The sequence below is a fragment of the Methanobacterium subterraneum genome, assembly GCF_002813695.1.
In the GTDB taxonomy this organism is placed as follows: domain Archaea; phylum Methanobacteriota; class Methanobacteria; order Methanobacteriales; family Methanobacteriaceae; genus Methanobacterium; species Methanobacterium subterraneum.
The window spans coordinates 1,907,843-1,965,513 of the sequence record NZ_CP017768.1; the positions used below are offsets into that span (position 1 = coordinate 1,907,843).

54 protein-coding genes and 1 tRNA gene (2 of these 55 running past the window's edge) are annotated in these 57,671 nt (G+C 38.6%); 23 read left to right on the top strand and 32 right to left on the bottom strand.

All coding sequences use genetic code 11. The features are described from left to right. Positions 1 to 34 carry the end of a carboxymuconolactone decarboxylase family protein gene (locus BK009_RS09310; protein ID WP_100909450.1) on the top strand. The gene continues 407 nt to the left of window position 1, outside the view, so 34 of the gene's 441 nt are visible here — the last part of the coding sequence; its start codon lies beyond the left edge, outside the window; its stop codon occupies positions 32 to 34. Positions 35 to 52: 18 nt separating this feature from the next. Here the strand turns inward: BK009_RS09310 and BK009_RS09315 are convergent. From BK009_RS09315 to BK009_RS09335, 7 genes are all read right to left on the bottom strand, one after another. Next, positions 53 to 128 (bottom strand) — tRNA-Arg (locus BK009_RS09315). A gap of 183 nt (positions 129 to 311) precedes the next feature. Next, positions 312 to 938, bottom strand: coding sequence for a flavin reductase family protein (locus BK009_RS09320; protein WP_100909451.1), 627 nt, complete (start codon positions 936 to 938; stop codon positions 312 to 314). 123 nt (positions 939 to 1,061) lie between these two features. After that, positions 1,062 to 1,841, bottom strand: a complete 780-nt coding sequence (locus BK009_RS09325; RefSeq protein WP_100909452.1) for a DUF4013 domain-containing protein — start codon at positions 1,839 to 1,841, stop codon at positions 1,062 to 1,064. A 172-nt stretch (positions 1,842 to 2,013) separates the two neighbouring features. Then, on the bottom strand, positions 2,014 to 3,006 hold the full coding sequence (locus BK009_RS09330) for an ABC1 kinase family protein (protein WP_335645303.1): 993 nt from the start codon (positions 3,004 to 3,006) through the stop codon (positions 2,014 to 2,016). A gap of 4 nt (positions 3,007 to 3,010) precedes the next feature. Then, the gene (locus tag BK009_RS12760) at positions 3,011 to 3,454 is read right to left on the bottom strand and encodes an AarF/UbiB family protein (protein ID WP_250645151.1); all 444 of its coding nucleotides are present in this window, start codon (positions 3,452 to 3,454) and stop codon (positions 3,011 to 3,013) included. Next, positions 3,451 to 3,624 carry a hypothetical protein gene (locus tag BK009_RS12700; RefSeq protein WP_236950975.1) on the bottom strand — a complete coding sequence of 58 codons (174 nt, stop codon included), beginning with the start codon at positions 3,622 to 3,624 and terminating at the stop codon, positions 3,451 to 3,453. The genes BK009_RS12760 and BK009_RS12700 overlap by 4 nt, the downstream gene beginning before the upstream one ends. 92 nt (positions 3,625 to 3,716) lie before the next feature. Then, a complete protein-coding gene (locus tag BK009_RS09335; RefSeq protein ID WP_100905292.1) occupies positions 3,717 to 4,991 on the bottom strand; it encodes a threonine/serine exporter family protein in 1,275 nt (424 codons plus the stop codon). A gap of 279 nt (positions 4,992 to 5,270) precedes the next feature. On the opposite strand from BK009_RS09335, the gene hisF reads away from it, so the two are divergent. After that, the gene (gene hisF / locus BK009_RS09340) at positions 5,271 to 6,095 is read left to right on the top strand and encodes an imidazole glycerol phosphate synthase subunit HisF (protein ID WP_100909453.1); all 825 of its coding nucleotides are present in this window, start codon (positions 5,271 to 5,273) and stop codon (positions 6,093 to 6,095) included. 68 nt (positions 6,096 to 6,163) lie between these two features. Further along, positions 6,164 to 6,655, top strand: coding sequence for a hypothetical protein (locus tag BK009_RS09345; protein WP_100909454.1), 492 nt, complete (start codon positions 6,164 to 6,166; stop codon positions 6,653 to 6,655). A 177-nt stretch (positions 6,656 to 6,832) separates the two neighbouring features. On the opposite strand, the gene BK009_RS09350 is transcribed toward BK009_RS09345, so the two are convergent. Beyond that, entirely contained in the window at positions 6,833 to 7,165 is a 333-nt protein-coding gene (locus tag BK009_RS09350) for a rhodanese-like domain-containing protein (RefSeq protein ID WP_100909455.1), read from the bottom strand. Positions 7,166 to 7,411: 246 nt separating this feature from the next. On the opposite strand from BK009_RS09350, the gene BK009_RS09355 reads away from it, so the two are divergent. Both BK009_RS09355 and BK009_RS09360 read left to right on the top strand, forming a co-directional pair. After that, entirely contained in the window at positions 7,412 to 9,208 is a 1,797-nt protein-coding gene (locus tag BK009_RS09355; protein WP_236950976.1) for an NAD-dependent malic enzyme, read from the top strand. 204 nt (positions 9,209 to 9,412) lie between these two features. Beyond that, positions 9,413 to 10,378, top strand: a complete 966-nt coding sequence (locus BK009_RS09360) for a hypothetical protein (RefSeq protein ID WP_100907189.1) — start codon at positions 9,413 to 9,415, stop codon at positions 10,376 to 10,378. 69 nt (positions 10,379 to 10,447) lie between these two features. On the opposite strand, the gene BK009_RS09365 is transcribed toward BK009_RS09360, so the two are convergent. From BK009_RS09365 to BK009_RS09385, 5 genes are all read right to left on the bottom strand, one after another. Next, positions 10,448 to 11,749: an acetyl-CoA hydrolase/transferase family protein gene (locus BK009_RS09365; RefSeq protein WP_100905266.1), complete on the bottom strand. Its 1,302-nt coding sequence runs from the start codon at positions 11,747 to 11,749 to the stop codon at positions 10,448 to 10,450. A 45-nt stretch (positions 11,750 to 11,794) separates the two neighbouring features. Further along, the gene (locus BK009_RS09370; RefSeq protein ID WP_100909456.1) at positions 11,795 to 12,421 is read right to left on the bottom strand and encodes a DUF998 domain-containing protein; all 627 of its coding nucleotides are present in this window, start codon (positions 12,419 to 12,421) and stop codon (positions 11,795 to 11,797) included. 112 nt (positions 12,422 to 12,533) lie between these two features. Next, entirely contained in the window at positions 12,534 to 12,875 is a 342-nt protein-coding gene (locus BK009_RS09375; RefSeq protein WP_100909457.1) for a P-II family nitrogen regulator, read from the bottom strand. Continuing rightward, entirely contained in the window at positions 12,872 to 13,582 is a 711-nt protein-coding gene (locus BK009_RS09380) for a DUF1538 domain-containing protein (protein WP_100905263.1), read from the bottom strand. Before BK009_RS09380 ends, BK009_RS09375 begins: the two co-directional genes overlap by 4 nt. A 3-nt stretch (positions 13,583 to 13,585) precedes the next feature. Continuing rightward, positions 13,586 to 14,287 carry a DUF1538 domain-containing protein gene (locus BK009_RS09385; RefSeq protein WP_100905262.1) on the bottom strand — a complete coding sequence of 234 codons (702 nt, stop codon included), beginning with the start codon at positions 14,285 to 14,287 and terminating at the stop codon, positions 13,586 to 13,588. A 153-nt stretch (positions 14,288 to 14,440) separates the two neighbouring features. On the opposite strand from BK009_RS09385, the gene BK009_RS09390 reads away from it, so the two are divergent. Further along, positions 14,441 to 15,424, top strand: a complete 984-nt coding sequence (locus BK009_RS09390; protein WP_100909746.1) for a DNA glycosylase — start codon at positions 14,441 to 14,443, stop codon at positions 15,422 to 15,424. 35 nt (positions 15,425 to 15,459) lie between these two features. Here the strand turns inward: BK009_RS09390 and BK009_RS09395 are convergent, their stop codons facing one another. Together BK009_RS09395 and BK009_RS09400 are read right to left on the bottom strand one after the other, a co-directional pair. After that, entirely contained in the window at positions 15,460 to 15,639 is a 180-nt protein-coding gene (locus BK009_RS09395; protein ID WP_100905260.1) for a hypothetical protein, read from the bottom strand. Positions 15,640 to 15,730: 91 nt separating this feature from the next. Further along, complete coding sequence (locus BK009_RS09400) at positions 15,731 to 17,404, bottom strand: lipocalin-like domain-containing protein (RefSeq protein ID WP_100909458.1); 1,674 nt, start codon at positions 17,402 to 17,404, stop codon at positions 15,731 to 15,733. 134 nt (positions 17,405 to 17,538) lie between these two features. Here BK009_RS09400 and BK009_RS09405 point away from each other — a divergent pair, with 134 nt between their 5' ends. Both BK009_RS09405 and BK009_RS09410 read left to right on the top strand, forming a co-directional pair. Next, positions 17,539 to 18,183 (top strand): hypothetical protein, encoded by a 645-nt coding sequence (locus BK009_RS09405; protein ID WP_100909459.1) that lies wholly within the window; start codon positions 17,539 to 17,541, stop codon positions 18,181 to 18,183. Positions 18,184 to 18,285: 102 nt separating this feature from the next. Next, the gene (locus BK009_RS09410) at positions 18,286 to 18,807 is read left to right on the top strand and encodes a GAF domain-containing protein (RefSeq protein ID WP_100906694.1); all 522 of its coding nucleotides are present in this window, start codon (positions 18,286 to 18,288) and stop codon (positions 18,805 to 18,807) included. A gap of 83 nt (positions 18,808 to 18,890) precedes the next feature. On the opposite strand, the gene BK009_RS09415 is transcribed toward BK009_RS09410, so the two are convergent. Continuing rightward, a complete protein-coding gene (locus BK009_RS09415; RefSeq protein WP_100909460.1) occupies positions 18,891 to 19,316 on the bottom strand; it encodes a peptidylprolyl isomerase in 426 nt (141 codons plus the stop codon). Positions 19,317 to 19,465: 149 nt separating this feature from the next. Then, positions 19,466 to 19,804 (bottom strand): hypothetical protein, encoded by a 339-nt coding sequence (locus BK009_RS09420; protein WP_100907194.1) that lies wholly within the window; start codon positions 19,802 to 19,804, stop codon positions 19,466 to 19,468. Between the two features lie 267 nt (positions 19,805 to 20,071). Here BK009_RS09420 and BK009_RS09425 point away from each other — a divergent pair, with 267 nt between their 5' ends. From BK009_RS09425 to dapF, 3 genes are all read left to right on the top strand, one after another. Next, positions 20,072 to 21,250: an acetylornithine transaminase gene (locus tag BK009_RS09425; RefSeq protein ID WP_100909461.1), complete on the top strand. Its 1,179-nt coding sequence runs from the start codon at positions 20,072 to 20,074 to the stop codon at positions 21,248 to 21,250. A gap of 139 nt (positions 21,251 to 21,389) precedes the next feature. Next, complete coding sequence (lysA, locus tag BK009_RS09430) at positions 21,390 to 22,676, top strand: diaminopimelate decarboxylase (RefSeq protein WP_100907195.1); 1,287 nt, start codon at positions 21,390 to 21,392, stop codon at positions 22,674 to 22,676. Continuing rightward, positions 22,673 to 23,545, top strand: a complete 873-nt coding sequence (gene dapF, locus BK009_RS09435) for a diaminopimelate epimerase (RefSeq protein WP_100907196.1) — start codon at positions 22,673 to 22,675, stop codon at positions 23,543 to 23,545. Before lysA ends, dapF begins: the two co-directional genes overlap by 4 nt. Positions 23,546 to 23,757: 212 nt before the next feature. Here the strand turns inward: dapF and BK009_RS09440 are convergent, their stop codons facing one another. The 3 genes from BK009_RS09440 to BK009_RS09450 form a co-directional block, all read right to left on the bottom strand. Further along, positions 23,758 to 24,111, bottom strand: coding sequence for a DUF488 domain-containing protein (locus BK009_RS09440; protein ID WP_100905251.1), 354 nt, complete (start codon positions 24,109 to 24,111; stop codon positions 23,758 to 23,760). Positions 24,112 to 24,476: 365 nt separating this feature from the next. Next, entirely contained in the window at positions 24,477 to 25,538 is a 1,062-nt protein-coding gene (gene cobJ / locus BK009_RS09445) for a precorrin-3B C(17)-methyltransferase (protein WP_100905250.1), read from the bottom strand. A gap of 32 nt (positions 25,539 to 25,570) precedes the next feature. Then, positions 25,571 to 26,080 carry a hypothetical protein gene (locus tag BK009_RS09450; RefSeq protein WP_100905249.1) on the bottom strand — a complete coding sequence of 170 codons (510 nt, stop codon included), beginning with the start codon at positions 26,078 to 26,080 and terminating at the stop codon, positions 25,571 to 25,573. Between the two features lie 471 nt (positions 26,081 to 26,551). On the opposite strand from BK009_RS09450, the gene BK009_RS09455 reads away from it, so the two are divergent. The 3 genes from BK009_RS09455 (at position 26,552) to BK009_RS09465 (ending at position 29,206) form a co-directional block, all read left to right on the top strand. Continuing rightward, on the top strand, positions 26,552 to 26,965 hold the full coding sequence (locus BK009_RS09455; protein WP_100905248.1) for a hypothetical protein: 414 nt from the start codon (positions 26,552 to 26,554) through the stop codon (positions 26,963 to 26,965). Between the two features lie 145 nt (positions 26,966 to 27,110). Beyond that, positions 27,111 to 28,574, top strand: a complete 1,464-nt coding sequence (locus BK009_RS09460) for a DNA-directed DNA polymerase II small subunit (RefSeq protein ID WP_100909462.1) — start codon at positions 27,111 to 27,113, stop codon at positions 28,572 to 28,574. 56 nt (positions 28,575 to 28,630) lie between these two features. Beyond that, the gene (locus BK009_RS09465; RefSeq protein WP_100905246.1) at positions 28,631 to 29,206 is read left to right on the top strand and encodes a class II aldolase/adducin family protein; all 576 of its coding nucleotides are present in this window, start codon (positions 28,631 to 28,633) and stop codon (positions 29,204 to 29,206) included. A 234-nt stretch (positions 29,207 to 29,440) separates the two neighbouring features. Here BK009_RS09465 and BK009_RS09470 read toward each other — a convergent pair whose 3' ends face one another. The 3 genes from BK009_RS09470 to BK009_RS09480 form a co-directional block, all read right to left on the bottom strand. After that, complete coding sequence (locus BK009_RS09470; RefSeq protein WP_100905245.1) at positions 29,441 to 29,695, bottom strand: UPF0147 family protein; 255 nt, start codon at positions 29,693 to 29,695, stop codon at positions 29,441 to 29,443. 198 nt (positions 29,696 to 29,893) lie between these two features. Next, complete coding sequence (locus BK009_RS09475; protein ID WP_100909463.1) at positions 29,894 to 30,916, bottom strand: cobalt-precorrin 5A hydrolase; 1,023 nt, start codon at positions 30,914 to 30,916, stop codon at positions 29,894 to 29,896. 311 nt (positions 30,917 to 31,227) lie between these two features. Continuing rightward, on the bottom strand, positions 31,228 to 32,274 hold the full coding sequence (locus tag BK009_RS09480; protein ID WP_100909464.1) for a cobalamin biosynthesis protein: 1,047 nt from the start codon (positions 32,272 to 32,274) through the stop codon (positions 31,228 to 31,230). A 1,645-nt stretch (positions 32,275 to 33,919) separates the two neighbouring features. Between BK009_RS09480 and BK009_RS09485 the strand changes: the two genes are divergently transcribed. Continuing rightward, positions 33,920 to 35,068, top strand: coding sequence for an orc1/cdc6 family replication initiation protein (locus BK009_RS09485; protein WP_100905242.1), 1,149 nt, complete (start codon positions 33,920 to 33,922; stop codon positions 35,066 to 35,068). A gap of 317 nt (positions 35,069 to 35,385) precedes the next feature. Next, the gene (locus BK009_RS09490) at positions 35,386 to 36,438 is read left to right on the top strand and encodes a transposase (protein ID WP_100907055.1); all 1,053 of its coding nucleotides are present in this window, start codon (positions 35,386 to 35,388) and stop codon (positions 36,436 to 36,438) included. Between the two features lie 112 nt (positions 36,439 to 36,550). Here BK009_RS09490 and pyrB read toward each other — a convergent pair whose 3' ends face one another. From pyrB to BK009_RS12515, 4 genes are all read right to left on the bottom strand, one after another. After that, positions 36,551 to 37,465, bottom strand: coding sequence for an aspartate carbamoyltransferase (gene pyrB / locus BK009_RS09495; RefSeq protein ID WP_100905241.1), 915 nt, complete (start codon positions 37,463 to 37,465; stop codon positions 36,551 to 36,553). 222 nt (positions 37,466 to 37,687) lie between these two features. Next, the gene (locus BK009_RS09500; protein ID WP_100905240.1) at positions 37,688 to 38,416 is read right to left on the bottom strand and encodes a tRNA (adenine-N1)-methyltransferase; all 729 of its coding nucleotides are present in this window, start codon (positions 38,414 to 38,416) and stop codon (positions 37,688 to 37,690) included. A gap of 81 nt (positions 38,417 to 38,497) precedes the next feature. Next, positions 38,498 to 40,888, bottom strand: coding sequence for a DEAD/DEAH box helicase (locus BK009_RS09505; protein ID WP_100907201.1), 2,391 nt, complete (start codon positions 40,886 to 40,888; stop codon positions 38,498 to 38,500). A gap of 309 nt (positions 40,889 to 41,197) precedes the next feature. Next, positions 41,198 to 41,374, bottom strand: a complete 177-nt coding sequence (locus BK009_RS12515) for a hypothetical protein (RefSeq protein WP_169923165.1) — start codon at positions 41,372 to 41,374, stop codon at positions 41,198 to 41,200. A gap of 563 nt (positions 41,375 to 41,937) precedes the next feature. Here BK009_RS12515 and BK009_RS09510 point away from each other — a divergent pair. Then, entirely contained in the window at positions 41,938 to 42,855 is a 918-nt protein-coding gene (locus BK009_RS09510) for a hypothetical protein (protein ID WP_100909465.1), read from the top strand. A gap of 87 nt (positions 42,856 to 42,942) precedes the next feature. Here the strand turns inward: BK009_RS09510 and BK009_RS09515 are convergent, their stop codons facing one another. From BK009_RS09515 to BK009_RS09530, 4 genes are all read right to left on the bottom strand, one after another. Then, the gene (locus BK009_RS09515; protein ID WP_100909466.1) at positions 42,943 to 44,142 is read right to left on the bottom strand and encodes an aconitase X; all 1,200 of its coding nucleotides are present in this window, start codon (positions 44,140 to 44,142) and stop codon (positions 42,943 to 42,945) included. Positions 44,143 to 44,339: 197 nt separating this feature from the next. Then, entirely contained in the window at positions 44,340 to 45,695 is a 1,356-nt protein-coding gene (locus BK009_RS09520; protein WP_100907203.1) for a single-stranded-DNA-specific exonuclease RecJ, read from the bottom strand. Beyond that, entirely contained in the window at positions 45,661 to 46,062 is a 402-nt protein-coding gene (locus tag BK009_RS09525; protein WP_100905235.1) for a 30S ribosomal protein S15, read from the bottom strand. The genes BK009_RS09520 and BK009_RS09525 overlap by 35 nt, the downstream gene beginning before the upstream one ends. Positions 46,063 to 46,170: 108 nt before the next feature. Further along, positions 46,171 to 46,755: an XTP/dITP diphosphatase gene (locus BK009_RS09530; RefSeq protein WP_211290133.1), complete on the bottom strand. Its 585-nt coding sequence runs from the start codon at positions 46,753 to 46,755 to the stop codon at positions 46,171 to 46,173. Positions 46,756 to 46,893: 138 nt separating this feature from the next. Here BK009_RS09530 and BK009_RS09535 point away from each other — a divergent pair, with 138 nt between their 5' ends. The 6 genes from BK009_RS09535 (at position 46,894) to BK009_RS09560 (ending at position 56,044) form a co-directional block, all read left to right on the top strand. Continuing rightward, entirely contained in the window at positions 46,894 to 48,114 is a 1,221-nt protein-coding gene (locus BK009_RS09535) for a tyrosine-type recombinase/integrase (RefSeq protein ID WP_157809722.1), read from the top strand. Between the two features lie 429 nt (positions 48,115 to 48,543). Further along, on the top strand, positions 48,544 to 51,294 hold the full coding sequence (locus tag BK009_RS09540) for a hypothetical protein (RefSeq protein WP_100909468.1): 2,751 nt from the start codon (positions 48,544 to 48,546) through the stop codon (positions 51,292 to 51,294). Next, positions 51,295 to 51,696, top strand: a complete 402-nt coding sequence (locus BK009_RS09545) for a hypothetical protein (protein ID WP_100909469.1) — start codon at positions 51,295 to 51,297, stop codon at positions 51,694 to 51,696. A 191-nt stretch (positions 51,697 to 51,887) separates the two neighbouring features. Continuing rightward, positions 51,888 to 52,070, top strand: a complete 183-nt coding sequence (locus tag BK009_RS09550; RefSeq protein WP_100909470.1) for a hypothetical protein — start codon at positions 51,888 to 51,890, stop codon at positions 52,068 to 52,070. Positions 52,071 to 52,324: 254 nt separating this feature from the next. After that, positions 52,325 to 52,786, top strand: coding sequence for a hypothetical protein (locus BK009_RS09555; RefSeq protein WP_100909471.1), 462 nt, complete (start codon positions 52,325 to 52,327; stop codon positions 52,784 to 52,786). Positions 52,787 to 52,831: 45 nt separating this feature from the next. Further along, the gene (locus tag BK009_RS09560; RefSeq protein WP_100909472.1) at positions 52,832 to 56,044 is read left to right on the top strand and encodes an Eco57I restriction-modification methylase domain-containing protein; all 3,213 of its coding nucleotides are present in this window, start codon (positions 52,832 to 52,834) and stop codon (positions 56,042 to 56,044) included. Between the two features lie 9 nt (positions 56,045 to 56,053). Here BK009_RS09560 and BK009_RS09565 read toward each other — a convergent pair whose 3' ends face one another. Then, on the bottom strand, positions 56,054 to 57,671 hold the 3' portion of the coding sequence (locus BK009_RS09565; RefSeq protein WP_100909473.1) for a DUF3732 domain-containing protein. 320 nt of this gene lie beyond the right edge of the window; the window shows 1,618 of its 1,938 coding nt (coding positions 321–1,938); the start codon falls outside the window, past its right edge; its stop codon occupies positions 56,054 to 56,056.

Below are 57,671 nucleotides of genomic sequence, written 5' to 3' on the forward strand. Positions count from 1 at the left end.
GAAAAGTATATATGGAAAAAATGATCAGGAATAGAATTTAAGAATAAATAAGCGGACCTGGGGGGATTTGAACCCCCGACCTTGGGATCCGAAGTCCCACGTCATATTCCAGGCTAGACTACAGGCCCATAAAAACCCACTAAATCGTAGGCAAGTTAGTTGTTAGGTGCTTTTCACTTATAAAAGTATTCGTACCCCATGAATAAACACCCCTATTTTTTATTTTACTTCAAATGAATCTGCTACATGGATCCAGTCAGACGATCCAGGAAAGTTAATCATTGGTGTCACTAAAAAAATTACCATATTTTTCAATCTTCGTACATTCCAGCCAGTGGATCCTTACCATTGGGGAACATGGCACCGTAGGGTTCAAACCAGTCCATATCCTTCACCGTGCAGAAGTGCATTCCCTGGTTGGACTCAGTCATCATCAATGGTTGGGCCTTTTCCACATCCCAGGAACCATCTTCCACGTTGTATATGTCATCTCTTACTTCCAGATGCACCACTTTCCCCATCACCAAGGCATAGGGAAAGTTATCGTATTCATCAGCAATGATTTTATGGAGTTTGCATTCCATCCAGGCGTAACATCCATCCACCCCCGGTGTTTCAATCTTCTGGCTGGATTTTTCATCTAAACCAGCCAGTTCATATTCATTAACCTCGGGAGGGACGAATTTAGCGGTGGGCATCACACTACCAGCCAAGTCCATTCCCGGGAGACTGATAACGAATTCTTCCTTAGCCTTCATGTTATCGAAGGTGTCCCTCATCACCCCGGCAGTGGCCACACATATCAGGTCAAATGGGCGTAAAATAGGCATCAGACATGAGTAGGGAGCCACATTTCTCACCCCATCTGGGCTGAGGGTGGAAATGAAGGTCACTGGCAGAGGTATTATGGATTCTCTTTTGAAGTTTTTAATCTGCATATTGGTTCACCGCTTTAGGTAATGGGAAGAACCACCATATAAATTTATCATATTGATTATGCAGATAGTATTACAATTGGGGTTTGTTAATGCTGAATGTTCATACCCCTACAATTCCCTAATTTAATTGTTGTTGTAGGTTTCTTCTGTTTCCAGGAAATTATCTGATTCATTCGGAAACTCTTCTTTTTCCAGTGTTTCTCTAAAGATTAAACCATATGCCCGGTACATGAAGAGATACATAAAGGGGTAAGCTATAAGGCAGGTTAAAACCAGCCCCACGAATGGTATTAAGGATATTAACGCCGCCCCCACTGCGATTAGAATATAAATAACCATCAGGATAATTAACAGCATTATGTAATTTAACCAACCGATACTCTCTATTCTTCTCTTTATTTCTCCAAATCTCAGTGCTGCTCCGATTTCTCCATAGTATGCCATGTTGGATATGGCCATTACCATTATTATCCCCACGATGAGGAGAATGAACAAACCCAGGAGCATGATAAGCAATCCAAAAATTTTCGTGGCGGATGATCCTGCAAGTAGCATGACGAAGCCGGCAATTAAAACTATTACAGGGATTGTTTGGTAGATTAACGCCACTAAGAACATCTTAAGCCCATCTATGAGCATTTTACTCCACTTTTTAAATTCAGGAGGTTCAATTTCCCCCAATATGGTTGTTTTTATTGTTCTAAGTTGATATCCCATCATCAGGAGGGAGGCTACAAGAGCAGGAATCAAAAGAAAATATAATAAGCCAGAAACACTTGTGTATAACATTATTATTTCCATTGAAAGCTGGGAAATTAAAACGATTATACCCAGGATTAACAGACGTTTCCAGTTAGAAACTGGATACTTAAACGAATCACCAATAATTTCACCTATATCCATATCAAATCAACTCCCATGAAATACGAAACACACCATTAACATATTAACGTTTCCTAATTGGTTTTTACACATATAAATGTTATTGATTGAATTAAAAGTAATACAGTGTGGCTCTAAAACTTGATTAAAAAAAAATATTATTATCTATTTGTGGTGAAGCTCTGCTTAAAATTTATATTTCTTCTAAATTTTCCGGTAACGTAGAATATAAATTATAAGACCCACACCCAGCACCCCACTGGCTACAAAAACCCAGAAATCCTAAAATTGACATCCCCCAGATCATGGGACCGTTGTTGATCTGGATAATCCATGAAGAACCTAGGAGCAGGGCTGCGATTATTATGGCCACCACCAGTTTGTTACTGGTTCTTTCAATGTCTTCAGAGAGTTCCTCTGAATAGCGGACCTTTATCTCCCCGTTTTCAACCCTGGCCACCAGGCGGTTGATGTTTTGAGGTAAGTTCTTCACCAGATGCTCCAATTCAAACATGTTATCCACTAATACATCCGCCATGTTCTTGGGACTGAATTTTTGCAGGATGAGTTTCTTCACCATTGGCTTGAACTGAGCAGCGGCATCAAATTCCCCATCAAGGGAGTAAGCCACCTCCTCAATGAGGGACACTGCCCTGGCAATGAGGGTGAATTCAGGTGGTACCCTGGCCCGGTACTTGGTAATCAAAGGTAGGGCCAGTTCACTTAAGATGTGACCCAGGTGTATGTCACTCAAACTAGCACCATAGTAACGGTCCAGAATATCCATTATATCCCTTTTAAGAATATTTCTATCCACCGAATCATTGATGATGCCCATGTAGATGAGCTGGTTAATAATGGCATCCACCTTGTAGTCAATGACCTGAACAAAGAGTTCACCCAGGTTCTGCATGAAATCATGGTCAATGTGTCCCATCATCCCGAAGTCAATATAACATACCACGTCATCCTCTAAAACGTAGAGGTTTCCAGGGTGAGGGTCAGCATGGAAAAATCCATCCACCAGTAGCTGCTGGAAGTAAGACTTAGCCACCCTTTCCGCCAATAGCTTGTTATCAAAGCCTTCCGGGTTCTCCATCACCTGGCTCATCTTGGTTCCCTGGATGAACTCCATGGTTAAAACCAGGGATGTGGAATACTCAGGGAAGATGGTTGGCGAACGGATACCTTCATCCTCTCGAAGCTGGCCTGGAAATTCTGGGTGTTCCGGGCTTCCAGACCGTAGTCCATCTCTTTATGGATGGATTTTCAAATTCATCCACAATCTCCGGAACATTGAACACCTGGAGACTGGAAATTTTCTTATGGAGCAGATCAGCCAGGTGATGCATGATAACCAGGTCTTTTTCCACCAGATCCTGAATACCCGGCCTCTGTACCTTAACCGCCACCAGGGTGCCATCGGGTAAAACTGCACGGTGAACCTGGCCAATGGAAGCCGCAGCCAGGTGTTCCTCTTCAAAACTCTGGAATAACTGGTCTAATGGTTTTCCCAGTTCACCCTCCACAATTATCTTCACTGTGTCAAAATCAAAGGGTAATGTGTCATCCTGGAGTTTGGTGAACTCATCAGCCATTTCCAGCCCCACCAGATCCGCCCGGGTGCTCATCATCTGCCCAGTTTAACAAAAGTAGGCCCTAATTCCTCGAAAACCATCCTTAACCGTTCCGGAGCGGTTGAATCCAGATCCAGATCAGAATCGTATTTATATAACAGGTCGCCCCAGCGGGAACCCTTCAGCTCAAGTTCACCAACCAGGTTATCGAACTGGTACTTGGCCAATAAGTGTACAATCTCTTTTAAACGCTGGTAGTCTATTTTTTTCCGGGAAAGGACATCATTTTTATCCCCCCATCATTTAATTATGGCAAATGTTAATTTTCAATTTTTAATGGATCTGCCAGGACCGCACCAATAAGTAAACCCATGGAGATAGCCACGAAGGTCAGGACCACCATTATCAGGTTTGTAATGGATGCGGAATAGTTTTGGCCAGCCAATGTAGCGAGACTCATGAATCCCAAGGATCCTGGCACTAAAATCCAGAATGCAGGTATTATAGATACGTAATAAGGTGTTTTAAGCTTTGATCTTTCCAGAAATGTTCCCATTATAGTCATGGTGACGGATCCTATAAAAGCACCGAAAAGTCCTCCCAGGAGGTAGTTTCCAGCCTGAAGTCCCAGGAAAGTGGCTGATAACACAATCAAAACTCCCAACATGTCACGGTTTCTTATTGACATTAAAAGGTACATCCCCAGGGTGAAAACCAGGACTCCAATATAGGGCGCCCACCAGCCCAGTGGAGTGGCTAGATAAGCTACCATGTACTCCCCTGGAGACAAGCCAACAACTTGAAGACCCAATATAACTCCAAAAAGTAGGAGTAACAGTATAACCACTCCCTGAACCAGGCGACTGGCACCAGATATCACATTGTTAGCGGCCAGTTCGTACATTCCAGTGGCCAGAACCGCCCCCGGGATGAAGTAAGAAAGTGCCGGGACCAGGATGGTGAGGGATCCCTTTACAATTCCCTGCTTCACACCGAAAAAGAAGATCATGGACACCAGGAACGCGGTTAAAACCGGTAAAATAAGGGTTAATCTGGGTTTATCCTCAGAGTATCCTATTATTAAACCCACAATTGCCCCTAATGCTACACAGAATAATAATTCACTGGTTGTGGGTAAAAGTAGCATTCCAAGGCCAGTAGAGTATAGTGCGTATCCCAATATGTGTCTTATATAGTTGTGCTGGCGTTTAACATTTATTATCTCTTTTATACGATTAATACCCTGTTCTGGAGTTATTTCTGCATTTTCTGCCAAGTATATTAACTCATATAATCGTGACACCTGGTCCAAGGGCAGGAGTCCGGGTTTTTGCCTGGTTACTGCCAGGGCCTTTGAATTCCCATCACTGATCTTGATGAGAACGAATGTTGGAAAATCAATCACTTCCTGGGCTTTAACACCATAAGCCCGGCATATATTCTTTAGTATAGCTTCTATGGTCATCACTGCGATTCCTGCTGCAGTCATGGCCCGGGCTAGTTCGGTTAAAAATTCCAGTAAGTACGGTGGTAAATCACCTTCAGCAGATATGTTGGAAGGGTTTATGTGAGATGAATTAGTTTCAGGAACCATTATGACCAGGAACTCCCCATTTACTCCAATAGATATTTGTTTTTAAAGGTGATTAAATCTTTTGGGAGTCGAGGGGAACTTACATCCCGCTGAGCAATGGAATTTATGGAGTTATGTGAATGATGAATCCCGGGTTTACTATTCCGGTGTAAGTGTTTTTAATGACTAGGGATCAAAAGGTTAGTGGTAAAGGATCGGTTGTATGAAACCTAAAATCTACCCCAAAAAATAACCATTACATTCAATTAATTTATGAAAAAAATATTTATCGGGATTATCATGCTGGCTAAACGTATCATACCCTGCCTGGACTGCGACCTTAACGTGCCCCATGGGCGCGTGGTTAAGGGAGTTGAATTCAAACAGATCCGCTATGCTGGAGAACCAGTGGAACTGGCCACCAAATACTATGAGGATGGAGCCGATGAAATAGTGTTCCTGGACATAACCGCCTCCCACGAGCGCAGGGAAACCATGGCCGAGGTTATAAAGGCAACCACCGAGAATGTCTTCGTGCCCATCTGTGTGGGCGGAGGTATCAGGAAGCCCCAAGACTATGTGAACATGCTCAAAGCAGGGGCAGATAAGTGCAGTACCAACACTGCAGCAATACACAATCCTGATCTCATCAACGAAGCATCCAAGGTAGTGGGTAGCCAGGCCTGTGTCATTGGTATTGATGCCAAACGTCGTTACGTGGAAGACCCTAAAGAAAACGATGATCATGTTATTATCGAAACACCCCAGGGATACTGCTGGTATGACTGCAGTATCTACGGCGGCCGGGAATTCACTGGAATAGATGCTGTGAAGTGGGCTATGGAATGCCAGGAACGTGGAGCTGGGGAGATTCTTCTAACCAGTATGGATCGGGATGGTACCAAGGATGGTTACGATATTCCCCTGAACAAGACCATGAGCCAGATGCTGGATATTCCCATAATTGCCTCAGGTGGTGGAGGTAATCCGGAACATATCTATGAAGTATTTGATAAGGGTGAAGCAGATGCTGCTCTTGCTGCCAGTATCTTCCACTTTGATGAGTACCCGGTGCCTGTGGTGAAGGAGTTCTTGAAGGAAAAGGGTGTTGCTGTCAGACTCTAAACATCTTTTATTTAGGTTGACTAAATCCTACCTTCCAAATCTATAAATTATAATATAAGGCGAGGAATTTGAAAAAACGAAAACACATCTTCCTGGACGACAATGCCAAAGTCGACAAATTGGAAAGGAAGATTAAAAAATACAACAGATACAAGTCCCACAGCGAGAAAACCCCTGAGGAGGATTTCCGTCTGCAGGAGAAACTGGCCATGCTCAGCGTGGTGGCCAGTAACTTCATGATGACCGGTCACAGTCCCACCATGGTCCTGACCAAAAGGGAGGAAGGGGACGAGGTTATGATGCCCGTAGGTGGTGGTCAGAAGGACCGGGCCCGTGAGATCATCTGCCAGGCAGATTTCAGGAAGCTATATCGTGGAGGTAAGGGCCGTAAAACCGATCCTCTCATGATCGTAACCGCCATCTGCATGTACGTCATGAGACAGGACAACCCACGAAGAGGAGATATTCGTTATTCCAACGATTTTATTAGGAACGTTGGAGTTACCAAGGAAATATATCAGCACATAAGCCAAAAGCTGGATTTTGAAGAAAATTCGTAATTTTTGATGTGTCGCTCTATATAGTGATAGCAAAATTTTGCTACACTTCTTGTTTTCAATTAACTATAACATTTCAACACCATCTCTTATCAAGGAAAGATCAATCCCGACCTGCCCGAAAAATTGTTTTAATCTAATAAAAATACCAGTGTTTGTTTTTATAGAATGATCTAGTGATTATTCCCCACTCACCATTGGCAATTTACTGATCTTCCAAGCTACAAAACCACCTAAAATATTATAAGCACCCTGGAAACCGGATTCTCTCATTTTATCCAGGAAATATCCTCCCCGGACACCAGTCTTACAGTAGATCAGATAAACCTGATCTTTATCCAGTTTCTCAGCTTTACTCTGGAACTGGTGACCATCATAATCCAGGTTCACTGCCCCGGGAATGTGTTCCTTTTTAAACTCATCATAGGGGCGGATGTCCAGTATTATAATCTCTAGTTCTTTTTCCATTAAATCAAGTGCAGTCTGAGGAGTTACGGTGATGAATTTACCCATTTTTACCACTATTTTTTTATTGTTTTAATCACCTTTCCTATTTTCTATGGCCCTCTATGATTTACCAATATTTAAAATGAATAGAAACAACTAGCTGAAAACACCTACCCCTTCCTAACCCAGGAGATTAGATCAGATTATATCCTCCCCATATTTTTAATTGTCATGATTATGTCATCATTCATGTCCAAAAATGTGAATGTGACAAAAATTCACCCTTTTGCATCCGTAAAGTATATATGAAGGTTGAAATTATATTTATATCCCATACCAGGGGGACAATCAAATATCCCGGAGTTCCCAAAATATGGGGGGTTACAGTTTAAATCCATAGCGATTACTGTCGAAAAAGAAGGAACCAAATACATTGAAACTCATCTGAGAGGGAGTCAACTCCTTCAATCCTCACACCTAAATAAGGGCACTGCTTTTAGTACTAAAGAAAGAGAATTATTCCATCTTATCGGACTTTTACCCCATTCTGTGGAGACTCTGGATGAACAACTCCAACGGGCCTACTGTCAGTTCTCCCTGCAGGCCGATGATCTGCAGAAAAATATTTTTCTTAACAATCTTTACAACACCAATGAAACTCTTTTTTTCCGTCTAATCCGTGAACACATCCCGGAAATGATGCCCATTGTCTACACACCCACTGCGGGTCTGGCCATCCAACGTTACAGTGATGAATTCCGGAAACCCCGTGGAATCTACCTTTCCTACCCTGAAAGGGAGCATGTTGATGAAATCCTGAGTCAATGGGATGATGACAAAATCGATCTGATTGTTTTAACTGATTCTGAGCAGATACTGGGTATCGGTGATCAGGGTGCCAATGGAATAGGTATTTCAGTTGCAAAACTGGTGGTTTACACCCTATGTGCCGGTATCAATCCCCGGAGAATGCTACCCATTATGATTGATGTTGGTACCAATAATCCGGACTTACTGGAAGATCCATTCTATTTAGGCTGGCGTCATCCACGTATCAGCCCTAAAGAATACCATAAATTTGTGGAAAATGTGGTTAATGCCATAAATGAGAAGTTTCCCCATGTTTTCCTCCAGTGGGAGGATTTCGGTAAGAAAAATGCTAGGTATCACTTGGATCGTTACCAGGATGTGATGTGCACCTTCAATGATGATATACAGGGTACCGGGGCTGTTGCCATGGCCGCTCTCCTGAATGCTTTGAAAATAACCGGTACCCAACTATCTAATCATCGGGTGCTTATCTATGGTGCTGGAACTGCTGGTTGTGGTATAGCTGATGAACTATGGAGACAGATGGTAAAGGAAGGCCTTAATCACCAGGAAGCCTATGATCATTTCTATCTGATGGATCGTGAGGGCCTGGTAACCGGGGCCCGGGACAAAATTGACTACTTCAAAGCACCGTACGCCTGCAGTTCAACAGAACCCAGTGAATGGGATCCGGGAGATGATCCCCGGGAACTTCTGGATGTGGTGCGTAATGTGCAGCCCACCATCCTCATTGGCACCAGCACAGTGCAGGGGGCTTTCACCCGCGAGGTGGTAACCACCATGGCATCCCAGATTGAAAGGCCGATAATATTCCCTTTATCCAATCCATTAACCCTAACTGAAGCCAAACCAGAAGATATTATCAGATGGACTGGGGGTCGTGCACTGGTGGCCACTGGCAGTCCTTTTAGTGATGTAGAATTCAGGCAGAAATCTTATCCAGTGGCCCAGTGCAATAATGCTCTGATATTCCCGGGGCTGGGCTTGGGTGTTGTCAGCAGCCAGGCAGCGAGGGTGACTGCGAGTATGATGGATGCTGCCATCGTCGAACTGGCCAGTTCCGCCCAATTGAATGAGGATAACACCCGATTGCTTCCCGAAGTTTCCAGGTTAATGGATGTGAGTAAAGATATTGGGGTGGCCGTGGCCAGGCAGGCCATACTGGAAGGAGTTGCCCGGAAAAGAGTGAATGGTAACATTGAAGCACTAGTGGAAAACAATATGTGGGAACCGGTTTACATACCTTACAAGCCACTGGTAGTTATAAACTCTAAATAATGATTTGTTCTGGTAAATTAAAATGAAATTAATCCAAGAAATACTTATTTTTCAAGATGAGGATTTTTATAGATGGAAAAAATGATTAATAGCCCCCATTAACGTTACCTGACAATTAGGAATATTAAGTGAGATAATCATAAATCATAATTAATTCTGTGATTTAATAATTTAGAATTTGATCAATAAAAGAAGGTTAAAAACATGTCACTGGTCATCAACACCACCACCCCTGAGGGAATAGTCTTAGCAGCCGATAGCAGACAAAGTTACCGTAATATGAAGGGCATGGCCCGTATCGGCAGTGAAAACGCCATAAAACTCTTCCAGATCAACCGGAGGATTGGAGTGGGCATTACTGGCCTGGCCTTCCTACCAGATGGAGGGGTGCAGCGAAATGTCAGTCAGTACATTGAAGAGTTCCGCCGGTCGTCCAAGGTTAAAAACATGGAGGTGAGGGATGTGGCCCGGAAACTGCACCACCTCTTCAACGACAAATATCACTGGAAGGATCAGATGGACCAGATCAAGGCCAACATCCAGAATGACTTGAGTTCCAAGGGGTGTGCCATTATTCAAATGGAAATGGATGAACAGTCATTGAAGTTCAGTTTCAGAACACCCCAGGGAACCATTGAAAATGGTATGGCCCGGGCGGACCCCATTGAAATACTGGTAGCTGGTTACAATCCCGACGGGACCCATCAGGTTTACAGTGCCACCATACCCGGATCTGTGCAGAAACTCCGGGACAGTAAAAAACAGGGAATGGAATACGGGAGTTCATGGTTAGGTCAGGGAGATGTGGCCGCCAGGATAGTACTGGGATTCGATGGTAGAATACAGAATGTGGATTTTGTTAAAGAGGCTATCCAGAACCAGGGCGAACAGCTAATACTGACCCAACTCAGGGGATTGGAATATGCCATCCAGTGGGGGACCATGACCCTCCAGGATGCCATTGACTTTGCCACCCTGATGATCCAGACCACCAGTGCCATACAGCGCTTCAGTGATGGTATCAATGCCGACCCAGGGGACATGCCTGGTGTGGGTGGCCCTATAGATGTGGCAGTCATCACCCCGGACCATGGTTTTGTCTGGGTTAAGAAGAAGAAACTACAATTTTCAGATTGCGAGGTTGATCTGGATAATGAGCCTTTCTTATAAAGATTAAAGAAATTCTTACGTTTTATTTTTAATTTGTTAAATTTTTATAAATCCACCAAAATCATTCTTTTACACCAGATACATCTCTTCAGCACGCCGGTAGAGTTCATCACGGAATTGGGGATGGGCAATACTGATTATCTCCTGTGCCCTTTCCCTGGTAGATTTTCCCTTTAGATTGGCCACACCATACTCGGTTACCAGGTAATGGGTGTCCATACGTGGTGTGGTGACCATGGCCCCAGGGTCTAAATGGTCCACCACCCTTGAAATAGTACCATTTCGGGCAGTGGAGTAAAATGCGAGGATTGACTTCCCTTCATGGGAGTCAAAGGCTCCTCTAACGAAATCCAGTTGTCCGCCAGTTCCACTGTACTGATGACCAGCCAAGTACTCGGCATTGCATTGTCCCAGAAGATCCACTTGTATCAGGGAATTTATGGAGATCATACAGTCGTTTTTGGCTATCACTGCCGGGCTGTTCACATAGGAGCAGGGATAGCTTTCCATGGCCGGGTTCTGGTTCATGAATTCCAGCATTTCCTGGTCACCCTGGGCCACGGTGAAAACGTGTTTACGGGGATGTAAGGTTTTCTTCTCACCATTTACCACACCCTCCTTTATGAGGTGGACCATTCCCGGGCCAAAAACCTCGGTGTGGATCCCCAGATCATTATGGTTTTCCAGTTGTTCGGCCACGGCATTGGGCAGGACCCCGATACCCATCTGGATGGTGGCACCATCTGGTACCAGTGCAGATATTTTTTTGCCAATTATATCTGCCTCGGGCTTTTTATCTCCGCAGGGAAAGTCAGGGATAGCCATATGATTTTCAACCACGGCATCCACTTCTGAAATGTGGATCAGGGAATCCCCAAAAACCCGGGGCATGTTACGGTTCACCTCCACAATCAAAACCCTTGATGCCCGGGCAGCAGTGGATGTGAAGTCGTTGGCAGTTCCGAAGGAGAAATATCCAGCATCATCCATGGGTGAAACCGTGGTTATGCACACATCCACACCAATAAACTGCTCCAGAAGTCGGGGTATCTGGTGGAGGTGATTGGGAACGTAATAGTTAAGTCCTGTGCTTACCAGTCCCCGGGTTCCGGAGTCCACGAATCCACTGTAGGCTTCCACACAGTCAACCAGGTCAGGTGACAGGATGGTGGAACAGACACTATCCAGGGGGAGTACACTGAACATTTTAATTTTTTCAAGGTCTCCCTCACGGAGACGTTCCGCCACGGCACGAAGAAGAGCTGGGGGCTCGGCCATGGTAAGACCGTGCACCAACATATCCCCCTTCCTAATTAGTTTAACTGCTTCTTCTGGATTGGTTAATTTCCTCCGGTACTCTTTTCTATACACTTATGAACCCCCTCAGTTCCCTTTCCCCATTATATTTTTCCTGTTTTATTGTGTGTTTTCTTTCGATCCCAGACCAATAATGTAACCCCCGAATCCCAGTAACCACAGGACAACGGGATAGGCTACCCATCTTTCCACCCCACCCCCACCCAGCACAGGAATGAACATGGTGGATGTGAAGAGGAAAAACAGACAGATAATTCCAAAAATAATTGCAATATATTTAAATGTTGATTTGATTAATCGGTAGGAGTAAATAGCAGCTAATCCCCCACTTATGAATGCCATTAATGAAAATATTGGGTGCATTGGTGTCATATTTCCGGGGAAGATTCCCACCCCCAGAACTCCCAGTCCCAGTAATCCTATTAATATTCCTGCTATTTTTTCATGGTAAAATTTGAAAAGGAAATAATTACCCACTAATATTAGTATTCCGGCAATCATCATAGAAATGTTGAATATAGTTGCCGATGGCTGGGTTATGATGCTGTTGGGTGGTACAGTGGACCCTAAATCACTTATCATGCTTTTAGGTGTGGTGTAGGTGAGTTCTTCGGGGTAGAATATTTCACCAGTTATAATGCCCATTAAGACCACAGAAGCAGCTAGAAAGAATAAAATTCCCGCTACGGTGAGTTTTAATTTATGTTCTTCATTTTTGCTTTTCATCAGTATCAATCCCTAACATACTCCCCGATATTATATTCCGTTTATTTCCAGTGAATAATCATTTATCTCCCAATTTAATCTTATTAACTATTAAATTAACAGTTCCGGACTCTTATTTGGATTCATGTTCATTTAAGTGGCATATCCCGGCTACTCTATCAACATCCAGTATGAATGCTATTCCTTTCCTTGGAGTGTTTATCTCTCCTTCAAGTACTATGGCTTCAAATACCTGATTTACTAGGGATTCTTTAATAACTATCATAACCACTTCTTTTTCTGGTTCAATGGGCATGCCAAAAAATTTACCATGTTCGTGTATGCTGGTTCCTCTTCCAAAGTATATGGTTCCTCCTTCAGCACCCGCCTTCCGGGCGGATTCCATTATATGACTTCCACGCCCTGCCTCAACTATCACGTATATTAATTTAAAACTGGAACAGGTATTGTTCATGATTTTTCCCTCCTTTTCAGTAGAATTCCTATCATCAATATGGATGCGATGGGAAACATGGCCACCAATCCTACAGTTCCCAAACCTAAAATTCCTGAATCACCACCCCTTAATCCAATGGCTAAACTAGTCATTATTGGCAATGCAAAGGTAACGACCATTGGACCGGTGGCTACTGCACCGGAATCAAATGCAATGGCAATAAATTCCTTGGGGGTTAACATGACCATGCACAGGATAATTATGTAGCCAGGTATCAGTATTACGGCTAAGGGTAAGTTAAAATATATTCTCAGTGCCGAAAATATAAGAGCCACCCCAACACCCAAGGCAATGCTTATAATTAGTATATTTTTACGGACATAGCCTGATGATACCTTTTCCACTTCGTATACGAACACGTTCACTGCTGGTTCTGCTAGAATGGCACAAACTCCTACAATGAATATTAAAATAACCACCCAGAAAAAGTCAACACCCGCTAAATATGTCCCAATCTGACCACCCATGGGGATTAAACTTATTTTAGCACCGTAAAAGAATAAAAAAAATCCTATTATTGTCATTAACACACCAGATAGGAGGTCTCTTATATTTTCAGGGATTTTTTTCAAAACCAAAACCTGAAAGATGAAAAATAGTATTAATACAGGGGCTATTGCCTCTAATACTTCCTTTAAGACCTCGATAGCACCCATAAGAACCATGTTTTATCCACCCCTTAGTATACTCCAGATTAATATGGCTAAAATCGGGCCAATGGATCCTATGGCCATTATCCCGAACCCTGCTTCCAACCGATCTCTATTACCCATTACCGACGCTATACCTACACCTATAGCTATAAGGAATGGGACTGTCATGGGACCAGTGGTTACGGCCCCCAGATCATATGCTTTGGGTATAAAATCACTGGAAGTGAATATGGAGAGTATTATAGCGGCAGTGTAGCCTGGGACTATTATATACTTAATGGGTAAGTCCAGCATGTTCCTTAAGATTGCCACCAGGGTAAATATGCCCAGTCCAATGGCAGTTACGTAGATCAGTTCATTCTGAGTAATATCCAGGACAGTTATCTGACTGATTTGGAAGGCAACTAACCTAACATCAGGTTCGGCAATGGTCAGGGTGAGGCCCAATAAAAAACCGAATATTAAAATAAGTATGAATGCCTTTTTTTCTATAAATGAAGAACCCATGCTTTCTCCTAAAGGCAATAGGCCCTTTTTTGCTCCTTGTATGAAAAGGGTAAACCCCAGAATAGTGAAAATAAGGCCCATGATTACAGTGATAAACTGGGTTAATGGCTGTTTAATGAATAATATTTGGAATATTATAATCAATAAGATAGCCGGCGAAAGGGATTTTAAAGTAGCTTTTAGCTCCTTTATCATTTCTTTACTGTACATAGTTCCATATATAATATTTATTTCATTTTATTAAAAGGTGCTAGCCAGATAATGAAAAATAAACTAGTCCCAGTTTCCTTCTTTCTTTTTTCTTAGCTCACCAAATTACACCAAGATAACTTTTTTTAAATCATCAAAAACTAATCAATAATGATGATAAGTGAATTTTCTATCTCACCACAAAAATTCAAAGGATCTCTAAATCTATCCCTCACCATTAACAGTGGGCAGACCAGCCAGCCCCCCTGGAAAAAAGGTAATTTTTACTTCCAGGAGCTTATAATGATTGATGATGCCCCTTGCCTGGTTAAAATTAGGCATGATGATGCAGATCCTGAAGGTGACCTTGAAATAATTGCTGAATCCCCTGAAAATATGACAGAGAAGACTATTGAAACTTCAATTCGGGAAATATTCGACCTTGACCATGATCTAAACCGTTTTTACCAGTTTTTAGGCGACGATCCTAAACTAGCACCTACCATTGATTTCTGCCAGGGAATGCGACTTTTCAAGGCCCATGATCCATTTGAATGTATCATATCATCCATATCATCAGCAAACTGTTCCATAATACGCTGGACACGTTCAATAGAAGATATTAAAAGGAAATGGGGTGATGGGTATCGTTTTAGTTCAGGTGATTTCTACACATTCCCCTCTGCAGAAGTTTTGAGTAATGTGCCAGAACACGACTTGGAAGAAATGCAAAGAGCAGAAGACAATTTACCTGATGATTTTGTCTTTGAAAGAAATCTACAGGCATGTGGTGTGGGTTATCGGGCAAAATACATTATTAAGGCCGCAAGTATAGTTCAATCTGAAATAAATCTTCAGAAGCTATCTAAAATGAAGTATGAGAAAGCCGTCGACACCATCCTAGAACTACCAGGTGTGGGGCCAAAAGTTGCTGATTGTATCCTTCTATATGGTTTTGGTATGGGCGAAGCATTCCCGGTGGATGTGTGGATTAAAAGAATTATAGAGGACCTTTACTTCCCTGGTGAAGAATTAAAGCCACAAACAGTCCGAGAATTTGGGATGGAACGTTACGGTAAATGGGCGGGTTACGTTCAACTCTATTTATTCCATTATGCCCGTAAATCTGGACTCTTAGAATCTTTAAGAAAAAAATGAAAAAATAGGCCTGTTTTCTTTTTTAATCTCTATTTTTATTCTTCTTCATCGGCATTTCGCACGTCATAGATACTGATGAAGAGAAATACCAAAAAAGCCACAATGGCCAGGTAATTGTACATGGAGTACTGTCCCAGTACGAATGTCTGGAAAATGATGATAACCAGTATAACTGAAATCAAGATAGTGGCCAGTATACTTAAACTCTTGTTCATTAGATAAATCCTCTTAGTAAGTTCTTAATTTTTTAATAATGTATTCTTCTCTCTAAACATTTTATATAGATCATATAAATCCATCAAAGGTTCATTTTATGAGATCCATGGGTAATCCCTGTTCCAGACATTTTTCCAGCATATTTTTAAGCTTCCTCTGGTTGGGTGGCCAGGCCATGTAAAGTGCTCCTTTTAACTTCAAGAGTGCAGAGGGTTCGGGTGGTTCCATGAGTTTCCTCATTTCCGGCGTGTCTGGCAACCCTGCCAGGTGGAATATGTTCCCATGGGCATCAGCGTAATAAACTGATTCAGCAAAACCTTTCCCCAGTAACCGGCCATCTGGGTTTCTGATGTAGACTCCTCCTTCACTGTACTGAGCTCCACTGGCATTGTAACCAGTTTGCCCCCCACTTACGATGGGAGTTAGGGTGAAGTGACGGATATCTTCCGGTACCATGTCTTCAAATTGGAATTCCCAGTGATCTGGATACCAGGTGTTGGTAATGAAGTAATTCTCAGGATTGGATGATTTAATACTCTTAACCCATTTATCAATCTTCAAGTTTCCCCGCATATCTACTACATTGTGTTCCGCATCGATGTACTGTCCCTTCACCGCCACAATCATGGTGCCTGGTGGTTCTTCACCGGCTTGCCAGTAGTATGCCAGATTTTCATCGGTGTGTGGTGCGTACATGGTCATCTCCCGGTTTCCATCAAACTGGGCCATGAACCAATCCCATCCCCTGGAATGGGAAGTTTTAGTCAGGACATTGGCTGCCCGGGCTACTTTACACCGGCTGTTGCCCAGTGGTTCCAGGGCGTTGCCCCACTGATGGTCGAACCAGAATTGACCCTGAGTTAGAGTTATTTCCTCACCATCCAGTTTAATGATACTTCCCGGTTCCATCCGGAGGTTGGTGGCGGAATAATAAAGGGTGCCCACACCACAACAGCAGGGTAAGCATCCTTTATTTCCCTGGAGTAGGAAATCCTTTTCAGATGAGAATCCCAGATCAACTTCCATCTCCACATCCTCTCCACCACCCTGATTCACCCCCCAGGCCTGAACTCGGAGAGGAAAGAGTTCATCTTCCTTTTCAGATATGATCCGGTTATTTCCAGCCTGGTAATGGAACGGTTGGTTGGAAAAGTTCAAAAGTCCAGTTGTCCCGGCAATGGCAAATGGACGTGCCTGGAGGTGTTCTTCACCGGCCCGGGCTATGGCCAGTTGCATTTCGAATATCTGATTATCCCAATCTGACAATCCGAAACTGTGGGCCATCTCTGGAGGTAGTAATGAGTAACGGTAGAATGAGACCAGGATCCCGTATTCACGTCTTCGGGTGTCACGACAGTTACCTACAAAGAAGTGCCAGCCTACCTGGTATCCCAGTTGCGGGGCGAAATCCCGGGGAAATTCTAGGTTAGATTCATCAGGGATATAATGGTATCCTCGGCTGCTGTCCATGCCTAAAAGATGGTTCAGAGCATAAGCCTGTATTGAAGTTAGTGAATTACAATGTTCCAATAATTTTTCATACCGTTTCCGGTAACTGGGAGTGAATGAGTCTGGATTGTCCAAGAGATCCTGGACACGGTGGTGCATCCGCTCTCCAAATGATTCTGGGCTGTTCTTTTTGCTTAATATTCGTTTTTTAACACCTTTAGGAATCTTTTTGGCATTGAATTCTTTCATCCACAATGACAAGGCGATATTTTGCTTTTCTAGTTCATCTAAATCATTTAGTGTAGCTTTAGGCATTGAAGGTCTCCCCCAATCTGAATGATAATACTAAAATTTCCGTAAACTTATATTTCCTGTCTTTATAGAATTATACTAGTTTAAGGATAATAACTTAAAGTTTCTCTTTAAACCGTAAATTAAAGATGGATTAAATGACATATTTATTGTCCAGAAATAGGCTGCAGGAAGTGATTATCATGGGAGCCCTTCAGGAAAGGTTAGATATATTTCAAGAGGAGACAAGAACAGCCTATCAGGATATTATGAAGATTCTTGAGGATAAATACTGTTGGAAGTGTCCCATGCGCAGCACCAGCATGAATTCACGTTGCAGGGAAGTTCATGCGGGACGAGTCCTGCAGGAAGCAATGGATCAAGGAATTTATAACAATCTCCAAAGCAAGATTCCCCGGGTAGAAGTTAATGCTTTGATTGCCCGGATTCAGAAAAAGAGGATTAAAAAACAGGGAGGAGCTCAAAGGGAGAAAAAGATTATTATCCAGGTTAAAGGTGATCAGAATCCAAATTTTAATCACGACGAATGGTTAGTGGTTAAAATCAACCCAAAAAGAATAGCTAAAGGTGATAAAATCCTAATCCCCTATGAAACACTTGCAAAACCATTATTGGGTGCATACGCACTAATAGCCGGATTTCCATCCCAGATAGCAATTGCTAATAGGGTTTTTCATGAAGGTAATTTCTGGTATGTTGAGGTGGGTGAAAAAGAGATAGTGCCCTTGGAATCTGTTTTAGGTGTGTTAGTTAATGTTCTAAGAGAGGGAAATTCCATTTGAATTGATTATATATTTATTAATATTCTTACTAATTTTATACAACAGTTAAGAGAATTAGGTAAGTGATGGGGAATGGTAACGGGTCACTGAGGGATGATTGGTATGGTGAGTAAAGAGGATATTAATGTTTTCCGAAGGAAAATTCTGGACATGCTGCCAGATTCTACTCTGAAAGAAGTTTCAGATTTGGTTTTAGATACAACAAAGAAGTTCCTTAAAAGTGAAAGCTGTTACGTGGCATTTTTAGATCCTGAAAACGGAGATAGTGTGGGAGTATCATTTTCTCACCTCACAGAGGATTGCAAGATGTACGAAGAGATGGGTGAAGCACGATTTAAGGTTCTAAAAGATGGTAGTTATGGTGGACTGCTGGGTTACTCCCTGGATACTGGTGAATCATTATACGTGCATGATATCACCAACCACCCTGCTGCTCATGGCCTCCCACCAGGGCATGAACCAGTAAGTCAGTTTTTATCAGTTCCTGTGAAATTTGAAGAGGAAGTTATTGGTCAAATAGTTGCGGGAAATCCAGAAGTGGACTATGATGACCGTGACTTGGAAATCTGTGAAGAAATAGCTGAAGTTTATGGTAAGATCTTGAATGAAATGCTCTATAAATAAAATTCCGTTTCATTCAATTGGGATTTAAAAAAAACTGAGTAATTCTCGACATTGGCTAAAAATGAGAAAAAAATAAGAAGTGATTATTCATCGGTTACTGTGACTTTATTCATCACGTCGCCAGGTTGGATGGCGTTAACCACTTCCATTCCCTTAACCACTTTACCGAATACAGTATGCACACCATCCAGGTGGGGTTGTGGGGAGTGGGTGATGAAGAACTGACTTCCACCAGTGTCCTTACCAGCATGAGCCATTGAAAGAGCTCCAGTTCCATGTTTATGAGGGTTTATCTCACATTTTATTGTGTAACCTGGTCCGCCAGTTCCATTTCCCTTAGGACATCCGCCCTGAATTACAAAGTCGGGAATAACCCGGTGGAATGTTAAACCGTTGTAGAATCCACTGTTGGCCAGTTTCTCAAAGTTAGCCACTGTTTTAGGGGCTTCCTTTTCAAAAAGGGTAAGTTCGATATTTCCTTTATCAGTTTCAATAATCGCTTTTTTCATAAGATTCACCTAAGAAAAGTTTCACTATTTCCCGGTTAATAAATGTTTAATAAAATTTGCAAAAACTTACATTCCAATATTGAAACTAGTTGGAAAAGAAGAATTAAAAGTGAAAAATGAATTAGAAAGATTTAAATGGGTTTAAATAATTATTGAGGATCCAAAACACCCTTGTGACCAACCAGCATGAATGAAATCAGCAATCCCAGGATTCCGGCTACTATCCATGCTATTCCTGCTAAAAATTCCCCAAAATATAACATGAAGGCCCCGATTCCCAGTAATATAATAGCACATACCAATATAATCATTTTTCTTACTTTAACCGCCTTAATAGGGCGTCCCAGCTGGGAGGATATGGAAAGGAAGATCACTCCTAATATGAACCAGATTACACCCTGTGATGTCTGCCCCATGTAAACTGTATAGGCTCCGATAATTACGAGAATTGCTGATCCAATGTATAAAATAGTTTTTTGACTGTTCATAGTAGTTTCCTTTCCACAGTAATCACTTTTAAGTATAATACCATTTGGGAGGGTAAATAAATTCCCGATGGATGAGTAGATTCCCCCTCAATATATAACCATTCGGTGTGTTTTTAAATATATTTAATCATTTCCCTAATCAAATGATGATGGATAAGGCTTATAATGTCCCTAACCATAATTTATTATAATGCTTAAAAAAATAGTAAAGTGAATTCTTAGGAGACATATATAAATGATTATAATGACATTTACATGGGTGATAATATGAACACAGAGGAGATAATGGCTCAGGACAATGAATATGTAATGCAAACCTATGGTCGCCAGCCTCTGGCTCTTAAAAAGGGTAAGGGGGCTGTGGTATGGGATGTGGAAGGTCGTGCCTACATTGACTGTGTTGCAGGAATAGCAGTAAATAACGTTGGCCACGCCCATCCACGGGTGGCTGAGGCCATCAGCAAACAGGCTCATAAGTTAATCCATACATCCAATATTTACTACACTGAGGAGCAAGTGCGCCTGGCTAAACTTCTGGTTGAAGTTTCACCCCACCAGAAGGCCTTTTTCTGTAACAGTGGAGCAGAGGCCAATGAAGGAGCTATTAAACTGGCCCGGAAGTACACTGGTAAGGGGGAGATCATTGCCATGGAAAACAGTTTCCACGGGCGAACCATCACCACCATTACCGCCACTGGTCAACATAAGTACAAGAAAAACTTCGGACCCCTGACCCCTGGCTTTAAACACGTACCCTACGGTAACTTGGAAGCTGTGGGTGAAGCCATAACCAATGAAACTGCTGCAGTGCTGGTTGAACCAGTTCAGGGTGAAGGTGGGATAATAATACCTCCTGAAGGTTATCTGGATGAATTAAAGAAATTATGTCATGAAAATGATGTTCTGCTGATATTTGATGAGGTTCAAACTGGTTTTGGGCGTACCGGTGAGATGTTTGCCTCACAGACATTTAAAGTAACTCCGGATATCACCACCCTGGCCAAGGCCATTGCCGGAGGCTTCCCCATGGGTGCGGTTATGGCCAGCGAAGAAGTTGGAAATGCTTTCCAGCCTGGTGACCATGCCGCCACCTTTGGTGGTGGGCCACTGGCTTGTGCTGCGGGTCTGGCATCGGTGGAGACCATCCGGGAGGAAGGACTCCTGGTCCGGTCACGTGAAAATGGTGAGTACTTCAAGAATCAGCTGAAGGAATTATTCCTAGAACACGGCCTGGTGGAAGATGTTCGAGGCGTTGGAATGATGCTGGGAATGGAAATGGACATGCCATGCAGTAGAATGGTTGATGACATGCGTCTGCAGGGAGTTCTGGTCAATTGCACCGCGGAAAAAGTACTCCGATTCGTCCCCCCACTGGTTATCAGCCAGGAACAGATTAATGACGTTACTGACTGTCTGGATGAAATACTTAGGAGATTATCAGACTGATAATCACCCTTTAATTTTTTTAATTCCAGGAATACTTTTTTTAAAGATTTATTTTTAAAATTTATAGATAGATTAACACAATAGTTATAAAGATATAAAGAGATATATTCGATGTTTACTTCTTTTCGGAGGATCATTTATGAACTTACACTTTAAGACCAATGAAAAAGGCAACCTGGACATCGGGGGTGCCGATGCCCTGGAAATTGCCCAGGAATATGGAACACCACTTTATGTTACAGATGAAATGAGAGTGCGGGACAATTATAGAAGAGTCTATCAAGCATTCACCAATGAATATGAAGACTTTAAAATATTCTACGCTGCTAAAGCCAACACCAGCCTGGCAATGATGAAAATATTAGAACAGGAAGGGAGTTGTATTGACGCTGTTTCCCCTGGAGAAATCTACACCGCATTAATGGCAGGATTTGAAGGTGACCGGATTCTTTACACAGGAAACAATGTTACCACTGAAGAACTGAAATTCGCCCTTGATGCGGGTGTGCGCGTGAACCTGGACAGCGTGTCCATGCTGGAACGTCTTGCAAAAATTCCAGGAGCAGAAGGGACTAAAATATCATTCCGAGTCAACCCCATGGTGGGTGCTGGTCACCACGACCACTGCATCACCGGGGGAGAATTGTCCAAGTTTGGGATAATGGAACATGAAGCAGTGCAGGTTTACCAAAAAGCGATTGAACTCGGATTCAAACCAGTGGGTATCCACACTCACATTGGATCTGGTATTCTGGACCCTGAACCATTTAAATTAGCAGTACAAGTCCTTATGGACGTGGCTGGCCGGGTGAACAAGGAGGCAGGTGTTACATTTGAATTCATAGATTTCGGTGGAGGTCTGGGAATACCTTACACTCCTGAGGAAGGTTTACTGGATATTGAGAAATTCGCAAAGGAGATTGTGGGACTCTACCAGGATAAACTTGCAGAACACAATATGGGTCAACCAACCATGTGCATAGAACCGGGACGTTACATAGTAGGAGATGCATCTTACCTTTTAACCCAAGTTAACACTGTTAAACAGAGTTACCGAAAATTTATAGGGGTTAACGCAGGATTTAACACATTACTGCGACCTACCATGTACGGATCTTACCACCACATCCTGGTGGCAGATAAACCTGAAGCAGAACCCACTGAAAACATCGACGTGGCTGGAAATATCTGTGAATCTGGAGATCTTTTCGCCAGGGCCCGACCACTACCAGAAATCAAGGAAGGTGACATTCTTGCTATTATGAATGCCGGGGCCTATGCCTTTAGCATGGCCAGCCAGTACAACTCCCGACCACTGCCGGCAGAGGTGATGGTTTGTGATGGTACCGTTGATATAATAAGGGAAAGGGAAAACTTCGCTGATCTATACCGTAAACAGAATATTCCCCTGAGGCTGTTAAAATGAGTGATAGAATAATTTTACTCTTCCATAAAATGCATGGGCTGGGAAACGATTACGTGGTAATTGATGAATCCACCGAAGAACTGATCCCTGAAGATAAGAAGGGCGAAATTTCAGCCGAGCTTTGCACCAGAGGATTTTCAGTTGGTGCTGATGGAGTTATATTCGTGTCCCCATCCATAGAGGCTGATATCCGTTTCCGTATATTCAACAGTGATGGTAGTGAGGCCCAAATGTGCGGTAATGGAATTCGCTGCTTTGCCAAATACGTCTTTGAGAATGATGTTATCAAAGAGAAACAGATGAGCGTGGAGACCCTGGGAGGAATCAAAGAATTAACCTTGCAGGTCGAAAATAGTAACGTGAAATCCATAAAAGTTGACATGGGGACTGCCACCTTCAAAACCAGTGCCGTACCCATGGCCACTGATGAAGAGGAATTCATTGACCAGGAATTATTGGTTGATGGTGAACCCTTGAAACTCACTGCCATCAGTGTGGGTAACCCACATGCAATTATCTTCACTGATAACTTGGAAGATGTGGCCCTGGACCATATGGGCCCCATTATCGAGAACCACAAGGCATTTCCAGAGAGGATCAACGTGCATTTCGTTGGAGTGGTCAGCCCCCAGGAAGTGGAAATGCTCACCTGGGAACGGGGTGCTGGATTCACCATGGCCTGTGGTACTGGAGCCACCAGTACTGTTATTGCCGGTTACAAGCTAGGTCTGCTGGAAAAAAATGTTCTGGTACATCTCCCAGGAGGAGACCTAAAAATAACCGTGTACGAAAAAGACAACAAACTGGGCGGTTTTATGGAAGGAGACGCCGTTTCTGTCTTTGAAGGGATAATGGAGCTGGATTTATAACTAACCAGCCTAACCCAAAATACTTTTTTTATTTTTTGGGGAATATAATCATAAACTAAATTTGTTTCTTGGAAAAGATTCTTTTTTATGAATAAATATCTTTGAAAAATTAATATTAAAAAAATAAAAACATGAACCCGGTTTTTTTTTAATTTAACCAGGTTTTATAATGAGTATTTCAATTTCTTTTCCAATCCCATAAAATAAATGAATTAAGACTTTAATTCATCCAAGACTTCTTTCAGAACCACTGCATTATTTTGTTCGGTGTCACCCAATGTATAAACAAGGGTAATAGTCTCTTTATCCTTTTCCAAGTCCAATATTTGATCTAAGAATTCAGCTTTATCTTTCAACTCTTCTCTGTATCTGGTCTTGAACTCATCCCATTTCTGGGAATTCTGGGACAACCATCGTCGCAGATCATGGCTGGGTGCTATGTCTTTTAGCCATGCATCCATTTTTAACCTTTGTTTAGACACTCCGCGTGGCCATACTCGATCAACCATGATCCGGTAACCGTCCTTCTGGGCTGGTGACTGGTAGGCTCTTTTTATTCGAATCATTTATATCACATATGTTAGTATGTTAGACATGGTACATTATACTATGGGAAAAATTGCTGGATCGACCCAATATTATTTATTCAAATATCATTCTTCTGAATTATCATCATACAAACCCTTTCGTTTTCCAGATCCCCGGATCAGAATGGACTGCTATTACTATTATAAATAGACAAATTAGATGGATAAAGATAAAGAGAAATTAAAGAGTATAACAGTTGAAACTCAGGGGTATGAATTAATTTTGAGTGGAATAGTCACTCGGTTGACCTTTGATTATTCATTATTTAGTAAAATTGATTAAGAATTTTTTACATAAATTTTTGATTGGTAAGCAGACCCATTTTAACCCACGGAAGCTACGATTATTTGGTTAGGTGAACACATTCTCTCCTTAATTTAAGAAGCTCCTTCTTTTTATCCTGAAGGTCTTCCACCTTTTCCAGTAGTTGAGGTAGTTTGCCCTCTATGCACTCAACAGTATCGTCCTGATGTATCCAAGTGCACCCTTCACAACTCCAAACCTGCTTCTCTTTTATCCAGTGCCCCCCGGTAGATGGATCTCCACATGGATAGAAAGGACAGTAACAAAACGTGCAATTTTGAGGGTGATTATGGCAGGGATAATATTCGCAGGCAGTGTTAGAACCATTATTACCATCTCCAGCCAGATATTTCTGGTAAAATTCCTCTGCCAGAGGATGGGTTGAATAAGGTATAACATATCCTCGCGGGGTAACCATTTTACCCCCATCCACATAGGTGAAGGTGTTGCCCACCAGTAAGGTGGTGTTCATATCCACATCTTCCTCATTCAACTCATGTAAAGATACTATTCGAACCTCAGAACCTTTTTCACTGGTTTTAACTATCCCCACCGGGGTTTTGGGACTTTTAATATTGCGAAGTATTTTTAAAGCCTCGTTCAATGGCTCGGTTCTTCTCTTGCTTCGAGGGTTGTAAAATGAGATGATGAAATCCGCCTCAGCAGCAGCAGTGATCTTTCTTTTGATCTCAGAAAGAGGGGTGAGTATGTCGCTAAGGCTGATAACCGCAAAATCATGTAAAGGAGATCCTAAAAGAGCTGCAGAATAGTTTACAGCAGTAACTCCTGGAATTACTTCCACCTCCACCCCCGAGTACTTTCCCCTAATTTGATAGATTACATTTGCCATCCCATAGACACCAGGATCTCCGCTGCTTATGACCACTACCTGATATCCTTTTTTGGAATATTCAATAGCTAGTTCTGCTCGGTCCACTTCCTGACCCATGCCCTTGGAAATAACTTCTTTACCATCCAGAAGATCCTTTATCTTTCTGGTGTAGGCTCCGTATCCAATAACCACATCTGATTCTTCCAGGGCCTTAAGAGCCCTTAAAGTCATGTCTTCCCTGCAGGGCCCTATACCAACAATTTTAATCATAAATATTCACCAGTTATAGAAAATAGTTTTAATCAAGTATTGTACAGTACACGAGTGGAAGTAATGACTATAGAACCCACATCAATCTGAACACCTTTGGTTTTTGGTTTGGCCACTGCAGTGGCAGTTATACTGTAAGTTTCATTGGATTTGATGACAATAGGGCCACTGGACGCATTACCTGTTTTCCCACCAGTCTGGGAATCCTTGTATCCCATGGCAGTTATGTTAACATTGATGGTGTCTTCGTCTGTGTCCTGGTAAGTTTGAGCTGAAAGGCTCTGCAAGTTAATTCCATCAATACCAGTCTTGGTTTTCAGGGCTTCCACCACTTCATTCTCATTTACAATATTCAAATTCTTCTGAGTGGCAATTTTGGGACCCAAATTGAAAAGGGAGGCAACTCCATTTATTTGCATTTCAATGAGATCAACAGGATTGGGTGGTTGTTGAGTAACAATTGTGTAAGATGCAAATAGACCTGCCTCGAAGAATACGGCAAAGAATATTAGGAATAGGATTATCTTAACAGCCTTGGACAATTATATCACCTTAAATCGTGTGTAATGAGTTTATTTTAATATGTGAATTAAATGTTATTGAAATCTCTAATTTCTAATTATGCATTAGCTTTGATTAATCGTTAAAAGATTGGTTAATTCAATCTTTTGGAATATTTTATAGATTTAACAGGTAAGAGATAGGGATTAGCTAAATCAGGACATTACATTTAAAGGCAAAAAATATATAATCCCTATTCTATTAGTATTTTATCAATCTTACCAACCATTTATATTAAATGTTTTGGGAGAAATTGGATCTACGTTTCTATGAATATCATTCCTTATTTCATTAGCAGAAAATTTAGTCCATTTGAATACGGAGTGCATGCTAAGATAAACATTGAGAGTATTAGGAGGATATTTGATTAAACCATGAACATATGTTTATTATAAATTAAGAACAATATTTATATCGAAAACAAATTTTTAATTAGTTATAGGTCGTGTTTAATGTTTGGAATGACTAAAAAGCAGTTCTTGAAAAAAAGCAAGAATTGTTTAAAGGATACTGGAATTCAACTAATTTTAATAAGGAAAATTTTTATCAGAGAAAGTGGTGGTGAAATAGATATTGATGAAACTTATCGTGAACTGGATAACCTCAGAAAAAACATGGAAAAAATATTCTTCAGATACGAAAGACTAAGCCCACCTTCAAAGTGTAAACCACTACAAATTAAAATTCTGAAAACATTGATTATTTTTCAAGATGCTTTAGTTGCCAATTCAGAATATCTTATTCTCTCAAAAAAAGGTTTGCCCGGAGAAGCCCGTGCTGAAATGGTAAAGTCAATGGAAATGATGGAACATTTCCGAGAAAAATTTAGAAAGTTAAGTCAAAAAGTTGATTTATACCTAAGATGATGATATAATTAAAATTGAATTTGTTGTAATATTAAAATGAATTTGATGTAATCGTAATCAATGATTTGATGTAAAAATATTCAAACTAATATTACAGAAATAATGGGAATCAAATCCAATTTCCAACAATTCAGCCGGAGTGCCTATGACTGATGATATTATATTAAAATTTGCCGATGCGGAAATACTTCTTGATGAATCAGCTTACAATAAAATTAAAAGTTATGATGCGTCACCCAATCTGGTGGATTCACTCATCAAACATATGACTATTTCCTCCCCCGAAATGATGGTCCTCACTGGTAAAGTAGTGGATGATTATCTTGGCCAATCAACAAGTGCAATGATTGGTTCAACCTATTCCAATAATCAGCGTGCTCAAATGAAACTGGTACCCCAGGATTTCGATTTCCACATACTTAAAGATGCCAGTCACAAATCTTACACCAATGGAGAAATCAAGGATCTTTCCAGTTACTTCAAAAGCCGATACCATAAACTAAGGGAACTGTTAACCTACAAAAGAGAACTTAAAGACAGTTATTCAATTAAAGAAGCCATGAGCCGTGACGATGTGATTAAAATTGTGGGTATGGTCAATGATGTACGTTACACAAAAAATAATCATAAAATCATTGAAATAGAGGATGAAAGTGGTAGTGCCACCGTACTAATACATAAAGAAAATCATGAAGTCTTTGAGCAATCAGAAACATTATTGAAGGACGAAGTTATTGGAATTATAGGTAGCAGGAAAGGCACCCTGATAATGGCCAGTGCACTGGTAAATCCAGGAGTACCCCGTATTGATGAAAAACCGATGGACTTTGCCACCGTGTTCTTAAGCGACATTCACATCGGCAGCTCCACCTTCCTGGACAAAGCCTTTGACCGGTTTATCAAATGGATAAATGGGGATTTCGGGGATGATAACCAGCAAGAGATTGCCAACAACGTGAAGTACGTGGTGGTGGCCGGGGATATAGTGGATGGTATTGGAGTCTACCCCCACCAGGACAAAGAACTGACCATAAAAGATATCCACCAACAGTATGAAGAAGCGGCACGATTATTTGGTGAGATAAGCCATGTCAAAATCATAATAGCCCCAGGGAACCACGATGCCAGTCGTCTGGCAGAGCCACAACCAGCCATACCCGAAGATTATGCTAAAGGTCTTTACGAACTTAAAAACCTGGAATTCGTTAGTAACCCTGCCATGGTAAGCTTGGATGGTATTAAAGTCCTCATATATCATGGACGTAGCTTTGACGATATAGCCATGACTGTTAAGGGCATGAGTCACCAGCAATCCGATCTTATAATGAAGGAACTCATGGAAAAAAGACACCTAGCACCTATCTACGGGGAGCGAACGCCATTAGCATCTGAAATAGAAGACCATTTAGTCATTGAAGAAATTCCAGATGTTTTACACACCGGACACGTTCATATTAACAGTTACAAAAGATACAAAGGTGTGCACCTGATTAACAGCGGCACCTTCCAGTCCCAAACCGAATTCCAGAAGATCTACAACATCGTACCTACCTGTGCCCAGGTACCGGTAATAAATAATGGAAGTCTTAAAATGCTGGACTTCAGTTAAAATCATCTCTTTAAAAAAGATCAATTAGAATAATAAGTGATTTGGAGATTAAATTTATGAACCACACTTCTTTAACCAGTGAAATATGTGAAATCGCTCATTATCTTTACAATAAAGGGCTGACACCAGGTAAATCCGGAAATATTAGTGCCCGTTTCCAGGATACTGTGGCCATAACTCCCCGCGGAGTTTCATTGGGACAGGTCAGAGAAGATGAAATAGTACTGTTAAACATGGAAGGAGATATACTGGCTGGTGGTGCAAATCCATCATCAGAACTCCATCTTCACCTGGAAGTATATAAAAACAAAAATGTTCAGGGAATAGTTCACACTCATTCAGCATACGCCACTGGTTTTGCAATGTCAGGTAAGAAAATTGAACGTTTAGAAGGTTTTGGGGAACTAAAGATGCCTTTCCTAAAAATGGTGGACTATGCTCAGCCAGGAACCATGAAACTAGCCCAACTAGTTGGTAAAGCTCTCAAAGAAGAAGATGTGATTATTCTAGAAAGACACGGGGTGGTTGCAACTGGAGAAAACCTCACAGAAGCAGCACTTTTAGCTGAATTCGTGGAAGAAACTGCTAAAATCCAATTCATCTCACGAGTTTTAAGTAATATGGAGTTCTAGCCTGATTCTAATATGAAAAACAAGACCCCCCGAATTAATATTTTTAATCTGGAAAAAAATTAATTAATAATTGTAAAAATAATAAATAAGTATATTTTGATTTTTTTAAAGCTCATTATGTATTTAAAGGTCAATTTTTTTAAAAAAAGAATATTTTATAGCAAAAAAATTATTTTAAATAATTCCTAGAAGGTAAACTTCAAGTGTAACCTTCTAAAAATAAGAAATTTAAATTTATTCACGTACTGATTCTAATTCACTTAAAACATTCCATATCAGGGTTCTTGCATGAATTGGGATGTTAGGATCGTTGCTTATTTCGTCTAAGATGGATATAACCGTACTGGCCCGGACAGTGGGTTCATTATCATCCTGCGATAACAAATTCTTAGATTCTTCAGCGGCCCTCCTAATATTCCTAGGCACGCTTGTGTCCCCCATAATATGCTTTAAAATCTGATTACAACGTTCAAATGATTCTGTACTCATAATAATGCCTCCATTGAGTTAATTGTGCTTAAAATGGTAATTCATAAAAAGCCTTATCCAAGTTTCTTTATATTTTGAGCTTTAAAAAGGTTTTGGTGAGAAAAGTTAAAAAACTAGTGGCAAGTTCTTAAAATGATATTAAAAGCCAATAATAACGTTTAAATAAAATATTTTTATAAAATATTTGATTTAACCAATTTAATCCCTTGAGACTGCGATTGCAACTGTAACACCATTGTATGCAGATTTTTTCAGAACAAGACGTGATTGTTTACCAGCCCGGATTAGAGCTACAGGCTCAGAAACACCAGGCACTCCAAATTCACGCTTCACAAGATTAGAAGGAGTGCAATCAACGTTCTCAAATCCTGCAATTTCATTTAAAGACAGTATTTCCAGTGGTAAATTGGATTGAGAAGCAACAGTAATAATACCTTCTTCATCTTTTTTGACATCAGCAGTGGCCAATGCATCCAATCGCTCAAATGGTAAGTGCAGGTGTTGGAGCGCGGATCGAATTGCAAAAAAAACTTGATCAACCGTAACTCCCTTTTTACTACCCAGACCCGCCACCATTCTCTTAGGATGTAAATCCAGACACTTATTTGATCCTCCCTCCGATGGAAAATCATTACAAAATAAAGAAACACGTAAGAATGATTCATCCCAGGTTTGAATCTGGTAAGATCTGTTTATGAGGGGATGATTGGTTAAAAATTGAAAACGTTTTGGTAGATATAGTTCAACTTTCACATCGTCAGCAATTAACTGGTTAACTTCTTTAATGAGATGAGGTTGTTCAACTTGTAACCAGTACTGATAGGCTAAGGTATCAATGCCCAGCTTACCTTTTAAATCAGTGGCTGTGGTTATGACTGGAACCGCACCTATTAATCCGGCAATTTTAATTGAAAAATGATTAGCCCCTCCCAAATGACCTGATAATAAACTGATAACATGTTTTTTATTTTCAGAAACTACCAGAACCGCAGGATCCGTTAACTTGGACTTGATAAGAGGGCAGATGGTCCTGACCATGATCCCAGTGGCCATTATAGCAACCCAACAGTCATAATCGTAGAATGAAGATTTTAAAGTATCTTTAACGTTTTTATGGAATACGTCAACTTTCATAACTGTGGGATCATTCTTTAAAACTTGTGCCATTTCACTGGCAATGGTACTCCCTTCTTTAGTCACACTGATAATTGCAAATCTCATAGAATCACATATAGAATTTTGGTATAGAAGTTAATTGAATAATAATTTAAAACATTCATGAAACATAACTTAGAATCGGTTGGGATAAAACTGAGACTTGGAGAATTCATTTAATGTTAATTCATTTAATGTTAATTCATTTAATGTTAATTCATTTAATGTTAATTCATTTAATGTTAATTGTTTATTATTTACATCCATCCTATTTTCAAAGGATGATTCAAAGGCCTGATTAAATTTTGAAATTATAATTTTTAAAATTAGATTGGAAAAAATGGAAGATTATGTGGAATATGATTTAGAATATAATTTTAGAATACGATTATTAGAATTGGAATTGCAAATATAATTAATAGAAAAATTACCACTGTAATCATAGTTAATTTAACGGCCTTTTTTATCATTTCAGGGGTTAATCCATTTTTAGGGCGTCCGAGGATGTATACATTGGGTTTAATCAGTTGAATATCCAGAGCTCCTGCAGCTGCAGCCATTGGATATCCCGAGTTTGGGCTTGGTGTTTTTCGTGCATCAGCTAACATAACCTGCCAGGAAGATTTGTAATTTAAACCCATTAACAAAGCGGATATTATTATTAATAAACCCGTGGCTCTGGCAGGGATATAATTAATAACATCATCCAACCTTGCAGGAAACCATCCAATATCAATATTTTGAGGGTCTTTATAACCCACCATTGCATCCAAAGTATTCACCACCCGAAATGAAACTCCGGCCATGACCCCGAAGAGAAGGGGAAAATGAAAATCAGAAGATCTCAGTCCACTCAGCCCTAAAAAATTTAAAAATGGATAAATTACATTGTCCCCCATGGTTATTATCAGAAGAGTTCCCACTGACCCACAGAGGAATATGTAAAAAAGAGGACTGATAATGGAATCTGTGATATTTTCAGTTAGAGTTTCAATTGCAGCGGAAACCACCCCCTCTAATGATAATTGAGAAGTTTTACGACTGACTAAATATGAAACAAAAATTCTAGCTTTATCTAAATCTATATTTAATGATGAATACACTTCAAGTACAGATTTTATCAGAGATTTGATTGCAAAAGTTGTTGAAAGGATTATTGAAACCACTGCCAAGTAAATAATGTTGTTGAATGAAGAAATATATAAAATCATGATAATAAGTAAATTAAAGGTGATGAGAATGATTAAAGTCATTAAGAAACCTGATAATCTTTTTTTATTTTTACCAGTATTCGTTAAAAAATTACGAATTTTTGTTATAGATTTACCCATCCAAACCACAGGATGAATTGATACTGGCAACTCTCCTAAAGTTAAATCAATGAAAACAGCTGCAAAAATCACGATTAGAAGTTCAATTTCCATGGGTTTACCTCAACTAGCAAACTTGAATTACCACATTATTTGTTTTTCTTAAATCTAATTCTTATAAAGCTATTACTTTTTAATGTTGTTGGATGAAGAGTGTATCATTCTATTTAGCCTATCATAAAGGTTTAAAATGATATTCAAACGCAATATAGGAAGTAGTTTTTTATTTTGAAAAAATAGCTTCCAATGAGTAAGACGGTGATTTCAAGTGTAACTTTTCTTAAAGATGTTACACTGTAAAAAACTGAAAAAATATTTGCAGGTGAGAAAAAAGTGGCTGTTAGTAATTCATGACATGAACTGATGATATAAATCGATTTGATATTCTTATTATTCAAAGAGTAAGACATGAGTTGCAAGTGTAACTATCAAGATGTTCCCTCAAAAAACAAATGGAATCAGAGATAGATTTCAAGTGTAATCATATACTAAAAGTTAGTCTAATTGAACAAAGATTGAATTTGATCAAAAGTGATACATCTATTTCAAATGTAATTTTTTACAATTATTATATCCTAATAAAAAATGAATTAAAAAAATGGACTAGTCAATATTAAATATTGTGAGAGATCAATTGCAAGTGTAAAAATAATAAAAATATAATTAAATATTATTATTTATATAGTATCTATAAAATTATTAAAGATTTAAACAAGAATATGGTATTAATTTTTTTAATCATTTGATTTTATATTACGTTCTTGCATACTTTCCTGTGTTTCAAATTATTATAAATTCAGTTTTTATTTTGTTTTATTTGATTTTTAATACGTCTTTTTTGAAAATACTATATTTTAAGGCAAATTTTAATCTATATAATTATTATACTTATTTATTTCAGGTCTTATTATTGTAAAACCCATTTAGTCGTTTTTTTTATTCTTTTAATCTATTATCTTTCATTATCTTTTATTATTCTTTTTTATTTTTTAAATAAATTAATTATATGTATTTTATTATTACTTTACTTGATCTATATTCGTTTTTTTACAGTTGAAATTGATCTCTCTTTCTATTTTACATAAATGATCATTTTTCTTTTTTACACTTGAAATGCACCTCTCCCAAAACCATACAACATTCCTAATTTTTAAATCGTTTTTTCATTCACTTGAAATACATCTTTCCAGCAAGATTTGATTTTTATGTTAGATTTTTTTTTACACTTGAAATTGACCTCTCACCATACCATTAATATAGGATTAGTTACTTACACTTGAAACGCACCTTCACTTTGTAAATCATGATGATTTTTTTACACTTGAAACCACCCTCTCTTGGGTTCAACGTATCAATGTAAAATGAAAATCTCATGTTGCCTTATGTTTTGGTGAAATTCCCTAGATTAAAGTCCGGATTCAAATCATAAAACTAAAATATAACTCATTACTTTGTAATACTGGTTTAAATTCTATTTAATTATTATCCAGTGTTCAAATCCATGAAATTGACGTGATTTGATAAATGATTTGGGATTAAAATAATTAATCGTATTAGATGACTAATAATGTTATACATGAGATGATCCAGTTGGGGTGACTGGTATTTTCCCCATGTATTTGAGTTAACAATTATAGTTGCAACGTTTCAATTTGAATTAGGGACTTAAAATGTATTTTTATTATAAGAAGTGGTATTTATGAATATTTTTGAGGAATTGGGCGACAAAAATTCAGTTTTTAAATGTAAAAAGTTTTTAGACCATAGATTTCTACCTGATAATTTACCTCACCGTGAGGATCAGATCAAATCTGTGGCTAAATATTGGGTTGAAGCATTGAAAAATGTAACACCCCCGGATGTCACTGTTTATGGTAAGACTGGTACTGGGAAAACTGCTGTGGCCAAGTTTGCCAAGAAACAGCTGGACCAGATATCTAAGGAGAAAAATGTGAATGTACGGGTAGAATACATTCGTTGCACTGATTTCACCACGGAATACCAAGTTATTGCTCGTTTATGTCAGCAGATGGGTCAAGATGTTCCTTACCGTGGTTGGACTAAAGCTGAAGTTATAAATGCCTTTCGTAATCTTTTCAAGAAGAATGTTTTTGGTAATGACTTGATTTTAATTATAATCCTGGATGAGATTGATATTCTGTTGAAAAATGATGGTGATGGACTGCTTTACACTCTTACCCGGACTGATAATGTTTCCATAGCTTCCATCAGTAACTTTGTGGATTTCAAACAGTTCATCAAGCCCCGTGTGCGAAGCAGTCTACGTGACAGGGAGATCGTTTTCCCACCTTACAATGCCCAGCAACTGGTGGACATCCTACAAGAACGTTCAAAATTGTCATTCAACGATGGAGTGCTCCATGATGAAGTCATACCACTTTGTGCAGCTCTGGCGGCTAAAGAAGAGGGTGATGCACGTTATGCCCTTGATTTACTGCGAACTTCCGGTGAACTTGCAGATGAAAAGAGCACAGACATGGTTTATGAAGAATACGTTCGGGAGGCCAAGGATCAAATCGAACACAACAAGGTCACTGATATTGTAATGACCCTTCCCAGTCAGCAACAGAAGGTACTGGAATCCCTAATATACCTCACCAACCGTAAGGAAGAAATTACCTCTGGAAGATTATACGATGTTTACAAGGATATAACTAAGGGAGATTCTGTTTCATACCGCAGAATCTTCGATTTTATAAATGAATTGGAAATGTTAGGACTTATATCCACAAAAACAGTATCCAGGGGTAGAGGTAAGGGAAGAACAAATCTCATCACCCTTCAGTGTGACATGGAACTTTTGGAAGATGCAATGTGGACTGGTTAAACAACCCACCTCCTATCTTTTTTTATCCATTTCATTTCTCAGTATCATAATTTTTTAGAATTAAGATTTAATAATTAAATTAAGATTGAATAAAACGAGAAATTGTCTAAAATAATTCATTTTAAATTAAATATCCATCAGGGTGTCTGATCTAGTGTGAAAATTCACCAACTTTATGACTTTGATTTCAAACACAAACAAGTATTTGGATTTCCCGGATAAAAGTACAATTGAATATTGACTATATATTAAAAATAGGCCTTAAGAATCGGAATATTTATTAATAATGGGATATAATATTTTATTGGCTGATAAAAATGAATATCCCGTTAAATCCCGATTCAAAAGACCCTATTTGGACTCTGTTTGGTAAAGTAATTAAACTTATCGATAGTAGAAGTTTTCAGCAAGAATTGGCTCGAAACAAGCTACAAAGCATAGAACGATATCAAACTATGCTAAAAATAATATTATTAGCATCATATTTTAATTTAGAAGTATCACATGTTCACTCTGAGGTAGAAAACCGTGAAAAGCTCCGGAAATTCCTAAATATAAACAACCCATTAACATTAAAACAAATCAGAGAGGTTTATTCACGAAAAAATGAACAAAAATACCTAGAATTAGCATTAAAAACACTTAACAAACTAGAATTTAAAAAAATACGAGGTCTTAAAACTATTTTACTCGATTCAACCGCGATAATCATTGATTTGAAGTTTAATGGAAAGTATATTTCAAAGCAAACATGCCTTGATAAAGACTACAAAAGAGGCTTTTCTACCTCTAAAGGCCATTATGCAGGCTTTCAGATGACAATAGCAGTAGAACACGAAACATTAAGACCCCTAGCAATACTAATCTATCCAGGTTCACCAAACGACGCAAAAATATTTGACAAAATTATGTATGAACTGAAAAGAAGAAGATTACTCAGAAAAGGACAATTAGTAATTGCAGATAAAGGATTTTATAGTGCCTGCAATTACTTAACCGGAATAAACAAATACAAAATCGTTCCGTTAGTATTTCCAAGGAAAAAACCAACATTAGAAGTGTTAAAAGACAAAATAATCAATCCGTTAGATTATTTTAACTATGAAAATAAATCCGGAACAATATATCAGGAATTACGAAACCGATTATTCGAATTACTTCCTAAATGGGAAGATTCACGCCGAACAAGATGGAAAATCGAGAAAGTATTCGAATTCCTAAAAGAAAATTTAGGCTTAGGACATATACACGCATATACCAAACGATCCGTCTATAAAAAAGCATATCTAAATGTACTTTTACTAGGAATACTAATATCCAATGGCCAAAACGAAATCAAAGAAATTTACACCATGCAAAATTTCACTTAAAACAGACACCCTGATATCCATTTTAAAATTTAAAAAATTTAAGTAATCTACCATTACATTAAATTTTGCTCTTTTTCAGTTTTTTTTTATTCTATGCTTATTCTAAATTTCTCTACTTTATTATTGATTTTAAGAGAGCCATTCTAACTGGTACTCCGTAAAAGGCTTGTTGGAAGTATCTTCCGTAGGGCGTGTTATCCAAATCGTGTGAAATTTCATCCACGCGAGGTAGGGGGTGCATAACTATGGCTTCGCTCCCCTTAAGGATTTTTGAGTCAATGGTGTAGGCTCCTTTAATTTTTAAGTATTCCTGGGGGTCTGGAAACCTTTCTTTCTGGATTCTGGTAACATACAACACATCAGCATAGTTTAAAACATCCCTAATATCTTCAGTTTCCTGCACACTTACCCCTGCTGCCGCCAGATCGTGTAGCACTTCCCTGGGCATTTTAAGTTCTGGTGGTGATACAAAACTCATTTTAGCCCCGAACATGGCTAGTGCATAAGAAAGGGAGTGTACGGTTCTACCGTATTTAAGATCACCCACCAGTGCCACGTGTAATTCTTCAATATCACCAAGGATGCGTTTCATAGTGTACAAATCTAGGAGGGTTTGGGTGGGATGTTGTCCTGCACCGTCCCCAGCGTTAATCACTGGGACGTCTACCATCTCTGCAACATACCGGGCAGTGCCTTCCATATTATGGCGAATCACAAGGGCATCAGTGTACTCCCCAACTATACGCACGGTGTCGGTTAAATTCTCGCCCTTGGTAACCGAACTGGTTCCTGCTTCTGCAAAACCAACTGTACTTCCCCCTAAACGTTTGATGGCTGTTTCAAATGAGAGCCGAGTGCGGGTTGATGCTTCGTAAAACAACATTCCCAGAATCGATCCTGATAATGCATTGGATTTTTCCTTTGATCGGGCAATGGGTTCCATTTCCTCGGCTAATTTGAGGATATATTCAATGTCTCTTTTACTAAAATCTTTAATTGAAATTATATTTTTCAAATTGAAACCCATCTTCTCCACCATAACCCTTGTTTATGCGTGATTATCCACTACAAAACCTCATATCCAACTCTAATTATGCTGATTATCTTTAATATTATTTATTTTTAATAGGCCAAATATTTAATTTTTAATGGTTCATTTACCTTGGAATAAATCAAAACAACTTATTTCAAATATTTCAGTTATTAAACTATATTTTGGTAAAGATACGGTGTGTTTCGAACTTTTTAGTTAAATTTTTCTCCCAAATGTTAAATAACCGGTATGTCCAGTCATCCTGGTTTTAGGGCGCACACCTTTATCTTTAACTTCTATCTCACGAACCAAACATTCTAAACTCTTTAAATTGGAGAAACTGCGCTTTTTAAGTATTCTGTTTAGTAGTTTAACCTGGTCTATGTAGGGAGTGTAGGCTGCCAAGTATCCTCCGGATTTAAGGGCGTCACGGGCATGTTCAACCACTTCCCATGGTTTGGGCAGATCCAGGAATACCAGATCCACATCCTCTTCATCAATCCCTTCCACCACATCCTGACATTTAAGGGTTACATTTTCCAATCCAAAGCCTTTAACATTTTTTTCAGCTATCTGTGAGAAATCTTCTCTTAATTCATAGGAGTAAACATGACCAGTTTCTCCAACTACGTTTGCCATGAATATAGTGGCTGCACCCGCTCCGGTACCGGCCTCCACCACTCGCTGTCCATATCCCAGCCCAGTATAAGCTGTCATCACACCCAAGTCTTTGGGGAGGATAATGGAACATCTGCGGTCCATAAGTTCAATGTAATCGTTGATGTTGGCTTTTAATACACGGAATTCACGCCCTAAGTGTGTTTTTAAAACATCCCCTGGATTACTACTACCTATTTCTTCTTTTTTAATGTAACCATGGTCAGTGTGCAAGTCATCAGTGCCAATCAGAAATTTCTTTCCCTTTTCATTCACTAAAATCTTCATCTATCCTCATTCTCCATTTGGCTTAATTAATTCTAAGTTCCCTTATTTCCAACATTTTAACCGTTAATTTAGAATTTTTGATTATTTTTTCGTATTTTCAAGTTTGTATTCATTCTCTGGTTTATTTTTACCATTTATGATAGGTTTATCTTCTGTTAATTGTTCAGGGGAATATTTGGATGTATCTGAATATTTGGATTCAATAATTTCCCGAATATTTCGAGCTTTTATCCGACCAATACCGCTAACTCTTATTAAATCATCAGTTGTGGCATTGAAAACTCCTTCCACACTTTCAAACTCTTTCAAAAGTCTCCGGGCATTCACTGGCCCCACGTTGGGTAGTGATTCCACAATGAAAAGTTGTTGTTCCTGGAGTGTTAATGGTTTTCTCTCTGTCTGGATCTGCACTTCCTTGGAACCTCTATCCAATTCCCGGATTGCTAGTCTGTGAATCATGGCTGCAGTATCCTCAGGGTTACGGGTGGGGATGATGGGTATGTTAAAATCAACTGCCAGACTGGCCAGTGCTCCTCGAATGGCATTGGGGTGTAATCCACTGCTGTAGAGATCCTGCCCTTCCAGAATGATCACCGGCTTGGAGAAGTTCTCCACCAGTTCCTGAGCCTGTTTATATAACCTTTTATCAATCAATGAGCTAACAAAATCCTTGGTACTTTTTCTCTCCACAACCACATCTGAACTTATCTGATAATCACCAACCAGAAGACTGGAAGGCTCCACACTCACTTCCAGATTACTCAATTCTCTAGTAACCCCAGACATGGCCTCCCGGTGGTCCACATATACCACTAATTTATTATCTTTCCCTTCGTCTTGCGAATCAGCGTTATTGGTATTTTTCCTATCCAGAACTTTAACATCCTCATCATTTGCAATCAAAGGTTTTTCTGGCTGAGTGAAGCCATTAGCCAGTTGTTTTTTCATTTTCCTTTCTCGGTGCATGCTGGAATAATAAAATGACTCATCCCTAGTGTTTTTAGTGATTAAAACAATCATGCGTCCTTTATTAGCTCTCCCAGTACGCCCACGCCTCTGGATCATTCTTATCTCTGAGGGCACTGGTTCATAAAGTACCACCAGATCCACGCTAGGTATGTCAATACCTTCCTCTGCCACACTAGTGGAAACCAGCACTTGGTAGGTTTTCATCCTGAAGGCCTTTATGATCTCCGTCTGCTCTTTCTGGGTGAGACCTTTTTCTTTCTCCCGGCTGGCCTGTCCAAAGAATTTAACCGCATTTATACCCTCTTTCTGGCACCGGTCATGGATCTGGTTCACTGTATCCCGGTACTGGCTGAAGACAATAACTTGCTGTTTATCCTCACGAGCTTCTTTGAGTATTTCAATGAGTTTTCCCATTTTCGGATGTTCTAAATTATTCTGGTGCGCCTGTCTGGTGAGGTTTACCGCGGCTTTAAAGTTTTCATCCTTTAATAATCCCTGTGCAGCTCTGGTTTTTTTCTGACGCATTCTCTGGAAATAGGAGTATAAGTTACTCATGCCCTGGGTTTCCAGAAGCTCAAGGGAGTGCATAACACTGAAAACCGCGGTTAACATGGATATTGCCAGTAAACATTCCCGGGGTGGGGTGGCACTTCTGGACATCCGGTTCTGAACTTTTCCACGGGCCCTTAATATATCCTTTTTGCTGACCTGCTGGATTGACCTGAGTACTCCCAATTTTTTCAAACCCTTCAGACGGTTTTTGAGCACCACATCCAGATGGTTTTTAATGGCCAGTTGTTCCTTTTTCAAGTCTACCTTAATCCATTCAACTTCAATGGGGTTAAAATAGGGTTTAACATCGGTGTCATCTTCATTCTTCACCACCACCTCTTTGATAAAAAGGTTTTCACATACTTGGTTTATTTTTTCTTCATCACCACCAGGAGATGCAGTTAATCCCAGTATCAACCTGTTTTTAGCCTGTTTAGTGTAACGTTGTGCCAGGAAGACGTAGGAATAGGATCCAGTTCCCCGGTGACATTCATCAAAGATCAGTAGCGAAACGTTTTCTAAGGAGTACCTACCGGCAATAATATCTGATTCAATAGTTTGAGGTGTGGCACATATTATCTGAGACTCTTCCCATCTTTTAATCCGTTCTTCCACCTTCACCGCACCGGTAAGGCTGTTGGTGGTTGATTTTAAAAACTCACGGAAACTTTCCTCGTGCTGTACTACCAGGGGTTTGGTAGGTGCTAAAAGTAGAATTTTACTATCTGGATATTTTCTAAGACGGTCTGCAGATACCAGAGCAGCCACTATGGTTTTTCCTAGAGCTGTAGGGGCCACTATCATAGTATTTCCCTTTTTAAGAACGTTGGCTGCAAGTATTTGTTGGTAAAGACGTGCTTCAATTTTTGCCGGTTCGATTAAAGGGTGTTGTATCCACCTTACTGTTTTTGTTGAAGGGCGGGTCTCTTTTTGATGTTTATTTCCAACCATTTTTAATATCCTGAATTAGGTTTGTTAGAGTGACATATCTTGAACTAATACTATGTTTGCAATCTATAAAACTATTACAAAAAAAATCAATTCAAACAGCAGAATATACATATGAGTATTTCTTATATTCACATTCTCGTGATTTTTATTATCAAACCACTATGTGTTAATTCGTTTTCAAATGAGGAATAAATTAATAGTTAGTAAAAAATTACTTCTTATTAATTCTAAATATTTGGTGTGGTTTAGTCACCTTCCTGATGCTGGAAACGGTCAGAAGGTTGTCAGAATCAAGGTTAGGAGTTCCCCCTACCAACCCTCTATCTTTTTGACTTCTTCCAATATTTCAATACACTCTGTTATTTCCTTAGTAGGTTCTAACCCTTCTAGTATGCCTATAACTTGGTTAATTCTGGCTATACTTCCAATATTCATATTTTTATCTTTCTTTAGTTCTATATTGTCAAAACCCTTTAGTTTCACCATTTTATCCCCTCTTCTTCAGTGATTAACTGGCTTCCATTATTCGATTAATATTTTTTTAATGAATTATAACCATTAATTTCTTCTTTATCCTTCTAAAATTCATGTATTTACCAAGTTATATTATTTTTGTATGGTGTTAAAAATTCAATAAGGTATGGTTCTACTTTTAATATCCCTTTTACTTCATTTTCTCCATGGTAATGGGTATTTATAAAGTGAATTTCCTTCATTGTGTACTAGTAGAAACTTATCCCCTAACGGTTATTGTATATTCCAATTTACATTTCCAATTTACATTATCATAGTCTGTGGTAGTTATCTTAACGGATATTTACTTGCCTCTTGTTTTTCTTTTACCTGCGATCTTGTTACCATTTCCGGTGCTGTTTAATATGCTTCCAAGATGGGGTGTGTTTTTTTATCCTTTTTGTAAAAACTAATCCAGATTTTTATACATTTGCTTAAAAATAAATTTGTAATGTAATGTACCGTCATATAATCAACTTAAATTATATTATTAATGAATAAATTAATATTACTAATGATTGGTAGTAGTGATTCAGATGGTTGGTGAATACAATAACCGGGAACAAGATTTGAAAACAATTTACCAGGAATTTATAAATGAATTTAACCATATTTATGGGGTTATGGGCATTTTAAAGCAATTTATTTATTTATGGGATGAAAATATTTGGGAATCATTATTTAATGTCTATGTTAAATGGAAAAATCCTTTTAATATACCGGATCCTCCTTTAACTATCCCTGTAAGTCTGTTGTTGGCACAAGCCATTAGAAATGGAATACAACCTAGAGAATTAATTGATGATTATCAAGATTCCAATGTATACTTGGTGGATTACGAAACATTCCATAATCTGCACATTTTCCTGGAGAAATTATATTCATTACATCTGGGCCGGGAACTGGTGGAAGATGATTTATGGGCTTTACACAAAAGTGACCTGCCAGAACGGGTTCTGGGAGGATTGGAAGTATTTGATATTTTCAAGGGTAATTTATTTTTAGGGGATGACTTTTTTCAACAGATTAAAAGTGTTATCTGGGATGAAGAGGCCTTGATTTTTTGTAAAAAATTACAAAATCTTTTAATTACATTCCTATTTGAAAACAAAAACGGAAATGAGACTATATTCAGTCAGGAACTGGAAAAAGTAGTAGTGCTACTGGCACACTGCAGTGCAGTATCCAGTGACAGCCAATATATTATTATTGGGAATGTTGTAAGGGCGTATAACGCTTTATTCAAAATCATAAACACAGATATAACTCATTTGGTTAATAAAAAATATTATACTGGTTTTTTAATCTGTAAAGATTGTAATGAATTTTATCCACTGCTGGAAAATGAATCACCACATGATTTTTCCCATTGCAGTTGTGGTGGTGGACTGGAATATCTAAGTTCAGAGAATTCAAATAATTCAAATAATAATCAAATTTTTAAAGGCGATTAATAAGTTAATAGTTAAAACAAGGGAATTTAAAATAGTCTGAGTGGTGGTACTTACACCATGTTTGCACCCTCACTTACCATACGTGTATTATTTTTTTATGGCTATGAGATTCTCCCATTCATCAAAAACCACATCTAATCCACACATACTTGGAACATAGTTAGCTGCTTTTGCAGAATCCACCCCTATGACTTTAAATCCCATATATTCTATGGGAGCCACTACCATACAAGTGTCACAGACCACATGACCACCAGCCTCTTCTATGATCCTGGTGTAGCCCATTCTATCGGATGCTGCTTTAACGGAGATAGATGTGCACACCCATAACTGGTTGGCCAATTTTTTCCCATCCAATTTGAGGGCAACTTCCTTTATCTCCTCTAATGATGCATGAGGACATCCCAAGCAAACCAGATCTGGTTTTTGAGAGGTTGAAAGTTTTCCCCGAGTATCATCCACATCTTCCCGGGTCACAGTTAACTTCTCCAGATTCTTGGTGTAGGGCATTGCCTCCGGGGATTCCGGGGTGGTGTTTTCCATATGGAAAAGAGCCACTGCTCCAGAAGAGGCCAGTGCTGCTCCCAGAGCTTTTAACTGGTTAACTTGTGGTTTTTTTTGCTGTTCATCCACTAATTTGAAGTAAGGGATGCCGTTTCCCACAGCTTTACCCACCAGATATCCCAGGGCACCGTAATCTGCACCGTTAAGTGAAGTTTCAACTTCAACCAGTAGATGGGGAACCCTGCCCTCATCTAAATGGTAGCCATAGTTCGGTGTTCTTCCACAGATGGCGGCGGATAATGCTCCAGGACCACCTTCACGATTTGTACGTGCGCCAAGAACTGAATTACCGTAACAAACAGCTGATGACTCTGACCAGGCAATATGGCTGCCCAGTGGGGGTACATTACCAACCAGGTAGGGAGTGCAGGTACAGGTGGTGCTGATTCCCATTTTGCGATAGGCTTCCACAATGAGTAACTGTTTTTTGGTGAATTCAGCAGGAAACCCGAGTTCCTTCCACTGGTCAAGATCCACACCTGCCGGGTTGAGGGTGCTGGGCACCACTACCTGGGCACCTTCACCAGCCAAGTCTTCCAGGTACTCTAAACCCACGTCCCCAACGGTTTTATAGGAAACTCCAGATATCTGGGCAGACACAATCTCCACCATACCATCTGCTCCGTAGATATCTCCAAGAGCAACCAGTATCTCCATAGATTTCTCCACAGCAGGGCCATACTCGCCTGAATACATTTTTTCTTCTTCTCGGGTAAGATACATAGAAAATGCCTCGGTTATTCACGAATTCACATGTAATCAAATTAAGTAAATACTTCAAGGATTGATTTAATTGATTAGGGGATTGATCCAAGGGTTAGAATACCAATTGCCAAATCCTGATTTTAGATAAACTATCCATGAAATTAATCCTTAATTATTATAATTCAACAGATATTAAATTCCACTATTTCCCTGGTTTAACTAACCTGGGTGCTGACAATATCATTTACCAGGTTTTTGAAGTTTTCAAGTTCCTTGTAGGGTACCACTGCACCTGCAGCGATATTATGCCCACCACCTGCACCATTAAAACTTTTTGATGCCTGTTCAAGTGCAAAACCCAGATTAACTCCTTTCTGAGTCATTTCCAGGGTGGTTCGCCCGGAAATTTTAACCAGATTGTGCATACGGGACAGAGTGATCACTGGCTTCTGGGAATTCAAGATCTCCAGTTCAATTCCTAAAGATGCTAGAGTTCCCATGATCTTCTTATTTTCCTTATCTTCAGTGTAAAGGTACTGAACATAGTCCATTTCCTGGGAACCCTCTCTGGAGATCCATCTTATCCCTCTAATCAGGGATTCCCGGTATTTACTTAAAAATTCCACTCCTTCGGTTATGGCAGACTTTCTTTCACCCAGACAGATGCTTAATCCAACGGCATAGTTCTTGTTCTTACCACATGCATCCAGGATCAGAGCGTAGTCCTCTAGATTTCGCAGTGCTGGGGTTTCCTGGGGCATGCTGTAGATACTACCGAATATTTTTGGATTAATTCTGGTCAGGTGTTCCGTGAGAAAGTCCTTCTCTTCATTGGCCAGATCTGTGAATTTAATACCGTAGGATATGCCAATTTTCTCCAGGAAGGTCTGACTTTTCTCAGGATTCCCTGAAATTCCAGGGATGGCTGGTTGGAATGTGTGTGCCAGGGCTTTATAGAGGGGTTCATCCTTGGAGGATATTTTCAGGTCTTCGTGTTCTTCCACTACACCCGCTTCGGTGGCTTCGGTGAGTATGGTCTGGTTCACTCCACTAAAACCATCTGCATATTGCATATCTCCAAAGGCACCCACCAGAGCCAATCCTGTTAAGTTAACTTTGTTAAGGGGTTTCACTGTGAGATAGGTTACTCCAGAGGCACTCACATCACGGGTTCCGTCCAATCCGAACAAGTGGGGGTTCACGTGCACCAGAGTTTCCTCATCATCTCCAGTGCTATCCATGGTCTGGTGGTGGTCGGCGATTATGGCCTGGCCCTTGAGTCGGCCAATCCTCTCCACATAGCCACTTCCCATATCACAGAAAAAGAAGAGTTCATATTTCTCCTGGGAAAGACGGTCTAGAGTTTCCTCATTAAGTCGGGGGACCATGGTAACATGGAATTTCCCACCTTCCTGGGAGATGGCATTGCAGATAACACCTGCCGCTGATATACCATCAGCATCATTGTGGGAGATAACTCTCACCACATGATCCTGATCTAAATGCTCCTTAAGGAGCATGCAAGCTTCTTCAGCTCTATTTAACAAGTAGTGCTGCTTTTTGTGGGTCATATCTCCATCCTTCAGGGAGCACTCCTTCCCGGGTGTAGTACTTTACCAGTCTTCTGATCCTGGATTCCACCAGCTGCAGACCTCTTTTGGTGTGCAGGTCCTTGGGGTTTTCCTTGAGGTGGTCCCGGATGTTGACTGCCTTACGGATGAGGTTCATGAGATCTTCAGGGTATTCTTCGCCCTGATCGTGTTTTTCCAGTATCTTGGTTAGTTTCATATCGGTTACGGCTTTAACGTCTGGAATTCCGTACTGATCTCGTAGTATAATTCCAATGACACTGGTTGATTTTCCTTCTTTTCTCAGTTTTAATATAATCTCTTCTATTTCTTCGGTTGAGTATTCAACCCAATCAGGCTTTGCTGCCATCAAATCACCTCTTATAATCATCTATTCTATTTTAATCTGCAATTATCAGTAGATTAATTTATTAAGTTATTTAATCAGGATTGTGAGTTTCAACTTTTTTTAAGCTATTTATTTGCTTATAAAATCCTTATACCATTGGGCAAAATTTTCTAGGGACTGGCGTCTGTGGGAAAATTCATTCTTCTCCTCTCGGGTGAGTTCACCGAAGCTTAGGGAGTGTCCTTCTGGTATGAAAAGTGGATCGTAGGCGAAACCATGCTTTCCTTTTTCCTGATGTGCTATTTGTCCCCCGACTACACCTAAAAAAGTCTCGGGCTCGGTTTTGGGTGTTGCAAACCCAATTACCGACCTGAACTCGGCGTAACGGTCCTTGACATTATTCATCAGTTTTAAAATACCTTGATTGCCCAGGGTGTCTTGCACATATGCGGAATAGGTTCCTGGAAACCAGTTAAGAGCTTTAATAAACAGACCTGCATCTTCAACGATAACTGGCCTTCCCAGCCGCCTGGCAGCATCTTCTGCGCCAAAGCGAGCCACATCAATTAGCTCTCCCTGAATTTCAGGGTAACCCAGGTCTATGTGTTCCACTTGGATATTGAACTGGTGGAAGATTCCTTGAGCTTCTTTTACTTTGTGTTGGTTACCGGTTATAAATGTTATGGTCAACGGAAGATGTCCAGTTTTTGGCATAAAAATCACCTGAAAAATCAGTTAAAATCCATAATAAGCGTGCACTACTTGGGATCTATAAATGGTTATGATTTTTCAACCTATTTAAATGACTTGGTTCTAACTTTCATCAGAAACAACAAAGAGGTGAAGAGGCCTATGGCAGATATTGAAGTAATGGGAGACCCTAAATTTAAGCAATTCATCCAATCAAGGAGGTATAGGGAACGATCCATCAAAATACATCATAATAGTTTAAAATTTTACACAAAATTTCTAGGAAAAACCCCAACAGAAATTATTGATGAAGCGATAAAGGAAGAAGAGGATGGGATACGGATGAGTTCACGAAAAATTAAAGAATATTTAATCAATTTCGTTGAATATCTGACAGAACTCGGTAATGCACCTCAAACGATAAAGAATAAGATAAATTCTGTTAAAACATTTTATCATGAATATGATATCTTAACACCACGGATAAGGATGCCCAAAACGGCTGAAAACCCAGTTCTTGCAAAAATACCTGGAAAAGAACATATAATACAAGCTTTAAAACATACAAGCATTCGTAACAGAGCTATGGTGCTTTTAATGTCTTCATCAGGGATGGGTTCAGGTGAAATAAGAAGTTTAACTTATAATCATTTTATACAGGCTATTAATGATGTATTAAGTGATTTAACTGAAGAAGAAAAGCTTGATATCTTTAAGGTTCAGTCAAGGGTCAAAGGAAAGGACATCATTGGTGTGTGGGATGTCATAAGATATAAAACTAAAACACCCTATATCACTTTTTCCACACCTGAAAGCATTCATGCCTTGGTAGAATACTTAATTGACAACCAAAGAAACAATAACCCAATAAAATCCAAAGACGACTATTTGTTTGCCGTAAACGGTAAACCAATGGAAGAAAACACGTTACATCAAATTTTTAAATCAATAAATGATAAATGTGGCTTTGGAAAACAGGGATATCAAAGATTTTTCAGATCCCATGCCATGAGAAAATTTATGGGTACATCTTTATTTGGTGCAGGAATGGATCGTGCAAAAGTCAAAATGTTATTAGGCCATACCGAGGATGAAACAAACGAAGCGTATTTTAAATTCTCTGTTAAAGACCTGAAAAATCTTTATTTCAAGTATATGGATGCAGTAACCATTCAAGAAACAAAAACAAAAACTATTAAGAGCGAAGAATACCAGTATCTCACAGCTAAACTCCTTGAAAAGGATGAAACACTGGCCAAGGTTGAACAAAGGTTGGAACAAATCGAAGCCAATAAAAAGGAAAAGAGAAGATCTATAGATGAATTATTCTCTAATCCCGAATTCCTGGCGGATTTCCAGGCAATGGCCAAAACGTTGGTCTGACTTCTATTATTTTTTTTTATTTACTTCCAATATATTCCAATACAATACATCCAATCATCGCTTTTTTTTCATTATGATCTTATTATTATGCTTTAATTAGAAAATTACGGTTGGGATTTTTGTAACTATATATTGTTTATTAAAATAATCCTTTCTTATCGGCTAGTAAGGAGGTCTAACAATCTATGAGATATTAAGTAAAATCTACCAAGAAAAAAAGAACCTCGATAACCCTCCAAAATACTTGGAAACACTTATTAAGGTTCTGGAATTTGAAACAGCAGTTGAATGTTAGGAGAATAATGGGCATTCATGATTAGCCACATTGCGAAGAGCTTCATGGGATGCCAATGGAACTATCTTTATTAACCTTAATAAAAGATTCTCTTGGCATTGGCCTGTTTTCTCCTTTTAAGGAGATTTGTGAACATGAAAGATAAAACTAGTGGACACTATCATAAATTAGGCGTCCAAAATATAATAAAAAGATTTTCAACCTATAACGCGGCATCAAAAGCAGGCGTATTTGATAATAAAGGTTGGTATAAATATGGGGATGATAAACGGCGACTGATTAATCTTTTAGATGATGAAGATTATCAGTATTTAGTAAATAAGTTTGATAAGAGACTTTTAGGTACCTTAAATTACTTTAGGCCGAGTGTTTTCCAGGAATGGCAGCAAAAACCATGGGATGTTGCTGAATCGTTGGGTGGGCTAGAAGATACAATGTATTACATGCTCTCCATTGATTTAGATTTAGCAAACGATTACACTGTGAATGACGTTAAAGCTTTAGAAGCTCTTGAAACAGCAGCTAGATTCATATCAGATGATTTAAGGAAAGTTATAAACGATAAATTCCTCATCCTGTTTTCAGGGAATGGTATTTACTTCCATTTGCATCCTGAATTTGTAGCTTCAGGGGAAACTAATGATGCAGCTTGTGAAAGCCGTGCTACAGAACTTCAAAATATTCTGGATGCATTCAATTTATACATCCAAACACTGGAAAGGAAGCTTTTCCAGGAATGTCCTGAAGTGCATGGGCTTGTTAAAGTGGATGCTATTAACAATCGGAAGAGGGTGTTTAAATTGCCCTTAACAACTCATAAGGATTTACCTTATTTGGTATACCCTATTGGGTTCAGAAACATCCAGATTAGGCTTAAAACTTTACCGTTATCAGATGATGAGATTCAAGAAGCAGCAAAATCTATTAATATATTTTTCGATAAAATACCCAGTCTCGAGGAGCATAAGCAGCTTGGAACTCTTCTTTCAACCTACAATAAGCCTAAAGAAGTTAATTCAAAATCAAAAAGCAAGGAGGTACATGATGTACCTCCAGTTCCAATTCCTATTGATATCATAAAGGAAGAACAAATTTGTAGTAAGATATTCAGCCATGCATCATGGCCAAAAGGTAACACGAGACGTGTTGCATTCATTACTACAGTATTAAGACGTTCTGGATGGGATAAACGATCAACCAAAAGATTTGTTAAGAAAACTGCAATTAACTGGAAAGTTGGTGCATTGGATCATGTGATCGATTCATGGTTGGATTTTGATCCACCAAACATTGAAACAATATACAATATCGGTTCGGATTATCCTGAAATGACAATGGGCGACCTGCGTGATTACTTTCCACTAAAACCTGATTATTCTCATGTGATGGATGAGATTTTCAGACTAGCTCGAAACAAAGGATTCCAAGTACCTGAAATTGAGTTAAAAGATGAAAACAATGAATGCAGAGACATTAAATTGAAATATGGAACAGAACACTTATTTGGGTTCAATGATTTGGAAACAGCTACGTCATTATTTGGTATGGAATATAAAATTGCCTTTAAAGTCCTCTGGTACACATTGGCATCATTCAGGATAGCCATATCTCGAATTAAAGCAGGACGTATAGAACTGGATGGTAGAATCTCACCATTGTTTGTTCTTCCTGCAGGTAGGGGCAAGAACCAAATAAAAACCGTAATTAAAAAAACAATTGAAGGGCTGCACTGTGATTATGGGGAACCTACTTCCCTTCATGCGGAACAGTTGGTAGGTAAAACTGTTAAAAACTCCAAAACCGGCGAGTTTTATCATAATAGAGGCTATCTAAATGATGACTATGTTGTTATAGACGAAGCTTATCAGCTACTTACCTCATCAGACCTGAAATATGCTGAAGCAAGAAAATATATCAGGGTGGCATTGGATCCGTATCCCAATAACACTGTTCACAAGAGAACAACAGAATATGGTAGAGAAGGTGCTTTGGAATTTAATCCTCATTGCCCTATATCATTGTTTGTGCAGCCAATTAGGTTTGAAAATGAAATATTGGTGTTAGAAGGTGATATTCGCAGGTTTACTATAGCATATCCTTTAATTCAATCTTCCAATGTTTCTGAAACCTTAAGAAGAAGAATATTCGACGAATCGGATAACAAGGCTGCGTTGGACAGTTTCATTACATTAATGTCTTCCCTGGAACCCATTGAATCGTTCCAGTTTTCAGAGGATGCAAAAAAGTCGTTAGAACATTTGTCTAATGATTTATACAAACAAGGGGTTTCATATTCCCATAAAATAGCTTGCTTGAATGAATCAATCATTTACACCAGTCAAAATACATTAGTGAAGTTTTCTGCAATTCAGGCATTCCAACATGGTCGGTCGACGGTGGAAAGAATTGATATAATCTTGGCATATATGGATCTGTTTGAGATAATGGAACATACCTATAAATTCATAGAAGCCAAGATTCCGGGTTCACTTGATTATGGCGAAGGTTGGAATGGTGCAGTTCAGAATGATCAGCAACTACTGAAATGGCTTCATGCAAATGGAGCAAACAGTAAAGAAAACGCAATTCCAAAGCAACAATACATTGATAAAATTAAGGAACTGTTTGGAATAGAGAAGCGACAAGCAGAATCAGTATACAAAAAGCACTTTGAAGTAGATGGGTGGATAGGAAAGACTAAAAAACAAAAGAAAGTTTTTGTCTGGTTAAAGTTCCAACCTGATGAATGTAATAATTGTACTGTGCAGTCGGATTTCGAGTTTGAATATGAGTCATACATCCAATGTTACGAACAGCTTCTGATCGAAGAAGCTCAAAAGGAATTGCATACTGCAAACATTACAATAAAAGAGGAGGCTGGGTAAATGTTCCAACCAAAAATTTTAGAGGGCTGTAACACTTTAAATTCATTCCAAACAGTGTCCAAAGTAGATGGATTTGACGAATGGTTTGATTTTAGAAATTCAGTAAAGGATAAAACTGTGCCTGTAGTGTTTATATTGGAATTGGATGATGGGATAGCAATTCATTATTTAATGGATCATATGTCTTACTCATTGTCGGATTCGGCTCACATGACAATTAAAAAATATTTCATGGACATATGCAAGCATTACGATGATATTGGCTTTCTTAAAGGCACTAATAATGGGTACTACTGTTATTCCACATGGGGCGTAATAGATAGAGTGCATCCCGATGATGCTGATAAGATTGGATTGTTCATTTACGATATCGTGATGGATATTAGAAACTGGTGGAGGTAATCCACTTTTTATTTTTTTATTTCTTTACATCAAAAAGGGCTTATGCCTCCAAAAATAATTACTACTTTTTTGTTGTATATTTGATGGTTACAACCATAATACCAAATTAATAAAAAGTATTTATAAATAAATGTAATACAATATTGGTAATGTATTATGAGAAAGTTCCAAGCTATTTCTTAACTTGAAATGTGGAAAGTGCAATAAAAGAAACAAAATTAATTTTACCCATAGTAATTTCTGAAGAAGACTGGATTATTGCACAAGAAAACTTTAAACGATTGAATAAAGGTGAAAACCCATCTGAAATTTATCTTGAGGTTATGACTGAATATTTTTTTTCAATTCCTGTGAGCATAATCAGTTTAATATGAATCCACTTTTTAAGTATATTTGATCATTAAATGTATTGGAACGTGTTTAAATGCAATATATTGTCATACATTAATTTTTATTAGAAATTAAAGTATAATTAAAATACAATAAGCATATTAAGGATCAATTAAGATCCGTTAACTATATAAATGATCAAAACATACTATAACTGCACACAAATAACCTTGCATTAGTTTAAGACACAATAAGAGTTAATGTGTCCTGGATTTTTACAAGGTTGGAGGTGACTGCCATGGTCATCTCCCACTCCAAAAAAAGCTTATTTATTCTGATCACCATGAGAAAAGAAATAACGTTAGAAATGGATCCAGAGCTACTGGAAAAGATAGAAACATCACCATTTGAACTGGAAGATTTAGTTGATTTAAACTTTTGCTTAACTATTGAGATAAATTCTTTAAATAAATTGTATAAACTTCAGATTAAAGGTATCCAAAAAGATTTAGACATATTGAAAGAGAAAAATGAACTTTATAATGATATTTGGATGGCTAAAAAGCGAAAAATTTTCATATTAAATAAATACAAGGAAATTAATAAACCCTTAATCCTTTTTGATATCTTGGTTAATGAAAATAATCCAGATATGTATGATGTTGAAGAATCCAAATACAGCGGCCGCCTTGATGAAATTGACTATTTTTTATCTGAATATCTCGAGGAAATTCAAAGTATGGATAGGTTCAGCGATTAAGATAAAATCAAAACATTATATTATACTTGATACAAACATTCACATATGGAAAATGATCTTTTCAACCTAACCTTACTGAAAAAGCATTCCAAAAAATTTAAATTAACTCCATCTAAACATGATTTACTTAAAGAGTACATTAATAAGGTTGAAAAAGACGAATTTAAGTCAGAAACCAAGAATTACCTCTATTTTTATGATGTTATCCTTAAAAGCATCCTGGGCTATAAACGGGAAGATGTTCTTTTTGATGAAAAGGGTGATGTAGGAACAGGTCGAAGTGAGTTTGTTTTAAAATCTGATGATAAAAAGTTCATGGTTATTGAACTAAAAGGTCAGGGCATTGACTTGGACAAACGACAAAGTGGCCGATCTGATAATAAAAGTCCAGTCGAACAAGCTTTTGGATATGCCATCAACACTGGAGATGTTAATTGGATCATGGTATCCAATTATAATGAAATTAGGCTTTACAATTATTATGAGAAGACCAAATACATATCATTTAATGCAAGGGAATTGTTAGATAAGCAGAAGTTCGCATGCTTCATGCTGGCGTTTTCCAGAGAATCACACATTGAATCTGATGATATCAGCAAAGTTCATGAAGGCACTTTAGTTGTCGATCGCAAACTGGCAAGTGAATTCTACAAACTGTACAATGAAACACGGCTGATGTTAATTAAGGAACTGGAATCAGAAAGTCAGATGGAACGGTTAGATGCTATTCACTACGCTCAAGTAATCCTCAATCGTTACATGTTCATCTGTTTCGCAGAAGATACTAATCTACTACCTTCACAAATATCCATTGACACCGTAGCAACACCCATACAAAAGGGCAACTTACGACATAGGAGTATTTGGCAGCGACTAAATGAATTATATCTTGATATTAATGAGGGAAATGAGTTCAAAAAGATAAGTGAATACAACGGGGGTTTATTTGCTGAAGATCTCGACTTCATAATGATCAGGGATATTGTCGATGAGCAGAACTTTTTCAAAGATGTATACCAAGATTGGAACTTTACCGAATACGAAAAAGACATCAACCATTTATTAGGAAATGCAAAAGACCGTGTTAATTCAATATACCGTAACATGCTCACAATATCCTCATTTGACTTCTCAACAGAGTTAGATGTAAATATTCTTGGTCACATCTTCGAAAACAGTATTGGAGACATCGAAGAACTCAAGGAAGATAGTAAAGGCCGACGTAAAAAAGAAGGAATCTTTTATACTCCTAATTACATCACGGATTATATATGTAGAAATACTATTATCCCTTACTTGAGTAAATCTGGTAAAGTGATTAGTGTTGATGAACTCATCAAGGAATACTCTGATGGAAATGAAATTAATGATTTGGAATCCGGAGTAATGAATATTAAGATAGTAGATCCAGCTTGTGGATCCGGAGCATTTCTGAACAAAGCTGCTGATGTGCTTTTAGAAATACATAAAGGAATTTATGATTTTAAAAAGGGAAAATACACAACTACTATCAAAACTCGTGGTGGAAAAGGCAAAAGCAGGGTAAAAAGGGATGCAAAACATGTTAAATTGGACTCTTACTTTGATGAGGTTAACACCAGGCGTGAAATATTAATCAACAATATTTATGGAGTGGATCTTAACGAAGAATCTGTGGATATAACTAAACTCTCCTTGTTTTTAAAAGTCTGCCAAAAGGATAGAAAACTCCCCGAAATTGACAATAACATAAAATGCGGAAATAGTCTTATTCATGATCCCAAATATACTGATAAACCATTCCAATGGGAAACAGAATTCCCTGAAATATTCAAAGCCGATGGTTTCGATGTGGTGATAGGAAACCCACCATATGTGCGACATGAAAAGATAAAAGAGATTAAACCATATCTTAAAGATCATTTTAAGACTTATACGGGGTTAGCTGATCTTTATGTTTATTTCTTCGAAAAAGGACTTGGGATTCTTAAAGATAAGGGTATGTTGGCATATATATCTTCAAATAAGTTTATAACAGCTAATTATGGGAAGCCTTTAAGGAAATTTATTTTAAATGAAGTTGAGTTTGAATCTTATATTGATCATAGTTCTGATAAAGTGTTTGATGATGCAACTGTACATTCTTGTGTTATTGTTCTAAAAAAAGAGATTCCAAACGAAAATATGGTGTTAATTGATGATTCATTCGAAATTCGACAATCAAGATTAGGAATCGATAATTGGTGTTTTGAAAACCCCACTATATTGGATTTAAGAGATAGAATAGGCAGAAAGGGTATAAAAATCAAAGATTTTGAAGATTTAAAGATGTATTATGGTATGAAAACTGGTTTGATGAAAGCCTTTGTAATAGATGAAGAAACCCGAAATCATCTTATTACTGAAGAAGAGAAAAATAAAGAAATAATAAAACCATTCATACGTGGAAAAGACTTAAAAAAGTGGAAAATTGATTATAGAAATCTGTATTTATTATACATACCTTGGAAATTCCCTATAGATAATTATAATTCTATTAGAAATCATTTATTAAAATTCAAGGATGATCTTATAAAAAGACCGGAAGTAAAAACAGGTCGTGTCGATTGGTTTGCATTAAGCAGATATGCTTCTGATTATTCCCACGAATTCGAAAAAGAGAAGATAATTTGGGCTGAAATAGCACCGGAGCCTCGTTTTTGTATAGATGGGGCTAAATTATATTGTGAAACATCATGTTTCATCATGGTAAAACCCAAGAAATATGATTTAAGATATTTGGCTTCATTGCTAAATTCAAATCTATTATTATGGATTTTTAAGCAGATAAGCCCACAAATAGAAGGTAAAAGATTACGTTATAAGAAGCAATATGTCGAACAACTCCCTATCTACCCTGCAACCACTGAAGAGCAGCGACCATTTATCCAAAATGCAAGTAGAATGCTACAGTTTAACCAAGAACTTCAAAAAGAGATAAATGGGTTTAAAAACTGGATTATGGGGGAATTTGGCGTTGAAAAGTTCTCCCAAAAGCTTGAAAAGTACTATGAGTTATCAGCAGATCAATTCATCAGTGAATTAAGTAAAAAGAAGGTAGACACTAAATCTCGGAAGAATAGGGAATATTTGGAACGAGAATTCAGTGAAAGTCTTGCAATAATAAAACCCTTACTCCAAGAAATCGAACAAACAGACAATGAGATTGATCAGATGGTTTACAAGTTATATGGTTTGAATGATGAGGAAATAATAATTATTGAGGATAGTTTAAGTTGATATATTATTTCAATCATTTGTCCAGGATTTAGGAATCAATGCTTCTCCTTCTCTCCAATTTTCAATAACGCATTTTTCAAACCATTTTTCTCTTATGTAGGCATGATCAGTCATAATGATTTGGAAATTTGGGCTTAACTCATCTATCAATTTTATTGTGGAAATATACATCTGTTTAACTGCTTCTCTATCTTCATCTTTCTCGATTTCTTCAATATTCCCAGTAACATCTCTTTCTGCAGGGAAATAAACTTGTGAAGGCTGATCAATGAATAAAAATCTTGGAACTGGTCGTTTTTTTCTAACAAATAGGGTATGTAGTCCAAAATGGGCTATTAAATGATATCCAACCCAATTTCTTCCACTACCCATATGATTCATTGGGATTGCTCCATTTTCCGTATCTGCAACAATTGTTAGTTTATTATAGTCTAGACGTAGTGGGTTTTCTGAATGTTCGACTTTAAATTCCTGTGCCCAACGGTTTAAATACTTTGTTAAGAGGGATGAAATTGAATTAAGATTTTCTTGAATTTTTTCATCGCTTATTTCCAATTTAAGGTTGTATATTTTGACTTCTAAAAGTTCAATTTGTCTTTTTAGATGACTGGTATCTTCAAGGTGAGGTAAGCTTTCTAAATAAAGGCTAACTCTGCCTAACAAATATGAACGTTTAGCGTTGTGGTCATGGATTGATGCTAACTGTTCATTTGATTTTTGTATTTTATCTAACTCTTGTCTGTTGATTTTTAGCTTATTCTTAATATTTTCTATTTGATCTTCTAATTCTCGCATAACTTTTTGCATTTCTGGAGAAATTTCTTCAACCTTACGTATTTGAGAATCTAGTAAGTTTAATGAGTTTTTTATGTTATCAACTGATGGAGATTTCTCTGTAATGTTGGAATTACATATTGGGCAGACTTTTTGATTAGTTAGATCGTCAAATAATCCGATAGTTCGTAAACGAGTTAAATGAACGTCTGCTCCAGCGGTATACGCGTTTTGATCAGATTTAAAACTATTTATCGTTTCATATTTTGCTTTAGCAAACCCGAGTTCCTGTTTCAAATTGTACTGTTCGTCTTGCAGGTTTTCAAAAGTCCCACCTTTTGAAATAATTTCTTCTTCCATAGAAACGGGGGATTGTTGTAGCTTTTTTAATGCATTAATGGAGTCTGATAGTTTTTCTGGAATTGATTCACGCCATAAACCAAAGTCTTGAGCTTCTATTAGTAAATTTTTTGCTTGATTAATCCCTTCACCTTCAATAGCTTCGTATTCCGATAAATTTTGCTTTAAATTTCTTAATTCTCTCCGATTTTTTCTTAATTGTTTTATTTTGGAAACATAATCATCGTCTACTGCTCCAAGGAAGTAAGGTAAAACGTCTTTAATAGCTTGGGTTTTGCCTTGTTCGCCCTGATTGTGGAATAAGAACTTTTCGCTGCTAATTTCATTTTGGTGTTGAAATGTAAAAAATAGGCTATGTCTAATATTTGCAACAAGTTTATGTCTTGTTTGTCCATGAACTGGTTCGTGGATGTTTTCTGAAATTCCTGCATGATCAGATAAAATTTTTTTTAGAGTGGATCTGTTAATAGTTTTTTTCAGTTCGTTATGTTCC

What these genes read in the sequence shown, in the direction of transcription:
- BK009_RS09535 (WP_157809722.1), top strand. Translation starts at nt 46,894, where the DNA reads ATGGCAGATATTGAAGTAATGGGAGACCCTAAATTTAAGCAATTCATC.
- pyrB (WP_100905241.1), bottom strand. Translation starts at nt 37,465, where the DNA reads ATGGGTTTCAATTTGAAAAATATAATTTCAATTAAAGATTTTAGTAAA.
- BK009_RS09540 (WP_100909468.1), top strand. Translation starts at nt 48,544, where the DNA reads ATGAAAGATAAAACTAGTGGACACTATCATAAATTAGGCGTCCAAAAT.
- BK009_RS09505 (WP_100907201.1), bottom strand. Translation starts at nt 40,888, where the DNA reads ATGGTTGGAAATAAACATCAAAAAGAGACCCGCCCTTCAACAAAAACA.
- dapF (WP_100907196.1), top strand. Translation starts at nt 22,673, where the DNA reads ATGAGTGATAGAATAATTTTACTCTTCCATAAAATGCATGGGCTGGGA.
- BK009_RS09350 (WP_100909455.1), bottom strand. Translation starts at nt 7,165, where the DNA reads ATGGGTAAATTCATCACCGTAACTCCTCAGACTGCACTTGATTTAATG.
- BK009_RS09545 (WP_100909469.1), top strand. Translation starts at nt 51,295, where the DNA reads ATGTTCCAACCAAAAATTTTAGAGGGCTGTAACACTTTAAATTCATTC.
- BK009_RS09490 (WP_100907055.1), top strand. Translation starts at nt 35,386, where the DNA reads ATGAATATCCCGTTAAATCCCGATTCAAAAGACCCTATTTGGACTCTG.
- BK009_RS09380 (WP_100905263.1), bottom strand. Translation starts at nt 13,582, where the DNA reads ATGGTTCTTATGGGTGCTATCGAGGTCTTAAAGGAAGTATTAGAGGCA.
- BK009_RS09520 (WP_100907203.1), bottom strand. Translation starts at nt 45,695, where the DNA reads ATGACCCACAAAAAGCAGCACTACTTGTTAAATAGAGCTGAAGAAGCT.
- BK009_RS12515 (WP_169923165.1), bottom strand. Translation starts at nt 41,374, where the DNA reads ATGGTGAAACTAAAGGGTTTTGACAATATAGAACTAAAGAAAGATAAA.
- BK009_RS09385 (WP_100905262.1), bottom strand. Translation starts at nt 14,287, where the DNA reads ATGTACAGTAAAGAAATGATAAAGGAGCTAAAAGCTACTTTAAAATCC.
- cobJ (WP_100905250.1), bottom strand. Translation starts at nt 25,538, where the DNA reads ATGATTAAAATTGTTGGTATAGGGCCCTGCAGGGAAGACATGACTTTA.
- BK009_RS09470 (WP_100905245.1), bottom strand. Translation starts at nt 29,695, where the DNA reads ATGAGTACAGAATCATTTGAACGTTGTAATCAGATTTTAAAGCATATT.
- BK009_RS09335 (WP_100905292.1), bottom strand. Translation starts at nt 4,991, where the DNA reads ATGGTTCCTGAAACTAATTCATCTCACATAAACCCTTCCAACATATCT.
- BK009_RS09455 (WP_100905248.1), top strand. Translation starts at nt 26,552, where the DNA reads ATGTTTGGAATGACTAAAAAGCAGTTCTTGAAAAAAAGCAAGAATTGT.
- BK009_RS09425 (WP_100909461.1), top strand. Translation starts at nt 20,072, where the DNA reads ATGAACACAGAGGAGATAATGGCTCAGGACAATGAATATGTAATGCAA.
- BK009_RS09560 (WP_100909472.1), top strand. Translation starts at nt 52,832, where the DNA reads ATGGAAAATGATCTTTTCAACCTAACCTTACTGAAAAAGCATTCCAAA.
- BK009_RS09410 (WP_100906694.1), top strand. Translation starts at nt 18,286, where the DNA reads ATGGTGAGTAAAGAGGATATTAATGTTTTCCGAAGGAAAATTCTGGAC.
- BK009_RS09375 (WP_100909457.1), bottom strand. Translation starts at nt 12,875, where the DNA reads ATGAACAATACCTGTTCCAGTTTTAAATTAATATACGTGATAGTTGAG.
- BK009_RS09515 (WP_100909466.1), bottom strand. Translation starts at nt 44,142, where the DNA reads ATGTATCTTACCCGAGAAGAAGAAAAAATGTATTCAGGCGAGTATGGC.
- BK009_RS09530 (WP_211290133.1), bottom strand. Translation starts at nt 46,755, where the DNA reads ATGCCAAAAACTGGACATCTTCCGTTGACCATAACATTTATAACCGGT.
- BK009_RS09510 (WP_100909465.1), top strand. Translation starts at nt 41,938, where the DNA reads ATGGTTGGTGAATACAATAACCGGGAACAAGATTTGAAAACAATTTAC.
- BK009_RS09320 (WP_100909451.1), bottom strand. Translation starts at nt 938, where the DNA reads ATGCAGATTAAAAACTTCAAAAGAGAATCCATAATACCTCTGCCAGTG.
- BK009_RS09390 (WP_100909746.1), top strand. Translation starts at nt 14,441, where the DNA reads ATGATAAGTGAATTTTCTATCTCACCACAAAAATTCAAAGGATCTCTA.
- BK009_RS09475 (WP_100909463.1), bottom strand. Translation starts at nt 30,916, where the DNA reads ATGAGATTTGCAATTATCAGTGTGACTAAAGAAGGGAGTACCATTGCC.
- BK009_RS09480 (WP_100909464.1), bottom strand. Translation starts at nt 32,274, where the DNA reads ATGGAAATTGAACTTCTAATCGTGATTTTTGCAGCTGTTTTCATTGAT.
- BK009_RS09405 (WP_100909459.1), top strand. Translation starts at nt 17,539, where the DNA reads ATGACATATTTATTGTCCAGAAATAGGCTGCAGGAAGTGATTATCATG.
- BK009_RS09360 (WP_100907189.1), top strand. Translation starts at nt 9,413, where the DNA reads ATGTCACTGGTCATCAACACCACCACCCCTGAGGGAATAGTCTTAGCA.
- BK009_RS09485 (WP_100905242.1), top strand. Translation starts at nt 33,920, where the DNA reads ATGAATATTTTTGAGGAATTGGGCGACAAAAATTCAGTTTTTAAATGT.
- BK009_RS09420 (WP_100907194.1), bottom strand. Translation starts at nt 19,804, where the DNA reads ATGAACAGTCAAAAAACTATTTTATACATTGGATCAGCAATTCTCGTA.
- BK009_RS09525 (WP_100905235.1), bottom strand. Translation starts at nt 46,062, where the DNA reads ATGGCAGCAAAGCCTGATTGGGTTGAATACTCAACCGAAGAAATAGAA.
- BK009_RS09465 (WP_100905246.1), top strand. Translation starts at nt 28,631, where the DNA reads ATGAACCACACTTCTTTAACCAGTGAAATATGTGAAATCGCTCATTAT.
- BK009_RS12760 (WP_250645151.1), bottom strand. Translation starts at nt 3,454, where the DNA reads ATGATGAGCACCCGGGCGGATCTGGTGGGGCTGGAAATGGCTGATGAG.
- BK009_RS09500 (WP_100905240.1), bottom strand. Translation starts at nt 38,416, where the DNA reads ATGAAGATTTTAGTGAATGAAAAGGGAAAGAAATTTCTGATTGGCACT.
- BK009_RS09400 (WP_100909458.1), bottom strand. Translation starts at nt 17,404, where the DNA reads ATGCCTAAAGCTACACTAAATGATTTAGATGAACTAGAAAAGCAAAAT.
- BK009_RS09415 (WP_100909460.1), bottom strand. Translation starts at nt 19,316, where the DNA reads ATGAAAAAAGCGATTATTGAAACTGATAAAGGAAATATCGAACTTACC.
- BK009_RS09555 (WP_100909471.1), top strand. Translation starts at nt 52,325, where the DNA reads ATGGTCATCTCCCACTCCAAAAAAAGCTTATTTATTCTGATCACCATG.
- BK009_RS09460 (WP_100909462.1), top strand. Translation starts at nt 27,111, where the DNA reads ATGACTGATGATATTATATTAAAATTTGCCGATGCGGAAATACTTCTT.
- BK009_RS09370 (WP_100909456.1), bottom strand. Translation starts at nt 12,421, where the DNA reads ATGAAAAGCAAAAATGAAGAACATAAATTAAAACTCACCGTAGCGGGA.
- lysA (WP_100907195.1), top strand. Translation starts at nt 21,390, where the DNA reads ATGAACTTACACTTTAAGACCAATGAAAAAGGCAACCTGGACATCGGG.
- hisF (WP_100909453.1), top strand. Translation starts at nt 5,271, where the DNA reads ATGCTGGCTAAACGTATCATACCCTGCCTGGACTGCGACCTTAACGTG.
- BK009_RS09440 (WP_100905251.1), bottom strand. Translation starts at nt 24,111, where the DNA reads ATGATTCGAATAAAAAGAGCCTACCAGTCACCAGCCCAGAAGGACGGT.
- BK009_RS09325 (WP_100909452.1), bottom strand. Translation starts at nt 1,841, where the DNA reads ATGGATATAGGTGAAATTATTGGTGATTCGTTTAAGTATCCAGTTTCT.
- BK009_RS09395 (WP_100905260.1), bottom strand. Translation starts at nt 15,639, where the DNA reads ATGAACAAGAGTTTAAGTATACTGGCCACTATCTTGATTTCAGTTATA.